This window comes from Serratia sp. NCCP-200, from assembly GCF_059697885.1.
The window spans coordinates 909,706-966,214 of the sequence record NZ_BAAKUJ010000001.1; the positions used below are offsets into that span (position 1 = coordinate 909,706).

Genomic DNA, 56,509 nt, shown 5'->3' on the forward strand with positions numbered 1-56,509 from the left:
CAACGTGGCCAGCGGAACGGCGACGGCTGTGGTGGTCGCGACCGGTGGCCGCACCTACTTTGGCTCCCTGGCTAAGTCGATCGTCGGTACCCGTTCGCAAACTGCCTTTGACCGTGGAGTCAACAGCGTTAGCTGGCTGTTGATCCGCTTTATGTTGGTGATGGTGCCGATTGTCTTGCTGATTAACGGTTTTACCAAAGGAGACTGGACGGAAGCGGCCCTGTTTGCCTTGGCGGTCGCCGTGGGGCTGACGCCGGAAATGCTGCCGATGATCGTCAGCTCCAACCTGGCGAAGGGCGCAATTGCCATGGCGCGCCGCAAGGTGGTGGTCAAACGGCTGAATGCGATCCAGAACTTTGGCGCGATGGACGTGCTCTGTACCGATAAAACCGGCACCCTGACGCAGGATCGCATCATTCTGGAACACCATCTGGATGTGAATGGCAGCAAGGATAACCACGTGCTGCATTTAGCCTGGTTGAACAGCTTCCATCAGAGCGGTATGAAAAACCTGATGGATCAGGCAGTGATCCGTTTTGGCCAAGGCCAGCCAGGCGTTGAGGCGTTGGGGCGCTACAGCAAGGTTGATGAGCTGCCGTTTGATTTTATACGTCGTCGCTTGTCGATCGTGGTACAGGATGAACAACAGCGCCAACTGCTGATTTGCAAAGGTGCCGTTGAAGAGATGTTGGAGATCGCCACTCACGTCCGTGTCGGGCAGGAGGTGTTGGCGCTAGACGAGGCTCGCCGTGCCGATTTGCAGGCTTTGGCCTGCCAGTATAATGAAGATGGTTTCCGTGTGTTGGTGTTGGCAACCCGAGATCTGGGTCTGGAAGGTTGCACTCTGCCACTAAGCATTGTAGACGAACGCGATCTGGTGATTGAAGGCCTGTTGACCTTCCTCGATCCGCCAAAAGAGAGCGCTCGTGAAGCGATTGCTGCCCTGCAGGAAAATGGCGTGGCGGTGAAAGTGCTGACCGGCGACAACCCGGTAATCACCTGTAAAATCTGCCGTGACGTTGGCCTGGAACCGGGAACACCGCTCTCCGGCCTGGAGATTGAACAGATGGACGATGCCCATCTGATGCGTGAGGTTGAGCAGCGTACGGTATTCACCAAGCTGACGCCGCTGCAAAAATCACGCGTGCTGAAAATGTTGCAGGCTAATGGCCACACCGTGGGCTTCCTGGGGGATGGTATTAACGACGCCCCGGCGTTACGCGATGCCGACGTGGGCATTTCTGTCGATACCGGTACCGACATCGCCAAGGAATCCGCCGATATCATCCTGTTGGAAAAGAACCTGATGGTGCTGGAAGAGGGGGTGATCAAAGGGCGTGAAACCTTCGGCAATATCATCAAGTATCTGAACATGACCGCCAGCTCCAACTTCGGCAACGTGTTCTCGGTGCTGGTGGCCAGTGCGTTTATTCCGTTCCTGCCGATGCTGGCGATCCACCTGCTGTTACAGAACCTGATGTATGATATCTCCCAGCTTTCCCTGCCGTGGGACAAGATGGACAAAGAGTTCCTGCGTAAACCCCGCAAGTGGGATGCCAAGAATATTGGTCGCTTTATGCTGTGGATTGGGCCGACGTCGTCAATTTTCGACATCACGACCTATGCGTTGATGTGGTTTGTGTTTGCCGCCAATAGCGTAGAGCATCAGGCGCTGTTCCAGTCCGGCTGGTTTATTGAAGGGTTGCTGTCTCAGACGCTGGTAGTGCATATGCTGCGTACGCAGAAGATCCCGTTTATTCAGAGTACGGCGGCGCTGCCGGTGTTGTTGACCACCGGGATTATTATGGCACTCGGTATCTATATTCCGTTCTCGCCGCTCGGGGCATGGGTCGGGTTGCAACCGCTGCCGTGGGAGTATTTCCCTTGGCTGGTGGCCACGCTGGTCAGCTACTGTGTGGTGGCGCAATTGATGAAGCGTTTCTACATCCGCCGCTTTGGCAAGTGGTTCTAATCTACATTTTCGCCGGGCGTAATGCCTGGTGATAAACCTCAATCGGCCTGTTTCTTAAGGGGGCTGCATCATGCGGCCCCCTACGCCGATCAGCAATATTGCTACAGGCTGCGGCAATGCCTGCGATATTCAGAGGGGGAACGATCGGTATGCTTTTTGAATATCCGGCAAAAATAGTTACTGTCGTCGAACCCACAGCTATGGGCGATCTCTTTGATTTTCAGATCATAGCCACGCAATAGATTTTTTGCCCGCTCGAGGCGCACCCCGGTGATGTACTCATTGAAACCAACCGGGCCAGACTTTTGGAACAGGTGGGACAGATAGTTAGGGGTAATATGAAATCGTTTGGCAACGCCTTCCCGTGTTAACGGCAACCCGGCGTGGTCATCAAGGTAATCCTGTATGGCGAGCAGCAGCTCCTGGCTTTTACTGACGGTTTGCCCCTGGCCTGCGAGCTGTTCCAGGCAGTGGCTGATCAACCCGGTAAAGATCAACTGCGAGGTCAATGCATCAGGTTGCAGCAACACCTCATTCATCGCCAGCAGCAGGTATGAGCCTACTCTGGGCCCACGCCGCGCAACGTGCTGTTTTTGCGTTTCACACAGCGCTTGCCCGTCCCATCTTTGCAGGCTGAAACCCAGCTTTTGCTTACTAAACAAGATGCTCAGCGTGGTGGCTGGCTGGGTCCATTGCGGAAAACTCCATTTGCCCGCAGGGACATAAAGCACCTGATAGCTGGAGAGCGTGTTATTTGCCAGAGGTAGACACTGATCTTCGACCTCCCCTTCGAGCACTATCTCAAGCCGAGGAAAAGGCACGCAGAAGGCCAAGGGCGGAGCGGGAAAAGTGGGCTCAGGAAACCTTACCTGGATCGCATCCTGATGGGCAATCAGCTGTTCAAGCAGGGTAACAAGCGTTTCAGACATCGCGATCTCCAGTGCTCTTTGGCGGTTACGGTTTGGCGTATTTATGACCCAAGTCACATTTTTGCTTGGAGTACATCTGTGTCCAGTATTTCGTAGTAAAAGCCCCCTGTTTTTGGCCCAGGCTTCCAGTAAATTTGCCGTTATGTTATCAAAAAGTAAATGGAGAAATCATGATGCAGCGTCAATCCGAGATATACCTGGAGGCTTTAGGAGCCAGCATCGAGTTAACGGCACAGATGAAGCAGGAGCTTGATACGTTAGGGTATACCGTGGTGCACAACGTGGCCGATCCTGACTGGCTGGTGGCGATGCGCAATCTTATTGATGAGCTGGTGGAGAAAGAAGGGGATAACCTGGCCATTGAGCACCATCAGGAAGCGACGGCAACGCGCATTGCCAACATGGTGAATAAAGGTGTGGTGTGGGAAAAGGTGTGGTCGCACCCGCTGATCCTGTCTGCCTGCCGCTATATTTTCAACGGTGAGTTCAAGGTCTCTAGCCTCAATGCCCGCGAAGCCTTGCACGGCGGCGGCCATCAGCCCTTGCATGCCGATTGGAAAAAGCCGCGCCCCGATTTTCCCAAAGTACACCTGATCAATGCGATATGGGCGATTGACGACCTAAGTGCGGAAAATGGCGCGCCGCGGATCATCGCCGGAACGCATCTGAGGCCGGAACTGCCGGAAGAGGTGTTGGCCGATCCCGACTTGGCACATCCCGATGAAATTGTCTTTGCAGCCCCTGCCGGTAGCGTGATGATCTACAACGCGCACACCTGGCATGGAGGGACTCAGAACAGGATCGGTACCCGGCGGCGGGTGTTGCACGCACTCTATATTGACCGTGCAGATACCGCCCAGCAGGACCAGCGCCGCTGGCTGAAGGAGGAAACGGCCAGCCGACTGACCCCGGCGCAAAAATGGCTGCTGGATGTGCTTTGAGTATCCGGAGTAGGGGCGCTGCTGCGCCCGTTAAATCCAATGTCAGCACCGGATCTGCGAGTCAGCTCTCGTTAATTGTTACGTTAATGTTACCGTAATGGACTATTGTCTTCACTTCACTTGCGAACCAGCAACGCGCATCACGTTTGCCAAAGGCGTGAGCGACACGGAGAGAGAACATGAATCAGCGGGAACTAGAAAGCGCCATCGTTACCGATTTTTCCAAGCGCATGAGCTATGGTGATTACCTGTGCCTGGATCGACTACTGGATTGTCAGCAGCCACTTTCCAACCCGCAGCATCATGATGAGATGCTGTTTGTGGTGCAACATCAGACTTCGGAACTGTGGATGAAACTGATGCTGCACGAACTGCAGGCGGCGAGGACTCTGGTGCAGCAGGATAAGCTCAGCCACTGCTTCAAGATCCTGGCCAGGGTAAAGCAGATCCAGCGTTTGCTGTTTGAGCAATGGGCGGTGCTGGAAACGCTGACTCCGTCGGAATATGTGGAGTTCCGTGGTGTGCTGGGCAACTCTTCAGGTTTCCAATCTCATCAATATCGTTCGATCGAGTTTTTGTTGGGTAACAAAAATGCTGCCATGCTGGCCGTCTTCAGTGACGATGCGCCAAAGCATGCCGCGTTGAAAGCGATCCTCGAAGCTCCGAGCCTGTATGACGAATTCCTTCGCTATCTTTCCCGCCACGGTCTTGCGGTACCTCAGGCATGCATTGAACGAGACTGGACCCAGCCTTACCAGCGCAATCCAGAGCTGTTACCGGTGTTTAAACTGATTTACGATAATCCGCAAACCTACTGGGCGGCCTACGAAATGGCCGAGAAGCTGGTGGATATTGAGGAAAGCTTCCATCTATGGCGTTTTCGTCATATGAAAACGGTCGAGCGGATCATTGGTTTTAAATCGGGAACCGGCGGCTCCAGCGGCGTCAGCTTCTTGAAGAAGGCGTTAGAGTTGACCTTTTTCCCGGAACTGTTAGACGTACGCACCGAGATTGGCGTTTGACTGCTTTGTCTAGGTTTGAAGCGGTATCAGGGCGCATAGCGCCCTGAACAGAGGATCACTCCTCGGCGACGCGGATAATCAGTTTGCCGAAGTTTTTCCCTTTTAGCAGACCGAAAAAGGCCTGAGGGGCATTTTCCAACCCGTCGACTATGTCCTCGCGGAATTTGATCTTGCCCTGGCTGACCCATTCCCCCATCTGTTGTAGAAACTCGCCGAAGCTTTCTGCGTAATCATCGAAGATGATAAAACCCTGCATCTTGATGCGCTTGCGCAGGATCAGGCCTTGTAACAACGGCAAGCGATCTGGGCCTGGCGGTAACTCGGTCGCGCTGTAGTGGGCGATAATGCCGCAGACGGGGATACGTGCCTTGGTATTGAGCAAAGGAATAACCGCATCGAATACTGCGCCGCCGACGTTTTCATAGTAGATATCGATACCCTGGGGGCAGGCTGCTGCCAGTTGGGCCGCAAAGTCGGCCGAGCGGTGATCGATACAGGCATCAAATCCCAGTTCTTCCACCACATAGCGGCATTTCTCTGCGCCACCCGCAACACCTACCACGCGGCATCCTTTCAGCTTGGCAATCTGACCTACCACGGAACCTACGGCTCCGCTGGCTGCCGCGACCACCAAGGTTTCGCCCGCCTGTGGCTGGCCGATATCCAGCAGCCCCATATAGGCGGTAAAACCAGGCATACCTAATACGCCAAGCAACCGGGAAGGGTGATCCAGTTTGGCCCCCAGATTACGCAGGCCGCTGCCGTCCGACAATGCATGACTTTGCCACCCATCGTAACCGAGCACCCAATCTCCAACGTTAAAGTCTGGATGTTGTGAAGCCTGCACGCGGGATACGGTGCCGCCGACCATCACTTCGCCTATCTGTACCGGGGGGGCATAAGAGGGCGCATCGCTCATACGGCCACGCATATAGGGATCTAATGAAAGGTAAACCGTGCGCAGCAACAACTGCCCGGCGGCGGGCTGTGGGATGGGGCTGGTTTCCAGGCGGAAATTGTCTGCCTGCGGTTCCCCGTGTGGGCGTGAAGCTAAAACAAAACGGCGGTTATGCGCTTGCTGAGACATCGATGACTCCTTGGCGACGGTGTTGAACGAAAGGCGTTCAGGTACTGGCTAGTCTAGTGAATCTGTCGCAGTGGAAATAGCGTTATGTGCGCACTTATACGATAACGTAAAAAGCGTAGCGGGAACCTTGTTGAAAAATATTGCGTAATAGTTGCGGTGACGGAATGCTCGTTGAACCCTTTCTTATATCGTGATGAAAAATAACGAGCGAAATCTGGTTGTTAACCATAGGTAACAGTGATATTTGATATTGGGTATATTGATGGGGTTGCGATAATTCCGATATCATATATTGACGCTGATGATGATATTAAGAGGAAATTGTAAAATAAGCGATGCTTCATTGGCGAGCAGGTATTGCTTACGACCCACTTAATTTGTTAGAAGAAAAAAGCGGTCCACCTTGAATAGCCAACTGGAGGTGATGACTGTGCGTTATAGCGGAACGATCAGCACGTCAATGCTGCTGGTATTGATAAAGCGCGCGGCGGAGCAGGCCACTTTATTCATCATGCTATCGCTATGGTTGCCACAGATGACCAGATCAAAGGGTTGCTTCTGGTTGGCGTAGGCTAGGCAGTCGCCCAACTCGCCGTGGATGATCCGCGTAGCGATATTGGGATAGTTTGCCCGTAGGCACAGTTCTTCCATGAACAACAGCGTCTCTTCCTCCATCAGCGCACGCAGGTCACCCAGCATGGGGGCGGGGAAAATCTCGGCATTGGCAATGATGCTGACTAGCGTGATTCTCCCATCGCAGGGACGCACGATGGAGACGGCTTTCTCTACCAGCCGGTGGCTGTCCGCTGCGACCGCCACCGTAACCAGAACGTTGTGATATCCCATGTTCTACTCCCGTTTGCCTGAATGTGTGCTTAAAGGGTAGAGCAATGCCTGCGCAATAAATGTGGTTTGTATCACGCGCAACGCTAAACCCCAGGGCAAGGAAGAGATCCCGCCATAAAAGATAAAAAGATGCGCGCATCACTGTCTCGGGGATTAAAGCACCTGTGCCCAGAGTGACTTTGGCACTTTGCCTAGGTCAAACAGTTTGCCAGAGACCAGTTCCGCACGGCGATGATCCGCAGCACGGTACATGTTGCTCATTTCATTGTCGTCCGTCAGTGAGTAATTTAGCTTGTCGTAGACTTTTTCCAGACTGTCCAGGCTGGAACATTTGCGAAACGTCATCAGGTAATCGATCGTACTTGTCATAGTTAAAACATAGCCTATTAATAGTATTAAAGCGGAAAGAAAAATCTCACATATTCGCAGAAATCGCCACAAGATGAACAGATGTCGCTAGGCAAAATAAAAGAAAAGTGAGTAAATGGTACACGCTTAGCCAAAATACCCCTGGTAGGGGAGGAGGCATCCCCGGATGATAATATGTGCCGAGCATCTGGGCAATATATCTTGACAGATAAACTGTCAATTAGGGGGAATCTTACCTTATTGGCTTAGGAGACGTTTGCCAGCATAGCGCTACGTTTCTTTGCCTATAGCAAAGAAAATGATAATGGCAGTGGTTTTGGCGTCAACGGCGTAAAGTGGATGCCAGAAGTATTTTCATTGTTCGCATTCAAAATTTTGGCTGAAGAGGTGTAAGGCTCAGCATAATCTCGTCAGCGCTGAAGAAATAGCTAGACAATAAAGCATAGATGACCTAATGCACTTTTTGATCTTCGTCATAGGGATTGGGAATTTTCCATATAATAGGTCGGATATCTTAAATAATAATTAAAATGCTAAGTAAAAATCAATTTGCGACTTTCCTTGCTGAGCAACGCTAGTTGGCATTATTTTTTCTGACTTGCCCCCCTGTCGACTCCCTTACCACGAAACACATTGTTACTTCTGTTAACTTGTTCAGCCCAAAATACTGCACCTTTAACCGCATGAGTTGCTCTGTCTAAAATTGAAACAGCGACCCAAGTTAAATCTTACTTTTCAGTCGAGGATGTTTTAGCGGGTAATTTTATTCATAAGGAGCTGGTTTTAAATGACAATCAGTATTTTAAGCTGCTCTGGTGGCAGGGTGGCAGATTTTTTCTCTGTGATTTGGCTTTAGTTAAGCTTTTGTTCGAATTGATCTAAAAACGCGTATTTTTAGGCTATAAAACCTGGTTTTTAAGACCTTTTCTTACTTTAGCGTGTTTATTGCACAGCTTGGAGGTCAATAAGTGGTCATATTTTGGCCTTTTTAAGGCCGATATTTTTTATTTTTGTGATCTACGTCACATTGTTTTTAAAATTGCAGGTCGCTTACGTTGTGTGGGCTAAGTGATCGGGGGTAGAGTTGCGCTGTTATTAAGATTAATCTTATTATTTTTGTAAAAATCGTCTTACGAAAAATACACTTTTGAAGCAGGATGCTGTATATCCATACATGCAATTGCATGTGTATCAAAATACTGAGTAACAACCCGAAATGTGTATAGTCGCGCAGTTATCGCGGCTGGCGTACAGGGATTTGTTTGCCAACTTTGGGAATGAACCCAGGTCATGGGCGATAATTTATCACCCAGCGTATGTTTTTAAACATAGTCTGTCGGGATGGGAATATGGGTACGTCTGAACTACTTAAACATATTTATGACATTAATTTGTCATATTTGCTTCTGGCACAGCGTCTGATTAACGATGAAAAAGCGTCGGCAATGTTCCGTCTGGGTATTGATAACTCAATGGCGGATGCGCTGTCGCAACTCACGTTACCACAAATGGTAAAACTGGCAGAAACTAATCAGCTGGTTTGTCACTTCCGTTTCAACGACCACAATACTATCGAGCACCTGACGAAAGAATCTCGCGTGGACGATCTGCAACAGATCCACACCGGCATTCTGCTATCGAGCCATTTACTCCAAGAACTATCGGGTAAAGGCGGTAGTGTGACGAAGAAAAGAGCCTGATGATGAGTGAGAAAAGTATTGTTCAGGAAGCCAAGGACATTCAACTCGCCATGGAACTGATCACGCTGGGCGCGCGCTTGCAGATGTTGGAGAGCGAAACGCAGCTTAGCCGTGGGCGATTGATCAAACTGTATAAAGAATTACGCGGCAGTCCGCCGCCCAAAGGGATGCTGCCATTCTCGACCGACTGGTTCATGACCTGGGAGCAAAACATCCATTCGTCGATGTTTTTCAATGCTTATCAGTTCCTACTCAAATGCGGTCAGTGCCACGGGGTTGAAGCCGTGGTCAAAGCCTATCGACTGTATTTGGAACAGTGTCCGCAGCAGCCAGGCGAACCCCCGTTGCTGGCGCTGACACGAGCCTGGACGCTAGTGCGTTTTGTCGACAGCGGTATGTTGCAGCTATCCGCCTGCAGCTGCTGTGGTGGGGCTTTTATCACCCATGCGCACCAGCCGCTTAACAGTTTTGTCTGCAGTTTATGCCAACCCCCATCCCGCGCAGTAAAAAGACGTAAACTTTCGCCGCAATTGGCCGATATTATTCCACAACTGCTGGAAGAGCAGGTTAAACGCGCAGTCTGAGCCTGCTTGCAGGCTTATACAGCAACACAGACTGGTGAAACTCAAGGGCTCGGTACTCCGGGCTCTCTGGGCGACACGCGCTGTTGCCTAATTTCACCCGCGCTGACTCACCTTCCACCCATATTGTGAATTTAAGGAATACGTGTGCTAGTTATTTTGGGTTATCTCGTGGTTCTGGGAACCGTGTTTGGCGGCTATATGATTGTCGGGGGTCACCTCGGCGCACTCTATCAGCCTGCCGAATTTTTGATCATCGGGGGAGCTGGTGTGGGAGCCTTTATCGTCGGCAACAACGGTAAAGCGATCAAATCCACGCTACGCGCTCTTCCCAAGCTGATGCGCCGCTCAAAATACAACAAAGAACTGTATATGGATCTAATGGCGCTGCTGTATCGGCTGATGGCCAAATCCCGCCAGCAGGGCATGTTGTCGCTTGAGTTTGATATCGATAATCCGCAGGAAAGCGAAATTTTCTCTAATTATCCGCGCATTCTTGCCGATAACCACTTGGTGGAATTTATTACCGACTATTTGCGACTCATGGTGAGCGGCAATATGAACGCCTTTGAGATCGAGGCGCTGATGGATGAAGAGATTGAAACCTTCGAACAGGAAAGTGAGGTACCCGCAGGGAGCCTGGCGATGGTCGGCGATTCGTTGCCGGCTTTCGGCATCGTGGCTGCCGTGATGGGGGTAGTGCACGCACTTGCTTCGGCTGACCGGCCAGCGGCGGAATTGGGGGCATTGATCGCCAATGCGATGGTGGGCACTTTCCTCGGCATTCTGTTGGCCTATGGGTTCATCTCCCCGCTGGCTACTTTACTGCGCCAGAAGAGTGCCGAAACCACCAAGATGATGCAGTGCATCAAGGTCACCTTGCTGTCGAGTTTGAATGGTTATGCCCCACAGATCGCGGTCGAGTTTGGCCGTAAAACGTTGTACACCACGGAGCGCCCTTCCTTCATTGAGTTGGAAGAGCATGTGCGTAAGGTGAAAGCCCCGGCACAGCAGGCGACGGAAGAGCAGGACGCATGAAACAGAATCACCCGGTTATTCTGGTCAGAAAACGCAAAGCCCATCATGCCGGTCATCACGGCGGCTCCTGGAAGATTGCTTATGCCGACTTTATGACGGCGATGATGGCGTTTTTTCTGGTGATGTGGCTGCTGGCGATTGCCAGCCCGCAGGAGTTGACGCAGATAGCCGAATATTTCCGTACCCCACTGAAGGTGGCGCTGACCAGCGGCGACAAGAGCAGCTCGGAAAGCAGCCCAATCCCGGGTGGTGGGGACGATCCAACCCAGCAGCAAGGGTTGGTCAAAAAGCAGATGGATTCACCGGAAAAGCGTGCAGAAGAGCTGCGTCTGAACAAGCTGCGCGAGAAACTCGATGAGCTGATTGAGTCGGACCCGCGCCTGAAAGCGCTGCGGCCGCATTTGCTGATCAACATGATGGACGAAGGATTGCGCATTCAAATTATCGATAGCCAGAACCGGCCGATGTTCAAGACCGGTAGCGCACAGGTGGAAAGCTATATGCGCGATATCCTGCGCGGGATAGCGCCGATCCTCAATGGATTATCGAACAAAATCAGCCTGTCGGGCCATACCGACGATCTGCCTTATGCTACCGGTGAGCGCTATTACAGCAACTGGGAGCTGTCCGCCGATCGTGCCAATGCCTCGCGGCGTGAACTGATCGCCGGTGGTTTGGCCGAAGGCAAAGTATTGCGGGTGGTTGGGATGGCCTCGACCATGAACCTGAAACAGCACGGCGGTGATGATGCGGTTAACCGGCGGATCACCATTCTGGTGCTGAACAAAGCAACCCAGCAGGGGATAGAACACGAGAATGCGGAGAGCAGCGCTACGGAAATCGATCAGCCAGAAGGCCTGAAGCAGTTGGCTCCGCAGGCGACGGCACCGGCTACAGCGACACCGGAATTACCGCCGTCGCCGCCTGCTCCAACCGCCGAACTGCCGGCAACGCAGGGCACGCCAGAGCAACCTCCGGCAGCGGTGAAAGCCGCAGACACCGGGCCGACAGCGGCTATTCCGGCGGCACCTTCCGCCACTTCACCGACTAACAGCGACTCACAGCAGAGGTGACCCCGTGAGCATGGACATTAGCGCTTTTTATCAGACCTTTTTTGATGAGGCAGACGAGCTGCTGGCCGATATGGAGCAACATCTGTTGGAGCTGGACCCGCTGGCCCCGGATATTGAACCACTGAACGCGATTTTCCGCGCTGCCCACTCGATCAAGGGCGGGGCAGCTACCTTCGGCTTTAGCGTGCTGCAGGAAACTACCCACCTGCTGGAGAATTTGCTGGACGGTGCCCGGCGTCAGGAAATGAGCCTGAGCACCGAAATTATCAACCTGTTTCTGGAAACCAAAGACATTATGCAGGAGCAACTGGACGCCTATAAAACGTCGCAACAGCCTGATAGCGAGAGCTTTGAGTATATTTGTCAGGCGTTGCGGCAGTTGGCTTTGGAAGCGCAACAGCAGGATGCTCCTGCGGCGGCGGTAACGGTAACCTCACCGGTAGTTCATGCTGCTGCTCCGGCTGCGATTGAAGGCGGGATGCGGATCAACCTGAGCGGCCTGAAGCCGAATGAAATTCCGCTGATGCTGGAAGAGTTGGGCAATCTGGGCGAGGTGGAAAACCCGCAGCAGACCGAGACCAGCTTGGAGGTCACTTTACTGACCTCTGCCAGTGAGGAGGATATCAGTGCGGTATTGTGCTTTGTGCTGGAACCGGAGCAGATTGCCTTTTCCACGCCGCCGAAGATCGTGGAGAAGATCAGCACGCCGGAACCCGCGGCCGTTGTCACACCTACCTCGCCTGCTACGGTGGCTGAGGCGCCAAAGCCCAAAGCCAAGGCTAGCGAATCCACCAGTATCCGCGTGGCAGTAGAAAAGGTCGATCAACTGATCAACCTGGTGGGGGAATTGGTGATCACTCAGTCGATGCTGGCGCAACGTTCCGGCTCCCTGGATCCGGTCAACCACGGCGATCTGCTCAACAGCATGAGCCAGTTGGAGCGTAACGCTCGCGATCTGCAAGAGTCGGTGATGTCGATCCGAATGATGCCGATGGAGTACGTTTTCAGCCGTTTCCCGCGCCTGGTGCGCGATCTGGCCAGTAAGCTGGACAAGCAGGTGGAGTTGACGCTACGCGGTAGCTCTACCGAACTGGATAAGAGCCTGATTGAACGCATTATCGATCCGCTGACGCACCTGGTGCGTAACAGCCTGGATCACGGAATTGAAGAACCTGCTGCACGCCTGGCCGCCGGTAAGGCCGAAGTCGGTAGTCTGATCCTGTCCGCCGAACATCAGGGCGGCAATATCTGCATTGAGGTCACCGATGACGGTGCCGGTCTCAATCGCCAGAAAATTCTCGCCAAGGCTGCTTCGCAGGGGCTAGCGGTGAGTGACAACATGAGCGATGAAGAGGTCGGCATGCTGATCTTTGCCCCGGGTTTCTCCACCGCCGAGCAGGTGACTGACGTCTCCGGGCGCGGAGTGGGCATGGACGTGGTGAAGCGAAATATTCAGGAGATGGGGGGCCATGTCGAAATCCATTTCCAGGCTGGGAAGGGCACCTCAATCCGCATTTTACTGCCGCTGACGCTGGCCATTCTTGATGGCATGTCGGTCAAGGTGAATGAGGAAGTGTTCATTCTGCCATTGAATGCCGTAATGGAGTCATTGCAACCGCAGGCCGAGGATTTGCATCCGCTGGCCGGTGGGGAGCGTGTGCTTCAGGTACGCGGTGAGTATCTGCCTCTGGTCGAGCTGTATCGGGTGTTTGAGGTTGACGGGGCCAAAACCGAAGCCACTCAGGGCATTGTGGTGATTTTGCAAAGTGCAGGCCGCCGCTATGCGCTGCTGGTCGATCAGTTGATCGGTCAGCACCAGGTGGTGGTGAAAAATCTGGAAAGCAATTACCGCAAGGTGCCGGGCATTTCGGCTGCCACCATTCTGGGGGATGGCAGCGTGGCGCTGATTGTAGATGTTTCAGCGCTGCAAACGCTGAACCGGGAAAAGCGTCTGACGGACGCTGCCGCATAATTATTAACCGACTGATTTAAAGGTGATCGAAATGGCAGGACTGGCAGCCGTCAGCAAACTGGCGGGCGAAACGGTAGGTCAGGAGTTCCTGATTTTTACCTTGGGTAACGAAGAGTATGGCATTGATATCCTCAAGGTTCAGGAGATCCGCGGTTACGATCAGGTAACGCGCATCGCCAACACCCCGGCGTTTATCAAGGGCGTGACCAATCTGCGTGGGGTGATCGTGCCGATTATCGATCTGCGCGTGAAGTTTGCCCAGCAGGACGTCTCTTATGATGAAAACACCGTGGTGATCGTGCTGAACTTTGGCCAGCGGGTGGTGGGTATCGTGGTGGATGGCGTGTCTGATGTGCTGTCGTTAACGACGGATCAGATCCGCCCAGCCCCTGAGTTCGCGGTTACGCTGGCGACGGAATATCTCACCGGTCTGGGGTCGCTCGGTGAACGTATGCTGATCCTGGTGGATATCGAAAAGCTGCTGAGCAGTGAAGAGATGTCGCTGGTGGATAGCGTAGCGAAAAGCGCCTGATTGACTAAGTTGCTGTGTGTGATGGTGTAATTGGTGAGGCGTATTGGCGTCAGGTCCCCTCACCCCAACCCTATCTCACAGGGAGAGGGAGCTGGCACGGTGATGTGAATAAGTACGCAATTCAATTTGCGGCACTTTAAATCAGGGCACAGGTATAAAGTTGTAGCACGTTCTGTTCCCTCTCCCTGTGGGAGAGGGTTAGGGTGAGGGGCCATCCCTTCGCCGAGCTAAAATCTTATCCTCCGCACAATACAAAAAAATAGTTACAGATTTTTCTTAAAGTTCTCTTCTGCCACGCCGATAACCCAGACAGTTAACGTACACAGCGCTTGTCTGTGCGGGCTTCCAAGAAGGGTAAAAATGTTTAATCGTATGAAGGTGGTCACCAGCTTATTGCTGGTGCTGGTGTTATTCGGTGCCTTGCAGCTGGTTTCCGGTGGGCTGTTTTTCACTTCGCTGAAAGATAACAAAGAAAATTTTACCGTACTGCAAACTATCCGACAGCAGCAGTCAGAACTGAATGAAAGCTGGGTAAACTTGCTGCAAACCCGCAATACCCTCAATCGTGCCGGGATCCGCTACATGATGGACCTCAATAAAGCGGGCACCGGTGCCACAGTTGATGAACTGCTGGTCTCGGCGAAAAAAACCTTGAGCATGGCGGAACAGCACTACGCTGCCTATGAAAAAATCCCTCTGGATGCTCGCCAGGATGCCGCAGCGGCAGACGAACTCAAGCAACGCTATACCACGTTGCACACTGCGCTGTCGGAACTGATCCCGCTGTTGGGTGACGGCAAGCTGGACGCCTTCTTTGAACAGCCCACTCAGCGTTATCAGACTGAATTTGAACAGCTCTATAACCGCTACCTGACTCAGAACGACAAGCTATACCAGATCGCAGTCGAAGATGGCGACAGCTCTTTCGAATTCGCCGTGTGGACGCTGGTCGTGGTGCTGGTATTGGTGGTTGCGGTGATCGCCATGGTCTGGTTCGGCATCCACCATATTCTGGTGCGCCCACTCAATCGTATGATTGAGCACATCAAACTGATCGCCGCAGGCGATCTGACTCACCAAATCGACGTCAACAGCCGCAACGAAATGGGCGTGCTGGCAGCCAGCCTCAGACATATGCAAGGCGAACTGATCGACACCGTCAGCGGCGTGCGTCAGGGGGCCGATGCCATCTATAGCGGTGCTTCCGAGATTGCCGCAGGTAACAACGATCTCTCTTCCCGTACCGAACAGCAGGCCGCCTCGCTGGAAGAAACCGCCGCCAGCATGGAGCAATTGACCGCGACGGTGAAACAGAACGCCGAAAACGCCCGTCAGGCCAGCCAACTGGCGTTGAGCGCCTCAGAAACCGCGCAGAAAGGCGGCAAAGTGGTCGCCAACGTGGTGCAAACCATGCACGACATCGCTGGCAGCTCGCAGAAAATTGCCGACATTACCAGCGTGATCGACGGCATCGCCTTCCAGACCAATATCCTGGCGTTGAATGCGGCAGTTGAAGCTGCCCGTGCCGGTGAACAGGGCCGTGGTTTTGCCGTGGTTGCCGGTGAAGTACGCAACCTGGCAAGCCGCAGCGCGCAGGCAGCCAAAGAGATCAAAGGCCTGATTGAAGACTCGGTTAGCCGCGTTGATATGGGCTCGGTGCTGGTGGAAAGCGCCGGTGAAACCATGGGCGATATCGTCAATGCCGTCACCCGCGTCACCGACATCATGGGTGAAATCGCTTCGGCCTCCGACGAGCAGAGCCGTGGTATCGATCAGGTTGGCCAAGCGGTTGCCGAAATGGATCGAGTCACTCAACAGAACGCCTCTTTGGTCGAAGAATCGGCCTCTGCGGCGGCAGCTCTGGAAGAGCAGGCCAGCCGCTTGACCCAGTCCGTTGCGGTATTCCGACTGAAAGCGGAAGGCCAAAACGAGTTCAAGGCATCCGCCAGCAGTAAAGTCGTTACCCCGGTAATCAATCATAAAAAAATGAACGCCAGCGATCCGCAGGAGAACTGGGAAACGTTCTAACCGGCATTGGGCTGCGTTCTCCCTGCGAGATCGTGGCCCTTTTTTCCGTCCTAAGTCGTGTTAATCCGCGGCTACCTGGAGGTTTATCGTGTTTAACCGAGTCCGTATCTCTACCAGTCTGTTTTTATTACTGCTGACCTTTTGCCTGATGCAACTGGTTAGCACCGGCTTGTCGTATACCGCTTCCCGCTCCGATAACCACAATCTTAATCTGATTAGTCTGGGTAGCCAGCAGCGTGATGCCCTCAGCCTGAGCTGGGTTTCCCTGCTACAGGCACGTAACACCTTGAACCGGGCTGGCACCCGTGCAGCGCTGAAAGTACCGCAAGAACAGGTCGATGCGCTGATGGGCAACGCCCGCAGTTCGTTGCAGAAAGCCGATCTCTATTTTAATCAGTTCCTGGCCGTCTCGCGTAACAGCGACCAGGAGCAGCAACTGACAGAAACCACCCAAGCCAGCTATGAGCGGCTACGCGGTGCGCTGCGCGAACTGATTGTCTTCCTGGAGGGCGGCAACCTGCAGGGCTTTATGGGTCAACCTACACAGAAAATGCAGGACCTTTTCGAAGCCGACTTCGTCCAGTACCTGCAACTGGTCAACGAAAATATCGCCCAGGCCAATGCGGCCAACCAGCGCTCCTTCACGCTGGCCGGTTGGCTGGTGTGCGGCGCAGTGCTGATGCTGATCCTGGTGACCGCCAGCGCCATGTGGTGGTTACGCAATATGTTGGTTCAGCCGCTGAATATTATGCGCAGCCACTTTGACCGTATCGCCGACGGCAACCTGGCCACGCCGATCCAGGTGTATGGCCGCAACGAGATCAGCATGTTGTTTGCCAGCCTGCACCGCATGCAGAACTCGTTGATTGGCACAGTCGGCGCGGTGCGCGAAGGCGCCGAGTCGATCCTGATCGGGCTACAGGAGATTTCGGAAGGCAATAACGATCTCTCTTCCCGCACCGAGCAGCAAGCCGCATCGCTGGAAGAATCAGCCGCCAGCATGGAGCAGTTAACCGCCACGGTGAAACAGAACGCCGACAATGCCCGCCAGGCCTCAAAGCTGGCGCGCGATGCTTCAGCCACCGCTGCCAAGGGCGGGGAAATGGCCGACGAGGTGGTCACCACCATGCACGATATTGCCAGCAGCTCGCAGAAAATTGGTGCCATTACCAGCGTGATCGACGGTATTGCCTTCCAGACCAACATCCTGGCGTTGAACGCGGCGGTTGAAGCTGCGCGGGCGGGGGAACAAGGGCGTGGTTTTGCCGTGGTGGCCGCAGAGGTGCGCAATCTGGCTCAGCGTAGCGCTCAGGCAGCGAAAGAAATCAAAGTGCTGATCGATGAGTCGGTTGGCCGTGTTAAGCAAGGGTCGGTGCTGGTTGAAGACTCCGGTGCCACGATGAAGGATATCGTGCGTTCGGTGACCCGCGTTACCGACATTATGGGCGAGATCTCCTCGGCTTCCGATGAGCAAAGCCGCGGTATCGAGCAGGTCACTCAGGCCGTGACCCAGATGGATCAGGTGACGCAACAGAACGCCGCGCTGGTGGAACAAGCGGCCTCTGCGGCGGCGGCATTGGAAGAGCAGGCGATTACGCTGGCCGATGCGGTAGCGGTATTCCGCCTGGCGGACGACAACATCACCTTATCAGACAGCCTTAACAACGGAGTTTTATCAGTGGCAAAGGAAGCAACTAGTGTCGAATTGTATAGCAAGTAACAACAACTCGGGTGAAGGGTTATGAGTGGCTCATCCTCATCCACTAATAAAGAGCCTGCGTCTTTGCTGACACAGATGGTGCAACGGTTGCCCCTGTCGGATGTGCATTTCCGACGGATCAGCCAGTTGATCTATCAGCGTGCCGGTATTGTGCTGGCAGAGCACAAACGCGAGATGGTTTACAACCGTCTGGTGCGTCGTCTGCGGCTGCTGGGAATACCCGATTTTGGTAGCTATCTGGTGTTGTTGGAAAGCGATAGCAACAGCGCCGAGTGGCAGGCATTCGTCAACGCCCTGACCACCAACCTGACGGCGTTTTTCCGTGAGGCGCACCATTTTCCGATCCTGGCGGAACATGCGCGTTCGCGTCCCAATGGTTACAGCGTGTGGAGTACCGCCGCCTCGACCGGTGAAGAGCCTTACTCGATCGCCATTACCTTGAATGAGGCGCTAGGGCAGCGTGCGACGGGGACGCAGGTGTGGGCCAGCGATATTGATACTCAGGTATTGGAAAAGGCCGAAGCGGGGGTGTATCGCCAGGAAGATCTGCGCACCCTGACACCGGCGCAGATGCAGCGTTATTTCCTGCGAGGGACCGGGCCTCACCATGGTCTGGTACGGGTTCGGCCAGAACTGGCGGCACAGGTGCACTTTCAGCCGCTCAATCTGCTGGCCCCTGAATGGGCGTTGCCGGGGCAGTTTGATGCGATATTTTGCCGTAACGTGATGATCTATTTCGACAAGGAAACACAAGAGCGCATTTTGCGGCGCTTTGTGCCGCTGCTTAAACCGGGGGGCCTGATGTTTGCCGGCCATTCCGAAAACTTCAGCCAGATCAGCCGGGATTTCTACTTGCGTGGGCAGACCGTGTATGGCCTGACCAAGGAGAGGTAATGAATAAAATCAGCGTATTAAGCGTAGACGACTCTGCCCTGATGCGGCAGCTGATGACCGAGATTGTCAATAGCCATCCCGATATGGAGATGGTGGCGACCGCCCCCGATCCGCTGGTGGCTCGCGATCTGATCAAGAAATTCAACCCGCAGGTGCTGACGCTGGACGTCGAAATGCCGCGTATGGACGGGCTGGATTTTCTGGAGAAACTGATGCGCCTGCGGCCGATGCCGGTGGTGATGGTGTCGTCGCTGACCGGAAAGGGATCGGAGATCACCCTACGGGCGTTGGAACTGGGCGCGGTGGATTTTGTCACCAAGCCGCAACTCGGGATCCGCGAAGGCATGCTGGCCTATAGCGAGTTGATTGCCGAAAAAATCCGCACGGCGGCCAAGGCGCGACTGCCACAGCGTTCAACGGCACCGGCTCCGGAGATCCTCAGCCATACGCCGTTGTTGAGCAGTGAGAAGCTGATCGCTATCGGGGCATCTACCGGGGGGACTGAGGCAATCCGCCACGTCTTGCAGCCGTTACCGGCTACCAGCCCGGCGTTATTGATCACCCAGCATATGCCGCCAGGCTTTACCCGTTCATTTGCCGAGCGGCTCAACAAGCTGTGCCAGATCACGGTGAAAGAAGCCGAAGACGGCGAGCGCGTCTTGCCGGGCCATGCCTATATCGCGCCGGGAGATCGTCATCTGGAGCTGACGCGCAGCGGCGCCAACTATCAGGTTCGGCTGCATGATGGCCCGCCGGTGAACCGGCATCGTCCTTCGGTCGATGTGCTGTTCCGCTCGGTGGCCCAGTTTGCCGGGCGCAATGCGGTGGGGGTGATCCTCACCGGCATGGGGAATGACGGTGCGGCAGGCATGCTGGAAATGCACCGTGCCGGGGCGTACACCCTGGCGCAGAACGAAGCCAGCTGTGTGGTGTTTGGCATGCCACGTGAGGCTATTGCCACCGGCGGAGTCAATGAAGTAGTGGAATTGGAGCGCATGAGCCAACGCATGTTGGCGCAGATCGCGGGTGGTCAGGCGCTGCGTATTTGATGTTATGCCCCGAACCTCGGGGCAAAAACGATTAACCTTAGGAGCAATAATGGCAGACAAAAACCTTAAATTTCTGGTGGTGGATGATTTTTCCACCATGCGCCGCATCGTCAGAAATTTGCTGAAAGAACTGGGTTTTAACAACGTCGAAGAGGCGGAAGACGGGGCGGATGCGTTGAACAAACTGCGCGCCGGCAGCTTCGATTTCGTGGTATCAGACTGGAATATGCCGAACATGGATGGCCTTGAGCTGCTGCAAACCATCCGTGCTGACGGCGCGCTGGCGTCAATGCCGGTATTGATGGTGACGGCGGAAGCCAAGAAAGAGAACATTATTGCTGCCGCTCAGGCGGGTGCCAGCGGTTACGTGGTGAAACCCTTCACGGCGGCGACGCTGGAAGAGAAGCTCAACAAGATCTTTGAAAAACTGGGCATGTAAAAAAGGAGAGGGCGATGAGAGATATTCCAATGCCTGCCAGCGATGCAGCGACAGCGGGTGAGATCATCTCCCGTATCGGTCAACTGACCCGCATGCTGCGTGACAGCATGCGTGAGCTGGGGCTAGATCAGGCTATCGCTCAGGCTGCCGAAGCGATCCCGGACGCACGCGACCGTCTTGATTATGTGGTCACCATGACGGCGCAGGCGGCGGAACGAGCGCTCAACTGCGTGGAAGCGGCACAACCCCGCCAGGCGGAGTTGGAGTCGCAGGCCAATATGCTAAAAGGGCGCTGGGACGAGTGGTTTGCCAACCCCATTGAGCTGGCTGATGCCCGCTCACTGGTGACGGATACCCGTCAGTATCTGGATCGGGTGCCGGAGCACACCGCATTCACCAACGCCCAGTTGCTGGAGATCATGATGGCGCAGGATTTCCAGGATCTCACCGGCCAGGTGATCAAGCGCATGATGGACGTGGTGCAGGAGATTGAAAAGCAACTGCTGATGGTACTGATGGAAAACATCCCGGATCAGCCAGCCAAAGAGAAAAGGCCGAACGACAGCCTGCTCAATGGCCCGCAGTTGGATCAGAACGGGGCTGGCGTAATTGCCAATCAGGCCCAGGTGGACGATCTGCTCGACAGCCTGGGTTTTTGATCATTTATTAGGGCGCACACTGCGCCCTAAATCTTTTCGCTAGCCCATCCCCGAAATAACCGGCCTTTTGCGCCGTTGTTCCCGCAATGAAATCCGCATTTTTTTGGCATGCTGGCGGCAATTCTATTCTTCGCACGCAATGGGAACCCTCGCCTTGGCCGAAGACAGTGATATGGAAAAAACTGAGGCCCCCACACCCCACCGGCTGGAAAAGGCGCGTGAAGAGGGCCAGATTGCGCGTTCGCGCGAGCTGACCTCGATCCTGATGCTGATTGCGGGGTTGTCGATCTTGTGGGTCGCGGGTGGCCATATGGCGCAACAGTTGGCGAGGATGTTATCGGAAGGACTGCATTTTGATCACAACATGGTCAGCAACGATAAGCAGATGCTGCGCCAGTTTGCGATGTTACTGCGTCAAGCGGTGTGGGCGCTGATGCCGATCCTGGCCGGATTGGTGCTGGTGGCGCTGTCGGCCCCGATGCTACTGGGCGGCGTGGGCTTTAGCCTTAAGTTTGATGCCAAGCGCATGAACCCGATCTCCGGATTAAAACGGATGTTCTCCACCCAGGTGCTGGCAGAGTTGCTGAAGGCCATTCTCAAAGCGACGCTGGTGGGTTGGGTGGCCGGTCTTTACCTGTGGCACAACTGGGCGGCGATGCTGCATCTGGTTACGCAGCAGCCGCAGGATGCACTGCGCAATGCGCTACAGATCGTGATTTTCTGCGGTATGTTGATCGTCCTTGGGTTGGTGCCGATGGTGGCCTTCGACGTGTTTTATCAGCTATGGAGCCACTTCAAGAAATTGAAGATGACCAAGCAGGAAATCCGCGACGAACACAAGCAGCAGGAGGGCGATCCCCATGTCAAAGGGCGTATTCGCCAGCAACAGCGGGCCATCTCTCGCCGCCGCATGATGTCCGACGTGCCGAAGGCCGACGTGATTGTCACCAACCCGACACATTACGCCGTGGCATTGCAATACAACGACAAGAACATGAGTGCGCCAAAAGTCCTTGCCAAAGGGGCAGGGGAGATTGCCTTGCGTATCCGTGAATTGGCGAACGAACACCGTATCCCGACCCTGGAAGCTCCGCCGCTGGCGCGGGCGCTATACCGTCACAGTGAGATTGGGCAACACATTCCCACGACCTTGTATGCCGCCGTGGCCGAGGTCCTGGCCTGGGTCTACCAGCTGCGCCGTTGGCAGCGTGAAGGTGGCCTGATCCCGAAAAAACCTCAACGTTTACCGGTGCCGGAAGCACTGGATTTTGCTGGAGAGAATAACTCAGATGGCTAATTTGGCCTCCCTGCTTCGTTTGCCGGGTAATTTTAAAGATACGCAGTGGCAGGTGCTGGCTGGCCCGATACTGATCCTGATGATCCTGTCGATGATGGTGCTGCCATTACCGGCATTTATCCTCGATCTGCTGTTTACCTTCAATATTGCCTTGTCGATCATGGTGCTGTTGGTGGCGATGTTTACCCAGCGGACGCTGGAGTTCGCCGCATTCCCAACCATCCTGCTGTTCTCAACCCTGTTACGCCTATCGTTGAACGTCGCTTCCACGAGGATCATCCTGATGGAGGGGCATACCGGCGCGGCTGCGGCGGGGCGGGTGGTTGAAGCGTTCGGTCACTTCCTGGTGGGTGGTAACTTCGCCATCGGTATCGTGGTGTTTATCATCCTGGTGCTGATCAACTTTATGGTGATCACCAAAGGGGCCGGGCGTATTGCCGAAGTGGGTGCGCGTTTTGTCCTTGATGGGATGCCGGGCAAACAGATGGCGATCGATGCCGATCTGAACGCCGGGCTGATCGGCGAAGACGAGGCTAAAAAGCGCCGTTCCGAAGTGACGCAGGAAGCGGATTTCTACGGTTCGATGGACGGTGCCAGCAAGTTTGTGCGCGGTGACGCGGTAGCAGGCTTGATGATCATGGTGATTAACGTAGTAGGCGGCCTGTTGGTCGGCGTGATCCAGCACGGCATGGAGTTGGGTACCGCGGCTGAAACCTATACCTTGCTGACCATCGGTGATGGCCTGGTCGCCCAGATCCCTGCGTTGGTGATCTCGACGGCGGCCGGTGTGATCGTCACCCGCGTAGCGACCGATGAGGACGTTGGCGAGCAGATGGTCAACCAGTTGTTCAACAATCCGCGCGTGATGGTGTTGAGTGCTGCGGTGTTGGGGCTGTTGGGGATGGTTCCGGGTATGCCAAACCTGGTGTTCCTGCTGTTTACGGCGGCACTGCTGGCGTTGGCCTGGCGGCTGCGCGGGCGTGAACAGCAGGCGCCGAAAGTTAAAGAACCGCCGCTGCCGCAGGAAAATCCGCAGGCGGTAGAGGCCAGTTGGTCTGATGTACAGCTGGAGGATCCGTTGGGCATGGAAGTCGGTTACCGCCTGATCCCTATGGTGGACTTTCAGCAAAACGGCGAACTGCTGGGACGTATTCGTGGCATCCGTAAAAAATTCGCTCAGGATACGGGCTATTTGCCACCGGTGGTGCATATTCGCGACAACCTCGAACTGTCGGCGGCCAGTTATCGCATTCTGATGAAAGGGGTGGAGATCGGTAGCGGTGAGGCACATCCGGGGCGCTGGCTGGCGATAAATCCGGGCAATGCGGTGGGTGAGCTGGCCGGTGACAAAACCGTCGATCCGGCCTTCGGGCTGGAGGCGGTGTGGATCGATAGCGCACTGCGTGAACAGGCGCAGATCCAGGGGTTCACGGTGGTGGAAGCCAGCACCGTTGTTGCCACTCACCTCAACCATTTGCTTGGTCAGTTTGCCAGCGAGCTGTTTGGTCGCCAGGAAACCCAGCAACTGTTGGATCGTGTTTCGCAGGAGATGCCGAAGCTGACGGAAGATTTTGTGCCTGGCGTAGTTTCGCTGACTACGCTGCACAAGGTGCTACAGAATCTGCTGGCCGAGCGGGTGTCGATTCGCGATATGCGCACCATTATCGAAACGCTGGCGGAACATGCGCCAACGCAAAGCGATCCTTTCGAACTGACCTCCGTGGTGCGCGTGGCCCTTGGGCGGGCCATCACTCAGCAGTGGTTCCCGGGTAACGGTGAGATCCAGGTCATTGGTCTGGATACGCCGCTTGAGCGCCTGCTGTTGCAGGCCCTGCAAGGGGGCGGAGGTCTTGAACCTGGGTTGGCGGACCGCTTGTTGGATCAGGCCAGGCAGGCGCTGCAACGTCAGGAAATGCTCAGTGCACCGCCTGTGCTGCTGGTAAACCACGCGTTACGTGCCCTGCTGGCGCGCTTCCTGCGCCGTACCTTGCCGCAGTTGGTGGTGCTGTCGAACCTGGAAATCAACGATGAGCGTCAGATCCGCATGACCTCAACCATAGGAGCCGCCTGATGAAAGCTTTCCTTCCTTTGTTGGTGTTGTTCGCTCCGCTGGCAGCGCAGGCGGTGTCGGGGTCTTGGGCCGCCGATGCCAGCGGCGTCACGCTGGAAACGGGGAGCGTGCGTGATGTCTCCCCCAGCCTGCGGCCAGCTAATCCACCGGCGGCCGAGGCTCGGGTGACCAGTGTAAGCTGGCGTTATCAGTTGCTGGCAGGGGCGCCTGCCGGATTAGAGGTACAGCTTTGCACCTCGTCACGCTGCCTACCGCTCGGCGCGGGCAGTGGCCGTAGTGAGGCTTTCAACGGTATTCCCGCAGACAGCGAGTTCCGCTTCATTTATTACGTGAAGTCTCGCGGCGCGCTAAACCCTCCGCTGCGGGCGATCTCTAATCAGGTGATTGTGAATTACCAATGAGTTGCGAGTCGGATCCAGCATTAAGGCGGCAGTAATGTGAAGTAATAAAAGCCTGTGGTAGGTTTTTTCATGTTAAGTCCAGGATGACCAACATGAAAAAAACCACCTCTGTATCGCATGACGCGGTATTTAAAAAGTTCCTCACTAACCCAGACACGGCCAGAGACTTTCTGGAGTTACACCTGCCGTCGGTCTTGCTGCAATATTGCGATTTGAGTACGCTAAAACTTGAATCCGGCAGTTTTATCGAAAGCGATCTGCGAGCCAGTTACTCTGACGTGCTCTACTCATTACGTACTGAGAGGGGAGACGCGTATGTATGCGTTTTGATCGAACACCAAAGCAGCCCTGATAAGCATATGGCATTTCGTTTAATACGTTATGCGATCGCTGCAATGCAACGCCACCTTGATACGGGTTACGATCAACTTCCCCTAGTGATCCCAACCCTGTTTTATCACGGCCAGGTGACGCCTTATCCCTATTCGATGAGCTGGCTGGAAGAATTCAGTGAACCTGATTTGGCCAGGCAACTTTATGCTGGACATTTCCCATTGGTTGACGTCACCGTCATACCGGACGATGACATCATGCAGCAACGCCGTATGGCTATCTTGGAACTGCTGCAAAAACACGTGCGCCAGCGTGACCTATTCGAAATAAAGGAACGACTGGTCACATTATTATCGTTTGGGTACACTACCAATGAGCAATTGATCTCGTTGGTGAACTACATGTTGCAGGTGGGGAACACGACCGAACCGGATAAGCTGATCCGTGAGTTGGCCCGTCGTACGCCACGGCACGAGGAGGAATTGATGACCATTGCAGAATATCTCGAGCAAAAAGGCTTCAAGAAAGGCATGGAGCAAGGTATCGAACAAGGTATTGAGAAGGGTATGGAACAGGCACGGGCAACCGTCTTGAACATTGCGAGTGCCATGCTGGCCGATGGCTTTGACCGTGCTGTAGTGATGAAATTAACCGGCCTTTCCGCAGACGATTTGGCACAACTTCACCACTAACATCTGTGGGAAATAGCCGGTGTTAGCTGGTTGATCGTGTTCAAACCCCAATCTTACGGCCCAGCAGGCTCCCCGCACGGGACTGACCATCGGGGCCGTACAGCGATTTATTCTGCTTGTTTAAAATCGCCAGCGCCTGCGTATTGTGCTCAATATGGTGATTGAGCAGCATGCCGTTATGGTGATTCTGTTCGCGCAGTTGCAGGCTTTGCTGTTGCACCTGCTGCCAGCGGGACGCCAACTGCGGTTGGTCCTCATAAGGTGCTTGGCAGTGCTGCAGCCGTTCCATCTCCAGCCGCTGTTGGTCCAGATAATTGACCGTCGCCAGCAGTTGGCTTTTAGCATCTGTCACGCGCTGCAAAGCCACGCCAGCCAAGGTTTTGGAGCACAGTAAAGCGTGCTCTTCCGTCTGCACCGTGCCTAACGCCTGCAAGGTGTCCAGCAGCTTATCCAGCAGTTGTGCCAGGTTTTCCATATCAATGACTCACCCTTGGTGTTAACCCCGATCGGTGCCGGATTGCCATTCGCTTTGCACGTCTTGTAACAAGGCGTCGGCGATCTTGCCGGTATCCATCTTCAATTCGCCGTTGCGGATCGCCTGCTTGATGCTTTCCACTCGCTCCATATTGATATCTTGGCTACCCGGCTGCATCAGGCGAGCCTGTGCATCGCTCAGCTTAACCTGGGTGCCGCTGACCGTAGTTTCCGCCGAGACCTTTTTACGTGCTTGCAACGTGCTGTCTGTCTGTGTTTCTCGCGGCTGCACCGTGGGCACGGGTTGCAACCGTTGGGTACGATCGATACTCATGTTCAATCTCCATCTGTACCACCGTCGCCTAGGCAACGGGGAGTTCAAATCTGTGGCCCTGGTGGCCGGATAAGTGCTGCTATGACTTTGTTATCGACAAGTATTGGCAAAGCTTTATTTTTTTATAAAGTAATACGAATTGTGCCATCAACATTGGCAATGCCGCTAACAATCTGCCCGGAGACCATGCGTACGCGCACGCTGTCTTCGGCGGCTGCGTTGGTCATCGCTTTCCCAGCACCGCTGATATTAAATCCATCACCCTGCGCCAACACCTGTACCGTTTGCCCGGCCTTGACCGCCCAGGCCCGTCTTAGCATGACCGTATTCAACGGCTGCCCAGGGCTGATATTGCGCAGGCTGACGGCACCGATCGCCTTGGCGTTATCGGTCAGGGTACGTGGTGGCAGGGTGTCTAATCGGCCGGTTTTCAGCTTGATATCATCTGCAGTGAGTTTGCTGCCCGCACTGATCCCCCGTGCGGCCACCAGATAATGCCCCACCAGTTGCACCTGCGCCTGAATGAAACGCCGCTCCTGGCCACAACGGGCCGAGATGCTGATGTTACCCCAGCGGCGAGCATTCTGAGGCAGCGAAAGCTGCGGCAATTCGCACTGCGGCCAACGGCTTGCTGGCGTGCGCACCAACACTTTGACGTCGGTCACGTTGGCACTGGTGGCAAATTGGGACTTGATAAAGCTCTCCACCTGTCCGTCCAGGCCCTCGGCGTGCGCGTTCAGGCCGATCAGCAAGCCGACCAACAGCAGGATCCTTTTCATATTTTGCCTCACAGACGCAGCAACCACAGGGGAACAAGTGTAACCGTTACGCGCGCAGGCTAAGCAGACAAATAGCGACGCATTTTGCCCTTATTCCCACGATAGGCTGACAGGTAGGGCGTTTATGCTGTCGGCTCCAAATTCTAACCTCGCGGAGGGAGCATGCTCGACAAATTGGACGCTGCTCTGCGTTTTGGCCAGGAGGCGCTGAACCTGCGCGCTCAGCGGCAGGAAATCCTGGCGGCCAACATCGCCAACGCAGATACGCCGGGCTATCAGGCTCGTGATATCGATTTCGCCAGCCAACTGAACAAGGTCATGGCGCAGGGGCGCGTCAACGGCAGCGGCGTGGCGCTGAATCTGACCTCGGCGCGCCATATCCCGGCGCAGAATATGCAGCCACCGTCGCTGGATCTCCTGTTCCGCGTGCCGGATCAGCCTTCCCTGGACGGCAACACGGTGGATATGGACCGTGAACGCACCAACTTTGCCGATAACAGCCTGAAATATCAAACCGACCTGACGCTGTTGAACGGCCAGATCAAAGGCATGATGTCCGTGCTGCAAGGAGGATAATTCCCATGTCGTTATTGAATATTTTTGATATTTCCGGCTCGGCCCTGTCTGCACAATCCCAACGTCTGAACGTCAGCGCCAGCAATATGGCCAACGCCGACAGCGCCACCGGCCCGGACGGCCAGCCTTATCGGGCCAAACAGGTGGTGTTTGAGGTTGCAGCAGCTCCGGGCCAGTCGACCGGTGGCGTGCGTGTCGCTCAGGTGGTAGACGATCCCTCACCGGAGCGTTTGGTGTTTCAGCCGGGCAACCCGCTGGCGGATGCCAAAGGCTACGTGCGGATGCCCAACGTCGATGTTGTCGGGGAAATGGTCAACACCATCTCGGCCTCGCGCAGCTATCAGGCCAACGTCGAAGTGTTGAATACCACCAAATCCATGTTGATGAAAACCCTGACGCTGGGTCAGTAACCGGAGCTTTTATTTATGGCTATTGCCGCCACCACTAATGAATCACTCGACAACAGCATTGCCGGTACCGGCGCCAAAAACGGTGCGAATGGCAATACCAGCCAGGATCTGAGCAACAACTTCCTGACGCTGTTGGTGGCCCAGTTGAAAAACCAGGACCCCACCAACCCGATGCAAAACAACGAACTGACTACCCAACTGGCCCAAATCAATACGGTTAGCGGGATCGAGAAGCTTAACACCACGCTGGGGTCGATCTCCGGCCAGATCAGCGGCAACCAGTCAATCCAGGCCAGTTCGCTGATTGGCCACGGCGTGATGGTACCAGGCAAGGAGATCCTGGTGGGTAATGACGAAGGCAAGGTCAGCACCACGCCGTTTGGCATAGAGCTGGAACGCACCGCCGATGCGGTGACGGCGACCATCAGCGATGCCACCGGCAAAGTGGTTCGCACCATCGATCTGGGCGGGCTAACCGCCGGTGTGCACTCCTTCTCCTGGGACGGTTCGCTGGAAGATGGCACCAATGCGCCCGACGGTTCTTACACCGTGGCGATCAACGCCAAAAACGGCGGTGAGCAGTTGGTGGCGCAGCCACTGCGTTTCGCCATGGTTAATGGCGTCACGCGCGGAACGGACGGGGCAAAACTGGATCTGGGCGTGGCGGGGACTTCAACGCTGGATGACGTGCGCCTGATCCTGTCCAAGCTGGGTTCGTCAAACTAAGCGCAGTGATTTTCCACGTCGGCAATGGATCCCTCGATCCTGAAGACACCTTTTTAAATGACCTATTTCGGAGAACGACATGGCTTTTTCTCAAGCGGTCAGCGGTTTAAACGCGGCTGCAACCAACCTGGATGTGATTGGTAACAACATCGCCAACTCCGCCACCTACGGCTTCAAATCCGGCAGCGTATCCTTTGCCGATATGTTTGCCGGCTCGCAGGTCGGGCTAGGGGTGAAAGTGGCGGGGATCACCCAGAACTTCAACGGTGGTACTACCACCAACACCAACCGGGCAATGGATATCGCCATCAGCCAGAACGGCTTCTTCCGTATGCAAGACGCCGATGGCGGCATCTTCTATACGCGTAATGGGCAGTTCATCATGGATGCCAACCGCAACATCACCAACATGCAAGGGTTGAGCCTGACCGGCTACCCGGCGGCTGGCTCGCCGCCAACCATCCAGCAGGGGGCCGATCCGGTACCGCTGAGCATTCCTGAAGGGATGATGAACGCCAAAGCCAGCACCAGCGGCAATATGGTGGCCAACCTGAAATCGACCCATAAGCCACCGGCGGTGACGCCGTTCGATCCCAACAAGACCGACTCGTTTAACTACGTCAACACCATTACCACCTACGACACCCTGGGCAATGCACACAACATCAACGCCTACTTTGTTAAAACGGCTGATAACAAGTGGGACGTTTACACCCAGGACGGCAGCGTGCCGGGTGCTCCGTCTGCCAAAGCCGGCAGCCTGAACTTTGACAACAGCGGTACGCTGACCGGCACGTTGAAGCCAGATGGCACACCAAGCGCCACGCCATTCAACCTGGTCGTGCCAATGTCGGCTAAAGACGGCGCGCTGGCGCAAAGCTTCAACCTGAGCTTTGCCGGTAGCCTGCAACAGAATGTTGGTAGTGACTCTGTCAGCAAGATTTCCCAGGACGGCTACGCCACCGGGGAATATCAGGGTTTCCAGATCAATAAAGATGGCACCGTGGTTGGGGTATACAACAACCAGCAGACCCAACTGCTGGGGCAGATCGTGTTGACCAACTTCTCCAACCCGGAAGGGCTGGCCGCACAGGGCGATAACGTCTGGAAGGAGACCGGCGCTTCAGGTCAGCCACGCGTGGGCCTGGCGGGCGGTGGTGGTTTCGGTTCACTGACCAGCGGCGCGCTGGAGTCTTCCAACGTCGATCTGAGTCAGGAACTGGTGAACATGATCGTCGCGCAGCGTAACTACCAGTCAAACGCGCAAACCATCAAAACCCAGGATTCGATCCTGCAAACGCTGGTCAGCCTGCGCTAATAGGATTGATTTATGGATCACGCGATTTATACCGCGATGGGGGGGGCCCGGCAGACGCTGGAGCAGCAGTCGGTCACGGCCAACAACTTGGCCAACGCCTCCACTCCTGGGTTCCGCGCACAGCTTTCGGCGCTGCGTGCGGTGCCGGTTGATGGGCCAAGCCTGCATACGCGCACGCTGGTGGCAGCTTCGACACCGGGAGCAGACATGAGCCAAGGGCCGCTGAACTACACCGGGCGGCCACTGGATGTGGCATTGCAGCAGGATGGGTTTCTGGCGCTAAGGCTGCCGGACGGCACCGAAGCCTACAGCCGTAACGGCAGCATCCAGATTTCCTCCACTGGGCAGTTGATGGTGCAGGGCGTGCCGCTGATGGGCGATGGCGGGCCGATCGAAGCCCCGCCGCAGGCGGAACTGACGCTGGCGGCGGACGGCACCATCTCGGCGTTAAATCCGGGCGATCCGCCTAACACCATTTCCCAGATTGGCCGCCTGAAGCTGGTGAAGGCCGATGCTCGGGAAGTGGTGCGCGGGGACGACGGCCTGTTCCATCTGACTGCCGAGGCTCAGCAGCAGCGTGGCAACCAACTACCGAACGATCCCGATGTGCGGATCATGCCGGGAGTGTTGGAGGGCAGCAACGTCAAACCGCTGGAGACGATGGTGGATATGATCGCCAACGCTCGGCGGTTCGAAATGCAAATGAAGGTCATCCACAGCGTGGATGAAAACGCACAGCGCGCCAACTCATTGCTGTCAATGAGCTGAGTGCAGAGGAATAAATCATGATCCCATCCTTATGGATTGCCAAAACCGGTCTGGATGCGCAGCAGACCAACATGGACGTGATCGCCAACAACCTGGCGAACGTCAGTACCAACGGGTTTAAACGCCAACGTGCGGTGTTTGAAGATCTGCTGTACCAGACCATGCGTCAGCCCGGGGCTCAGTCTTCCGAGCAAACCACGCTGCCTTCCGGTTTGCAGATTGGTACCGGCGTACGTCCTGTGGCGACCGAGCGCATCCACAGCCAGGGCAACCTGTCGCAGACCAACAACAGCAAAGACGTGGCGATCAAGGGGCAGGGCTTCTTCCAGGTGGTATTGCCGGATGGCACCCAGGCCTATACCCGCGATGGTTCATTCCAGATCGATCAGAATGGCCAGTTGGTGACCGCCAGTGGTTTTCAGGTACAACCGGCGATCACCATTCCGGCCAACGCCCTGAGCATTACCGTGGGCCGTGATGGCATCGTCAGCGTGACCCAGCAGGGCCAGACGGCGGCGCAGCAGGTAGGGCAATTGACGTTGACCACCTTTATCAACGATAGCGGTCTGGAAAGCATGGGTGAAAACCTGTACCAGGAAACCGAAAGCTCCGGCGCGCCTAACGAAAGTACCCCCGGTCTCAACGGGGCAGGCCTGTTGTATCAGGGTTATGTTGAAACCTCTAACGTCAACGTGGCGGAAGAGTTGGTCAACATGATCCAGACCCAGCGTGCCTATGAGATCAACAGCAAAGCGGTATCAACGTCTGACCAGATGCTGCAAAAGCTGACGCAACTGTAATCGACGGGCGCAGCCTGCTGCGCCCGTAATCCTTATCCAGAGCAACAAAGGCGATACCCGTGGTAACCACCTTTTTAGCGGCCAGCGTGCCGCAGCAAGGCAAACGCGTCCTGGCCGGGCTGCTGATGCTGACAGTCGGCGGCTGTGCCTATATTCCGCATACCCCCCTGGTTGACGGGGCTACCACGGCTCAGCCCGCTCCGGCAGGCGCTCCGGTGCCGAACGGTTCGATTTTCCAGACGGTACAGCCGATGAACTACGGCTATCAGCCGCTGTTTGAAGATCGTCGCCCGCGTAATATCGGCGACACCCTGACCATCGTGCTGCAAGAAAACGTCAGTGCCAGCAAGAGTTCATCCGCCAACGCCAGCCGCAATGGGGCCAGCAAATTTGGCGTAGCCACTTCACCGCGTTACCTCGAAGGGCTGCTTGGTAACGCGCGAGCCGACATGGATATCTCCGGCGACAGCACCTTCGGCGGCAAGGGCGGGGCCAACGCCAACAACACCTTTAACGGCACCATTACCGTCACGGTCAATCAGGTCTTGGCCAACGGCAACCTGCACGTGGTGGGCGAAAAGCAAATTGCCATCAATCAGGGCACCGAATTCATCCGTTTTTCCGGTGTGGTTAACCCCCGCACCATCAGTGGCAATAACTCGGTCACGTCCACCCAGGTGGCGGATGCACGCATTGAATATGTCGGCAACGGCTATATCAATGAAGCGCAGACCATGGGGTGGCTACAGCGCTTCTTCTTAAATGTTTCACCGTTCTAAGGATTGACCGATGTTGAAAAAGTTACTTCTCACACTGTCCATGATGTTGGTTTGCCTGCCCGCGACGGCGGAACGCATCCGCGATCTGGTGACGGTACAGGGCGTACGTGACAACGCGTTGATTGGCTACGGCCTGGTCGTGGGGTTGGACGGCTCTGGCGACCAGACCATGCAAACCCCGTTTACCACCCAGAGCCTGAGCAACATGCTGTCGCAACTGGGGATCACCGTACCGCCAGGCACCAACATGCAGTTGAAAAACGTCGCGGCGGTGATGGTAACCGCCAAGCTGCCGCCGTTCTCCCGTGCGGGGCAGAATATCGACGTGGTGGTGTCCTCAATGGGTAACGCCAAAAGCCTGCGTGGCGGGACACTGCTGATGACGCCGCTCAAAGGCGTTGATAATCAGGTTTATGCGTTGGCTCAGGGTAACGTGTTGGTCGGCGGGGCCGGTGCCTCCTCCGGGGGCAGCAGCGTACAGGTCAATCAGTTGGCCGGTGGCCGTATCAGCAACGGCGCTTCCATCGAACGCGAATTGCCTACCACCTTCGGCCAGGATGGCGTGATCAACCTGCAACTGAACGACGATGATTTCACTCTGGCACAACAGATCAGCGATGCCATCAACCGCCAGCGCGGTGGCGGCACAGCCTCACCGCTCGATTCCCGTACCGTGCAGGTGCTGGTGCCACGCGGCAATAGTTCGCAAGTGCGCTTCCTGGCAGATATCCAGAATATCAGCATTAACGTTGGGGCAATGGATGCCAAAGTGATCATCAACTCCCGTACCGGCTCGGTGGTAATGAACCGCGATGTGGTACTGGATTCCTGTGCGGTGGCACAAGGGAACCTGTCGGTGGTGGTCGATCGGCAAAACACCGTCAGCCAGCCGGATACGCCATTCGGCGGTGGCCAGACCGTGGTGACGCCGAATACCCAGATTTCCGTGCAGCAGCAGGGCGGTTCACTGCAAAAAGTGAACGCCAGCGCCAACCTCAATAACGTGGTTCGCGCGCTGAATGCGCTGGGGGCGACGCCGATCGATCTGATGTCTATCTTGCAGGCAATGCAGAGTGCTGGCTGCCTGCGTGCCAAACTGGAAATTATCTGATGAGCAGCGATCTGATGGCCATGTCGGGTGCTGCCTATGACACCCAGTCGCTGAACGGCTTGAAGCGCGATGTTGCCGCCGATCCGCAGGGCAATATCAAGCAGGTTGCCCAGCAGGTGGAAGGAATGTTCGTGCAGATGATGCTGAAAAGCATGCGTGCGGCGTTGCCGCAGGACGGCGTGTTGAGCAGCGATCAGACGCGGCTGTATACCTCGATGTACGATCAGCAGATCGCCCAACAGATGTCGCAGAAAGGCCTGGGGCTGGCGGACATGATGGTCAAGCAGCTGTCCGCCGGAAACAGCCGCCCAAGCGAAACCGCAGGGACGGTGCCGATGGCGCTGGACAACGAAGTGTTGCAGACCTTGCCGCGTCAGGCATTGGAACAGATGGTACGCCGGGCGGTGCCAAAAATACCTTCGGCGCCTCCCTTGCCGCTGAGCAATGGCAACTTTGTCGCGCAGCTGTCTATTCCAGCACGGGTTGCCAGCCAGCAAAGCGGTATTCCGCACCAGCTGATCATGGCGCAGGCCGCGCTGGAGTCTGGCTGGGGGCAACGCGAGATCCCGGCGGCGGATGGTTCACGCAGTTACAACCTGTTTGGTATCAAGGCCGGTAGCAGTTGGGACGGCCCGGTGACGGAAATCACCACTACCGAGTTCGAGGAAGGGGTGGCGAAGAAGATCAAGGCCCGTTTCCGCGTATATGGATCCTATATGGAAGCGATTGGGGATTACGTCAAATTGCTGACCAACAACCCGCGCTACGCCAACGTTGCCAGTGCCAGCAGTCCCGAGCAGGCGGCACATGCGCTGCAAAAGGCCGGCTATGCTACCGATCCGCTGTATGCCAAAAAGCTGGTCAGCATGATCCAGCAGATGAAAAGCGCTGGGGAACAGGTAACCAAAGCCTATACCCACGATTTGCAGGATCTGTTTTAGTGGCCCCTCATCCCAACCCTCTCCCACAGGGAGAGGGAGTTGATAGCCCCAGCGCTTTTGGAAGTAAATCGGTGATTTTAACAAACTCGAGTGCCTGTTTAGCCAAGGTGAGTCACTACTATTTTCCTCAAGTTTTCTCCATCGTGGCCGATAACCCAAGCAGGCTGGATGGCAACGCCCGGCACAATTTTTGACCTCTGTGGGCCGCTGGCACCGCAGCATAAGGAACCTCTATGTCCAACAGCTTAATCAATACCGCGATGAGTGGCCTGAATGCGGCGCAGGTTGCGCTTAGCACCGTCAGTAATAACATTTCCAACTACAACGTGGCGGGCTATAACCGCCAGACCGCGATCCTGGCGCAAAACGGCGGCCTGGGCACCATGAACGGATTTATCGGCAACGGAGCCACCGTGACTACGGTCAATCGCGAGTATAACCAGTTCATCATGACCCAGTTGCGCGGAGCGCAAAGCGAAGCTTCGGCTCAGAGCAGCTACTTCGAAAAAGTCTCCCAGATCGATAACCTGCTGGCGTCTAAAACCAACACCCTGGCATCGGGGATGGAAGATTTCTTCAAAAACCTGCAAAACGTCGTCAGCAATGCCGGGGATGACGCTGCCCGTCAGACCGTGTTAGGCAAGGCCAACGGCCTGGTGAATCAGTTCAACAATGCGGACAAGTATCTGCGCGATATGGATGCGGGCGTCAACCAGCAACTGAGCGACAGCGCCAACCAGATCAATACTTACAGCCAGCAGATCGCCCGCCTGAATAACGAAATCACCCAGGTGCGGGCCAGCAGCGGCGGCAGCGAGCCGAACGCCTTGCTGGATCAGCGCGATCAGTTGGTGACGGAGCTTAACAAGGTGGTCGGCGTTCAGGTCACCCAGCAGGACGGTGATGCCTATACCGTGACCTTCGCCAACGGCCTGACGCTGGTGCAGGGCAACTCCTCCTATCAGGTGACGGCGATGCCTTCCAGCAAAGACCCGTCCCGCCTGACGCTCGGTTACGATCGCGGCAATGGCGCCAGCGAAATTCCGGAAAGCCAGATTGGCAGCGGTAGCGTCAGCGGCGTGCTGAAGTTCCGCAGTGAATCACTGGATGGCGCACGTAACCAGTTGGGGCAACTGGCCCTGGCGCTGGCCGATAGCTTTAACCAGCAGCATCGCGAAGGCTTTGATATCAACGGCGATCCGGGTGAAGATTTCTTCAGCTTCTCAGGTGGGCGTACGGTTAACAATACCAACAACACCGGCAATGCCTCGCTGTCGGTCTCCTTTACCGATACCAGCAAGGTTAAGGCCAGTGACTACCGCATGGAGTTTGACGGTGCCAACTGGCAGGTTACGCGCCTGTCCGACAACGTCAAAGTACCTGCCACCGCAGGCACCGATGCGGATGGCAAACCGACGCTGAGCTTTGATGGCCTGCAGATCGGCGTGACGGGCAACGCGAAAAAGAATGACAGCTTTACCGTGAAACCGGTTAGCGATGTGGCTGGTACCCTGAAGGTCGCTATCAGCGACTCGGCCAAGTTTGCTGCCGCAGGAACGGAAGATGGCGGTAAGGGCGATAACGACAACGTCAAGAAACTGCTCGATCTGCAAACCGCCAAAGTGGTGGATGGTAAAGCAACCTTGAGCGGCGCCTATGCCGGATTGGTCAGCAGCGTGGGTAACCAGACCGCTACCGCCAAAGTCAACGCCACCGCACAAACCAATATTGTGACCCAATTGCAAACCCAACAGCAGTCCATCTCCGGGGTTAACCTGGACGAAGAGTACGGTGAACTGCTGCGTTTCCAACAGTATTACATGGCCAATGCGCAGGTGATCCAGACCGCCAGCTCGTTGTTTGACGCCATACTGAATATTCGTTGATTTTACCGTTAACCGCAGCCGGTATGCCGGCTGTGGATGCCCTTAGTGAGGAACCTAACCCATGCGCATGAGCACCAGCATGATCTACCAGCAGAATCTGTCGGGGGTCACCAATAATCAGTCTCTGTGGATGCAGTCCGGGCAGCAGCTTTCCAGCGGCAAGCGCGTGCTTTACCCTTCGGACGATCCGTTAGCGGCGTCACAGGCGGTGATGATCTCGCAGTCGATGTCAGAAAACAGCCAGTACGCGTTGGCGCGCACCTTTGCCCGTCAGAACATCTCGATGGAAGAAACCGTGCTGCGTAGCGCCGCCGACGGCATCAAGGACATGAAAACGCTGATCGTCAATGCCGGTGACGGCACGATCAGCGACAATGACCGTGATTCTTTGGCCACCCAGTTGCAGGGGCTGAAAGATCAGCTACTCAGCCAGGCCAACAGCACCGACGGTAACGGCCGTTTTATTTTTGCCGGCTTTGCCAATGATAAAGCCCCGTTTGTCGAGCAGGGTGGCAAGGTGGTTTACCAGGGCAGCAGCTCGGCCATTGAGCAGAAAGTGGACGCCAACCGCACCATGACCGTGGGCCACACCGGCAGCTCGATATTTATGTCGCTGACCAGCAATATCAAACCCGAACCGGACGGCAGCCCTTCCGAAACGAACGTGTTCGAGAGCATCGACATGGCGTTGAAAGCGTTGAAGACCCCGCTGCAGGGGGCCGATGAGGCTACCCGTGAGCAGGTGACGGCGGCGCTTGATAAGGCAACCCGTGGCCTGGATAACAGCTATAACAACGTGCTGAGCACCAATGCGGTGCTAGGGACTCAGTTGCAAGAGTTAGAGGTGCTGGACAGCATCGGCATCGAAAACAATACGGCTAGCCAAAATCAGCTGACCGCGCTGGTTGATGCGGATGTGGTGGAGGCGATCTCGTCTTACTATATGCAGCAGGCGGCTTTGCAGGCATCGTATAAGACCTTCAGCGATATGCAGGGAATGTCACTATTTCAGATGAACCGCTAAGAAATAGTTATTCACGCTTATAGGGCACTGCGCCCTATAACGTGGATATAGAGCGCAGCACCGTTTTTACACAGCCTGATTTAACGGCGGGAAACGTCAGGATATTCAGGCTGGATAAGTTACCGTTATATTTTTTGTGCTACGTATTTAACGATGCGTTATTTTTTCTTTTTGGTTACGGTCCAGAGTTTACCGCACTCGGACGCCGTGATCTGAATGCGATTGGTGACCCAGTGTGCCATGCCTAAGGCTCTGCGTGCTTTCCTGTTTTTCATCTTCATTCCATGCTCCTGGCCATGTTTAGGTAGATAAAGCGAGATAAATAAAATGCCGCAGCCCGCAGGCACGGTTATTTTATTTTTCGGATTGTTGGTTGTTTTCAATAAGTCGTCAGCCAAATTAATGACTTTTTTTTACCGTATTACTACGCTGAGAGATTTATTTAATGAGGCCATTCTAAGGGGGGTGATTTATTATTCAAGCCCGGCAGGATAATCGCCGCTAAATCTGGTTAATTTCACTTTTTCAACTTTTTATCTCGGAAAATATCTTTCCCTGCTAGTTTATCTCGCGGCTAACCTTGGCGTTAAGGGGACATACCGCCGATCACCGTCGCCAGCCGATCGAAAAACTCACCGAACAGGTGCTCGCAGAAGGGGGCCAGCATCGGCATCATCATGCCAAGGGTCAACATGCCGATGGTTAACGTAACCGGGAAACCGATCACAAACACCGAAAGCTGCGGGGTAACGCGGTTGAGCAGGCCAAGCGCCAGGTTCAGCGTCAGCAGCAGGCAGATCAGCGGCAGCGCCAGCATCATACCGTTAATAAAGATCAGCGTTCCTGCCTGGGTCAGCGCCAGAAAACCGTTGCCGTTCAGCGGCCTTGCCTGGATCGGCAGGGTATGGAAGCTGTCTGCCAGCAGCGAGATCAGCCACAGGTGACCATCGAAGCTGAGGAACAATAACATCGCCAGCAGGTTCAGCAGGCGCGCCAGCAGTGGCGTATTGGGGCCGCCAGAGGGATCGAAGAAGGTGGCAAAGGACAGCCCCATCTGCATGCCGATCACCTCACCTGCCAGGCGCACCGCTGCAAAGGCGAACTGCATCGTCAAACCGATCGCCACGCCGATCAGGATCTGCTGCACGGCCAGCCACAGGCCGGTGACGGAAAACAGCGGGATATTGCTGGTGGGCAGCGTAGGGGCGATCAGCAATACGATCAGACCGCCCAGGCCAATTTTCACCCGCTTGGAGATCTGCTTTTCGCTGAATAGCGGGGCGGTGCTAATCAGCGCCAGGACGCGCAGCAGAGGCCAGAAGAACTGGCTGAGCCAGACGCTAAGTTGGGCGCTGTCAAAGGTTAGCATGGTTAGCCGATCAGGTTCGGCAGGTTGCTGAACAGCATGCGCATGTAGTCCAATAGCAGATTGAGCATCCACGGCCCGGCAACGATCAGGGTGGCGACCACGGAGAGAATTTTGGGAATGAACGACAGCGTCATTTCGTTAATCTGCGTGGCGGCCTGCAACAGGCTGACGATCAGCCCGCTGAACAGCGCGGCTAGCAGCAGTGGGGCGGCCAGCGCCAGCGCCACTTTCATCGCTTCCGTACCCAGCGCCATTACCGACTCAGGTGTCATCTTTTTTCTCCAATAGAGGGGAGGGGGCCTGCTAGCTGTAAAAACTCTGCGCCAGCGATCCCAACAGCAACTGCCAACCATCCACCAGCACAAACAACATCAGTTTGAACGGTAGCGAGATGGTCGCGGGGGGCACCATCATCATTCCCAGCGCCATCAGCACGCTGGCCACCACCAGGTCGATGATCAGGAACGGAATAAATACGGTAAAACCAATCTGGAAGGCAGTTTTCAGCTCACTGGTGACATAGGCGGGCAACAGAATACGCATCGGAACGGCCTCCGGACCTTCCAACGCGGGCAGGTTAGCTAGCCTGGCGTACAGGGCGAGATCGCTTTCCCGCGTCTGGCGCAGCATAAACTCACGTAGCGGCTGCGAACCTTTGTCAATCGCTACCTCCATGCTGATCTTGTCCTGACTGAACGGCAGGTAGGCATCTTGATATACCTTGTCGAACACCGGTGACATGATAAAGAAGGTCAAAAACAGTGCCAGCCCCAGCATCACCTGATTGGGCGGTGCCGATGGGGTGCCGAGGGCGTTACGCAGCAGCCCCAGCACGATGATGATACGGGTAAAGCTGGTCATCATCAGCAGCATCGCGGGCAGGAAGCTGAGTGAGGTGATCAGTACCAGCGTCTGCACCGGCAGCGTCCAGCTTTGGCCGCCGTTGGCCGTAGGTTGGCTAATCAGCCCCGGCAACTGTGCCAAAGCGGCAGGGCTGAGCAGTAGCAGGCCAGCGGCCAGCAGCGGGCCAAAAGCCCGGCGGTGGGAGAATGGATTCATGCCGATTTATCCGGGCGTTTTAATACGTTTTGCATCAGCTGGCGGAAATCTGCCGGTGATTTGTGATCGGTTGCTTCCTGTGCCGGTGGTGCGGGCAGGGTGTGCAACGGGGTGATTTGCTGAGCCGTAACGCCCAGCACCAGCCAGGTGTTATCCACTTCAACCACCACCACGCGTTCGCGTTGGCCAACCTGACAGCTGGCACGCAGGTTGAGCAATTTTTGATTGCCACGGGCCTGCGGAGCAAAGCCCAGCCGACGAAACAGCCAGCCAGCGAGCAGGATCAGCAGCAAAATAGCGCCGAGCGCGCTGCTGACCTGCATCAATACCGAGCCGGTGGGCAGCGCCGTACCGGCGGGCTGCTGAGTGCTTTGCGTCTGCACGCTGGCGTTGGGGGTCATCAGCGGCTCAGGCGGCGCATGCGCTCGGAAGGAGTGATGATATCGGTGATGCGTACGCCGAACTTGTCGCCGACCACCACCACTTCGCCTTGGGCAATCAGATAGCCGTTAATCAGGATATCCAATGGCTCACCGGCCAGACCATCCAGCGCTACCACTGAGCCTTGCGACAGGCGCAGTAACTCCTTGATGGTCATCTTGGTGCGGCCCAGCTCCACGGTCAGCTTGACCGGAATATCCAGGATCAGATCGATATCTTGCAGGCTACCCAACGCATCCTGAGCTTCCAGCGACTTGAATACGCCTTCGGTAGAGGCGGATTTTTCGGTCGCCTGTTGCTCGTTAAACGCATCAGCCCACAGATCGTCTACGGAGTCCTTCTCTTCGCCAGACGGTTGTTTAGGATCACTCATTGGGCCGTTCCTCACTCAGGGCATTCAAAATAGGGTTAATCAAATGTTCAACACGCAGGGCGTACTGCCCGTTCAAGGTGCCGTATTGGCTGGTCAAGACCGGGACGCCGTCAACATGGGCGATCAGGCGTTCCGGTTTATCGATCGGTAACACGTCGCCCGGCTGGAGTTTCAGCACTTTCGACAGGCGCATCGGGATATCGACAAAGTTGGCGATCAGTTCAAGTTCGGAGTGCTGAACCTGTTTCACCAGCGTTTCTCGCCACTGGCTGTCTTCCTGGCGGGAGTTCTCCACCGGTGGGTTAGTCAGCAACTCGCGCAGTGGCTCGATCATGGCGAATGGAATACAGATATTAAATTCACCGCTCAGCGCCCCGATCTCCACCTGGAACGGCGTGGTTACCACGATATCGTTGGGAGAGGTGGTGATATTGGTAAACTTGACCTGCATTTCGGCACGGACGTATTCCACATCGATCTTGTAGATGGCGCTCCAGGCATCGCCATAGGCGTCCAGCGCCAAGCGCAGCATGCGTTTGATCACCCGCTGTTCGGTTGGCGTAAATTCCCGGCCCTCGACCTTGGTAGGAAAACGGCCATCGCCACCGAACAGGTTATCCACGGCGATAAACACCAGGCTGGGGGCAAACACAAACAGCGCCGTGCCGCGCAATGGATTCAGGTGGACCAGGTTCAGGTTGGTCGGCACCGGCAGGTTGCGGGCAAACTCATGGTATGGCTGGATCTTGATCGCCCCGACGGTAATATCCGGGCTACGGCGCAACAGGTTAAACAGCCCCATGCGAAACTGACGGGCAAAACGCTCGTTAATGATCTCCAGCGCTTGCAGGCGCTCACGCACCACGCGCCGTTGGGTGGTGGGATCGTAAGGTTTGACCTCGCTTTCATGACCGATGACGGCGGCGGGTTCATCCCCCGCGCTGTCGCCATTGAGCAGTGCGTCGATCTCGGCCTGTGAAAGAATATTGTCGCCCATGGTTTATTACCGCAGTATGAAGGCAGTGAACAGCACATCGCTGACCACTTGCTTCGGTTGTCCCGTCACCAGCGGTGGGCTGAGCACGTCTTTAATCTGTGCCACCAGTTGCTGTTTCCCTTGCTCGTTGGCCAGTTGGCTTGCTTCCTGTCGTGAAAGCAGCATTAGCAGACGGCTACGCACTTCCGGCAGAAAATCGTTCAGCCGGCGGCGTGTTTCTTCATCTGGCAGGCGCAGCGTCAGGCCGATATACAGCACGCGGTCCGGGTTGTTATCCGGCGTCACCAGATTGACGGTAAAGGTATCCAGCGGCATAAACACCGGTGCCGGAGGTGGCTGCTTTTTTTCCTCGGCGGCGGGTTGACCGTTTTTATGCTGCTGCATCAACCACCAGCTGTAGCCTGCGGCACCACATGCGCCCAAGGCGATCAGTACCAGCAGGATCACCAGTATTGGACGTTTTTTTGTTGCTGCTGTTGGAAGGGAGTTCTGAGACATTACTAAGCCAAATCCTGTTCTCTGCGTGCAGATAGGCAGCACGCAATACATGTAATTCCATTATCCCGCTTATTCATGGCTGCAATAGCCAGAATAGGCGGGGAAAAGCGTGCCAGCTTGAGCGTTTGCACGCCGTCAGGCGAAAATATCAACGCCGTCGACCGAGCGGGCCATCGCCTGCAGCGCTGCTGGGGCGCTCAGGGCTTCAACGCCGGTTTCGGCGCTGCCGTGTTGTTCACGGTAAGAAGGCTGCCCGCCTTGGTGAGAGGCCTGCTGCTGTGACTGTTGCGGCTGCGGCAGTGACTCACCGCCAACGCTGCTCTGGCCAAGGTTGATGCCACTTTCCGCCAGCGCATGGCGTAGTTGGGGCAGCGTGGCTTCCACCGCCGCACGAACCTGGCCGTGTGCCGAGGCGATATGCAACTGGGCCTGGTTATCATCGAGCTTCAGCGTGATTTGCAAGGCACCCAGTTCCTGCGGATGCAGGCGTAACTCGGCGCTCTGCTGGCCGTTGCGGTGGAACATCAGCACCTGCTGACTCAGTGCTTGTTGCCATTCTGGGCTGCCGAGTTGAGCGTTCAACTGTGGCGTTGCCGGTGCGCTCACCGTCGCGCTGACGGGTTGGCTGGCGATCGCCGGGCTGGAAACTGGCGCAGGGGCTGCGTGCTGTGGCGTTGCAGAAGATTGCGCCGATTCAGCCGCCAGTTTCAGTGTGGGGGGGCCGCTATCCTGATTGTCATCGGCCTGAGAAGGCAGTACTGACGCCGCGCCGGTTTTGGCGGCCAAGGCGGATTTATCGTCTGCGTTCGGCTGCGATTTAGACGTTGGCAGGCCAGCAGTGGATAACGCTGGTTTTTCGCTCAGGGTGGCTAACAGTGATGCGGCTCCCGTCAGCGGCGCTTCGTCCCCGCTTGGCTCAGCGGTGGTTGCGACCCCATTCCCCGGTAACGGCTGCACTACGGCGGCAGGCAGCATGGCAAACAGGGCCTGCAAGCTGGCCGCATCCAAAGTATCTACAGGGTGCAACGGCTGTTCGTCATCGCGCTGGGTTAACCGGGTTTGGCTATCGTCTGCCGCATCCAGTTCCTGCGGAGCGGCCAGCAAACGGCCATGATCGCTGAGCGAGGTCAGCAATTGGTTAAGCTGTTGGCGGCTGAGGGTTGAGATTTGTGGATCTTCGGCCAGTAGCTGGGCCACTTTCGGCTTGCCTTTCAGTTGACCTTCAGGCATGAAGCGCTCGCCGAGCAGTTGAGCAAAGCTGGCAGACAGTCCGGTATCATCCAACGACAGCGCGGTAAGGCCAGTCTCCGTGCCATCAGCTGTCGCGGGCAAGCCAGAGAGAACGTTGAGGTTCATGGGTTTAGATTCCTTTGTGAACTGCGTTGAGCGAACTCATCCATCAGTTTTTGGTCACGCTTGTTTTCCAGCATCAGCTCGGCGCTGAGGGCACGGGTATTGAGCGTTTCAAAAGCGTTCAGCCGCTGCTGTTTGTCCTGCCACTGTTTGACCGCCCGCTCTACCTTCTCGCTCCACTGCAGCAACTGCTGGCGATGTTGGCTGATGGCCTGCTCGAGCGTACCGATAAACTGCTGGTAGTTTTGCCAACTGGCGGAACCCATGCCGCTAGACAGGGTGTTGTTCAGTTTTTGCCGATACTCATCCTGGTAGTTGAGCAGCATGGCAAGCTGTTGCTCCGCCGCCTGTTGTGCCTGACGTGCCTGGCCGAGGTGCTGTGCGGCCTGTTCTACGGCATCCTGCGCCAGATCGCGCAGGATAATCAGCGGTGACTGTGGTTTCATGGTGCTCAGGCTCCGTGGTTAAACAATCAGTTGCTGCAATTGCTGGCAGGCATCGTCGTAGCCGCTGCGTTCGAAAATGCCCTGTTGCAGATAGGCTTCCATCTGCGGATACAGCGTCATGGCCTTGTCCAGCAGCGGATCGCTGCCTGCGGCGTAGGCTCCTACACTGATCAGGTCGCGGTTACGTTGGTAACTGGCCAACATCTGTTTGAAGTTACGTACCCGCCGGTAATGCTCCTCGTCGATCAGCGAGGTCATGGCACGGCTGATCGACGCTTCAATATCGATGGCAGGGTAGTGGCCCGCTTCCGCCAGGCGCCGGGAGAGCACCACATGACCATCGAGGATGGCGCGTGCCGAATCGGCAATTGGGTCTTGCTGGTCATCACCTTCGGTCAACACGGTATAAAACGCGGTGATGGAACCGCCGCCGCTGATGCCGTTACCGGCACGCTCTACCAGAGCGGGTAGTTTGGCGAATACCGAAGGCGGATAGCCTTTGGTAGCCGGGGGTTCACCGATTGCTAGGGCGATTTCACGTTGCGCCATGGCGTAACGGGTCAGGGAATCCATAATCAGCAGCACGTGTTGGCCACGATCGCGGAAATCTTCGGCGATACGGGTGGCATAGGCGGCGCCTTGCATGCGTAGCAGCGGCGAAACGTCTGCCGGAGCAGCGATCACCACCGAACGCGCTCTTCCCTCGGTGCCGAGGATGTTTTCGATAAAGTCTTTCACTTCGCGGCCACGTTCGCCGATCAGCCCAACGACGATCACGTCGGCCTGGGTATAACGCGCCATCATGCCGAGCAGCACGCTTTTACCCACGCCAGAACCGGCGAACAGCCCCATACGCTGGCCGCGGCCCACGGTGAGCAGCCCGTTGATGGTGCGCACACCCACGTCGAGTACCTGTTCGATCGGGGTGCGTTGCAACGGGTTGAACGGGGCGGTGATCAGCGGTGCGCGGTAGCCGGTATCTGGTGCTGGCAGGCCATCGAGCGGTTTGGCACCGCCGTCGAGCACCCGGCCAAGCAGTGCCGGGCCAAGGGGTAACTGTTTGCTGGCGCTTTGTCCTTCGGGGGAGACGCGAGCATAGACCCGAGCGCCGGGCACAATACCGTCGACCTCTTCGAGCGGCATCAGGAACAGCCGCTGGCCGTTAAAACCGACCACCTCGCTTTCTACCTCCTGCACTACACCGCTGTCATGGCGTTCGATCAGGCAGGTGGCCCCCAGTGGTAACTGCAAACCGGTGGCTTCCAGTACCAGCCCGGTAGCTCGGGTCAGGCGGCCATAGCGGCGCACCGCGGGCGCACGGGCAATGCGTTTTTCCAGACTGTCCAGCGAGTTCAGCCAACGGCCGAGACGAACGGTCATCACAGCTCTCCCGGTGCGGCCAGACGGCACAGTTCATGCCAACGGGTAGCCAGGCTGGCATCCAGATCGCCTTCTTCTGCGCTGACCTTGCAGCCGCCTGGATGTAACTGTCCGTCGGCCAGTAGCCGCCAGCCGTGCAGGCTGAGGGTCATACCAAGCTGCTGCTCTACCCGTTCGTAATCATCCGGGTGTACGCGCAGCTGAGGTTTGCCGCTGAACATCGGTTCTTGCTGGATCAACTGTTGGATCTGGCCGAGCAGGGCGGTGCCATCGCACACCGGCGCTTGGCCGATGACCTGTTTGGCCGCCGTCAGGGCCAACTGCATCAGGCGCGAGGCAATCACGCTGTCGAGCGCGTCCAGGGTGTGCTGGAACTCGGTGACCAACTGCTGCCAATGTTCCGTGATCGGTTGCTGCTGCTGTTGGCCCGCCAGAATGCCTTGCTGACGACCTTCCTCCAGCCCGGCCTGGAAACCGGCGTCATAGCCTTTCTGCTGGCCCTCGGCAAAGCCTTGTTGCTGACCTTGCTGTTGGGCCTGCAAACGCAGCATCTCCAGCCGTTGCTGTTCGTTGATGCTGTCATCCTGCGGGATGATGATCACCTCTGGCGGGCTTTCCGGTTCCAGCACCGGTTTGGGATCCGCCAGATCGTTAAGCGACCAGGGCTGCCAGGGCAGGGTGTTGAGGCGATCAGACATAGGTGTCCTCGCCACCGCCGATGATCATTTCGCCGGTTTCTGCCAGGCGACGTACCACCAACAGGATAGCCTTCTGTTCGTTCTCCACCTGCGACATGCGCACCGGGCCACGGTTGGCCAGATCGTCGCGCAGGATATCGGCGGCACGTTGCGACATGTTCTTGAGGAACTTCTCGCGCAGCGGCTGTTCGGCCCCTTTCAAGGCGATCAACAGGGATTCGCTTTCCACGTCCTGCAACAGGCGCTGGATGCTGCGATCGTCCACTTCCACCAGGTTTTCGAACAGGAACATTTCGTCGATGATCTTCTGCGCCAGCTCGCCGTCGTAGTCACGCATGGCACCAATAACCGCCTCTTCCTGCTGGGTTTTCATCAGGTTGATAATCTCGGCGGCGGTACGGACGCCACCCATTTTGCTGCGCTTGAGGTTCTGGCCGTCCAGCAGATTGTTCAGCACTTCGGTCAGCTCTGCCAGGGCGTCCGGCTGTACACCGCCGAAGGTGGCGATACGCAGCATCACGTCGTTGCGAAGGCGCTCCTCGAACTGTGCCAGGATATCCGCCGCCTGGCCGCGCTTGAGGTGAACCAGGATGGTGGCAATGATCTGCGGGTGTTCGTCGCGGATCAGATCGGCCGCGCTCTGCGGCTCCATAAAGTTGAGCGTTTCCATGCCGGAGGTGTCTTCGCGTGATTCGAGAATATCCTCCAGCAGGCTGCTGGCACGTTCTTCACCCAAGGCTTTAACCAGCACCGAGCGTAGGTAGTCGCTGGCATTGACGCTCAGCGCGGCATACTGTTCGGCATCGTCTTCAAACTCTCTGAGGACCTCCCCCAACTGTTTGTGGGACACCTGGCGCATACTGGCCATGGTGCCACTCAACTGCTGCACTTCCCTTGACGAGAGGTGCTTGAAGACTTCGGCGGCGCGATCTTCACCCAGCGTCATCAGCAGGATGGCGCTCTTTTCGGTACCTGTCAGGCTCATAGTTCGTTACTCATCCATTGACGGATCACCAGGGCCACCACGCGTGGATCTTTATCTGCCAGTTCGCGGATCCGCTGGCCCTGGACTTCAGCATTGACGCGCTGCTGTGATTTCTTGTGCAGCGCCTGCTCTTCATGACTTGGCTTGTTCACCTCAGCCGGGCGACTGGCTGGCGTATTGGCAGCGGCCACTGCAGCTTGTTGCGCCACCTGACGGCTTTGCAGCTGCGGACGAACCAGCTTGCGCCACAAAATCCAGGCCACCAGCAGCACCAGCAAATAGCGGCCTGCGTTGAACAACTGATCGATAAACGACTGTGACTGCCAGAAAGGTAACTCGCCGCCGGTCTGCTCTACATCGTTGAACTGGGTGTTGACCACGTTAAGCGTATCGCCACGGCTGCTGGAGTAACCCATCGCTTCACGGACCAGAGATTCCACCTGAGCCAACTGTTCTTTGCTCATCGGCTGCGGTTTACCGTCTTTATCGGTACCCAGGGTATTGAGCACTACGGCGACCGACAGGCGTTCCACCGCTCCAGCCTTGTGCTGGGTATGACGAATGGTGCGATCCACCTCGTAGTTGGTGGTTTCATCACGGCGACTGTTTTGCGCTACGTTACCGCTAGCCCCGGTACGCGTGCTGTTATTGGCATTGTTTGCCGTGGCAGGGGTATTTGTATTGCCCGCAGCCGTAGTTTTTGGTGTTTCTATCGGTGCAGTCGGTGCTGCACTTGGCTGGTTGGAAAGGGCACCCGGTACGCCGCCGATCTGTTGCCCGCCGTTCTGTTCACTCTGGCTGAGCTGTCTGGAGCGTATCGCGGATTTATCCGGCTGCTGGTTGGGCTGGTACTGTTCGTCGGTTTGCTCGCGGGTGGAGAAATCGATTTGTGCCGTTACCTGAGCACGCACGTTCGCGCTGCCGACAATCGGTGCCAGAATGGCTTCAATACGGCGCTGATAGCGGTTCTCAACCTCATTGGCGTACTTCAACTGTGCGGCATTGAGATCGCGTCCGGTGCCGTCGGATTGGGTCAGCAGGCGGCCAGCCTGATCGACCACCGTGACGTTGCCCGGCGGCAAACCGGCCACGCTGCTGGACACCATATACACCACGGCATTGATCTGGCCGTCGTCCAACGTGCGGCCAGGTTGCAGCGTGAGCGTCACGGAAGCAGAGGGGTTCTTTTGTTCGCGTACAAACAGCGAAGGCTTAGGCAGTGCCAGATGCACACGGGCATTCTGTACCGGCCCCAGGGATTCGATAGTACGTGACAGTTCGCCTTCCAGCGCGCGCTGGTAGTTGATCTGTTCGCTGAACTGGCTGATGCCGAATTTTTCCTGATCCAGCAGTTCAAAGCCGACGGCACCTCCCTTAGGCAGCCCCTGTTGCGCCAGACGCAGGCGGGTTTCATGCACCTTCTCCGCCGGGATCATCAACGCCGAGCCGTTCTCGGTAAAGCGATAGGGGATGTTCATCTGCGTGAGTTGCGTGACGATAGCGCCGCCGTCACGATCGTTGAGATTGCTGTACAGCACGCGGTAATCCGGGCTTTTGGCCCATAGCATCAGCGCAACCACGATGGCGATCGCCGCCGAGGCCGCGATCAGCAGTGGAATTTTAGGGTTGGCACGCAAGCGATTCCATAGGGCCAGCAGGCCGTTATCACGGCTTTCACCATTCATGCTGGTACCCACTCTGGTGGGTTCGAGGTATGGCTAGCGTTGTTGTGTGATGACAAAACAGACTCCCTGAATACACAGTTCTTTACGGCCTAACAAAAGCGCCCCCATTTTTGGGCATGCCATTATTTGCTCTAGGGGCAAGTTTTGATGGCCCGATAAACCGGTGTTTTTGCAGTTAATTAGCCGCTTTAACCGGAAAGCACTGTGGTAGGGTGTGCAGCATCGGGATCATGCAGGCGAATGAAAGCGCGGTTTTCCCGCCGTTTTTCAGGCCAGCGCTTGAAATCCATAGGGTATGAATGAAGTAACGAGGTCATGATGGCAATTCAGGGTATTGAAGGAGTGGTGCAGCAGTTGCAAGCCACGGCGGTTCAGGCCGGAGCGCTGCGACAAAACGATCCGGTGCAGGGAGCCAGCTTTGCCAATGAGTTAAAGGCGGCTCTCGGTAAGATCAGCGAGACTCAGCAAACTGCGCGTCAGCAAGCACAGGATTTTGAATTGGGTGTGCCGGGTATCAGTTTGAACGACGTGATGGTCGATCTGCAGAAGTCTTCAGTTTCTTTGCAACTGGGAGTGCAGGTGCGTAATAAACTGGTTGCGGCTTATCAAGACGTGATGAATATGGCGGTGTAGTGGTAAATACAGGGCGGCTATAGCGCACAACAGATAATCTGTTCTGTATTGGCGTAAGCCCCCCTAATGTGATTTTCAGTGGTTTTCGACCCGTTTGCCTAATCAATAAATCATGGCAAGCCGGTGTCTTGAGCGTCGTCGGTGTTTTTTATGGGCAACACCAATCTTTTTACTATCAATAACTTTGGCGTGTTTCTTAAAGGAAAAAAGGCATAAAACAGTCAGCGATGCTACCAAATACTCCATTATCTTATCCTCCTTGAAATTGGTTAATTAAGCTAATATTTGTAGTTATTGTCCTAAATGTCAATTAACCGGGGTGCAAATTAGATATATCCTTATGTCGCCCAGGATCTATCTCATATTTTTAATTGGAGTCGTTCTCTGCCGCTCATAGCCCACGTAAAAAGTATTGGTTTACGGTGAGGCGATTGAGTCTCATTCAAGCACTGACAGAGAACCGCGAACTGTGTAACTTTAAGAAATATCTCTATTTTATTGACCGACCTAATTCCTATTGTGCGGTGGTTGTTATTTTTTCGACCGTGCTTTGGAGTATGCTGATGTCGTTATGGATAAGATGAACGATACACAGCTTTGGCAAGGATGTTATTTTTTCTAGGAAATAATCGCGCTAATAGTATTTATTCGGGAAAGGTGATGAGCACTAAAAGTGAAGTTAGATGGCGTTTTTTCAGCATTGTCATGTTAATTGTGTTGGCCGTATTGATCTATGTATTAGTTAAATTCAACTGATGTACGGGCCACTCAGGGTGGCCTTAGTCACATCCTCAGTCTGCCGTTGTTAAAACCAGCACCTACTCCTCTACCGTATTTAGCCATGGATATGCCGGAGGCTGCGCGGCGGTGGGCTGCATAATTCGCTGGTGCCCACGGATGGCGGTAGGCGCGAAGCCGAATCGTTTACGAAAGCGTTCGGCAAAACGAGAAGAACTCTCATAGCTCACATATTGTGCAATGGCGGAAATCGGCCAGTCTGTGGCCTGCAATAACAGCAGCGCGCGGCTCATGCGAACGTCGATCATCAGGCTGCGCAAGGCGCTATTCTCCGCCGACAGTTTACGCCGCAGCACCACCTCGCTCATCATCAGATTTTCAGCCACTTCGGCGGCGGTCCAAATCCGTTGCGGATCGCTTGCCAGCAAGCGGCGCACCTGCTGGGTCAGATTATTGGCTTCCTGGTGAGTAAAGCGGATCCCCAGGTGTGCCAGCCACAGCAGGATTTCGCACATTTTATGGCGGATAATCATCTGGGGAAAACGATCGTGCAGCGTCAATGCCAGCGCCGCGGTTTCAAAACTGTGCAAGAACGGGCAGGGCAGCTTCGTCAGCGTAGTGACGCCGGTGAAAGGGATAGGCGGCGCGATAGGCGTATTGGCTAGCGTATCAAACAGCAAGGGATCGCAAATCAGCAGTTGGCAACTGAATACTCCGCTGTCTGAAAGACTATTAATCACATCGGCGGTGAGCCCACCTTCCACGATCAACAACTCCCCGGCGCGAGCTACCACCTCCCGTTGCTTCCACCGTATACGTGTTTGCCCTTGCTGGATCAAAAACAGATGCGTCTGCTCAAAATAGAGCGACGGAAGTCGCAGTTCAGTATGCTGAATGATGTGTGCTGAGGCACCGATCCCGGGACAAAAATTAATTAAGCGTTCCATCAATATTCATTTCATCGTTATTATCTACGAATATCTTTACGCTTTGCTGGCGGATGGAGCAACATTTTTTCGCCTGTTGCCGATCACAACTCGGTAATTTACTTGTCAAGAATCAGTTTCCTGTTGAACAGAAAACGTCCGTGTCGGGATAAGTGTTATCCATTAAATCGGCAATAGTGCCAGCGGTTTGCATTTTCATGCATTACCTGCCATACGAATTATTCAAATCTCATGCGTTTATATTATGGTGCAACGGGATAATAATAGTGTTTTATCCTATTAATTACTTAGGACAGACGGTTAAACATAAGATTTATCTTGATTGCGGCTCACCAAGCAGCAAAGCGCGGTCATGGAATTGACCGTAGGTGCTGTTGACCGCGCTCTGGCGGGTAGACTGCCCGATCAAAACCGTTAATTCGTCCATGCGTAGCTGCATCAGTCGCTTCACTTCGGTTTCGTTTTTGAGGATTTGCTGCAATTTACTGCGTAAAATATCCTGCAAGGTCGAAGATGGCTCAGGGATACCTGCCAGTTGGGCGGTTTTTTCTACCGCCTGAACGTAGGTGATCTCCATTTCAATCAGCGCATCCCACTGGCCAGCCTGCGCCAGTGTGATCATTTGCTCGCTCAGGCTATGGATCTTTTGATAGGCCAATAGCAGTTGTTGGTGGTGTTCCATTATACGCCGTCCTGAACGGGTTGATAATTGGGGCCAATTTGGCGCCAGGCGTCGGCAATGTTCTCCAGCAGCCCGCTGACCTCGTCAAGGGCCGCGACATCATTATGCAGGTTGGCCTGCATCAGACGGCGTTTCATATAGTCATATAAGGCGGCGAGATTATCGGCGATCTCCCCTCCCTGTTCATGATTGAGGCCATTTTTCAGCCCGTTATCAATGATATTAATGGCTTTTGAGATCGCCAGCCCCTTGCCGGCGATATTCCCCTGATCCATCAGGATGCGTGCACGAAGCAGGGCGCTGAGCGCCCCGTCGAATAGCATCACGATGAGCTGGTGCGGGCTGGCACCCATCACGCCACTTTCTACACTAACCTGGGCGTAAGCCTGGGTTCCGCTGCGGTTGTACATGCTATTTTACCTGGTTAACGCGCCTATTTAGACGTGAACTGTTGGGTTAAATAATTACTGGTACCATTCAGTTTTGACATCATGGTATCCAACTGAACAAATTGCTGTTTGTAACGATCGATGGAGCTTTGAATACTTTCGGTCACGCGGGTGATTTGGGTATTCAAACGGTCGAGGTTGGTATTGATGCTCTTGGTCGAGTTCTCAATCACGCCGCCGGCCTTGATATAGTTTTGGATCTCATTGTGGATTTCCGTCGCCATACCGCTCTCTTTACCATCACCAGCGAAGAAATTGGCCACTTGATCGGGTTTTTCATCGATCGCCTTTTTCAACTTGTCGCTGTCCAATTCCAATTTGCCGGTTTTGGTATTGGTAGTAATACCCAGGTTGCCCAAGCCCTTCAGCTCCGGGTTGTCCTGTGCGGCGCTTAGAGCGCTCTTAATGGAGGATTGGATGCCGCGCAGCGTGTTGTCACCCAGCAGCGCCCCATTTTTGTTGTTCTGTGCTTCACCACTCTTTACTGGGGTGTATTTCGTCAGCGAATTAAAGGTATCCAACAGCGAGTTATAGCTATCAACCCAAGCCTTGACCTTGTCCGAGGTGCCGCTTTTATCGGCGGTGACCACCAGGTTCTGCGGTTCGCCCGGTTTGGTGATGGTTTTCAGATCCAGCGTCACCCCTTGCAGGGCGTCGGCGATCGAGTTGGTGCTGCGCTTGATGGTGGTGCCGTTGATGGTCAACTCGGCATCCTGGCCTTTGACCGTTTCCTTCATCGCGTTGCTGGTGCTGGTAGGATCATAATTTAAGATCGCTCCCAGTTTATCGTCATTATTAACCTGCACCTTGACCGTATTTTTTTCGCCGGTGGTGGAGGAACTGATGGCCAACTGATAGTCGTTGTCGCCCACGCGCATGATGGTGGCGTTCACCCCGGCCTTGGCGCCGTTAATCGCATCACGCATTTCCAGCAGTGAGGTTTGATCGTCACCTAGCGGGATTTTGACCTCTTTGGGCGGGTTGCCGGCGGTGATCGAAATCGAACGATCGCTGGCGCCGATAGTGCCCAGTTTCTCCGCTTGATCGTTAATATCGGCCTTTGTCGTCAAGGTTTGCGGCTGTGCCAGATGCTGCACCTCGACGCTGTAGTTACCCGGGACCGATTTGGCGGTGGTAGTCACGTTAAACTGATCGTGAGTGGTGGCGGTAGTATTGTTAAAGAATTCTGGCTTGGCCAAATCCTTGCTCAGGTTATCGAATTTTTCCAGCGAGCTTTTCAGCGTGCCGTAGGCAGTCAGCTTGGCGTTATAGCTGGTTTGCTGGGTTGTATAAGGTGTCAGACGTTGTTGTTCCGCCTTGGTCAGCTTGTCCAGCAAGCCGTTGAGGTCCAGCCCTGAGCCGATGCCTAATGAACTAATCGATGCCATTCGTGATTCTCCTATGGTCAATGACTTTTACGCTCTATGCGTTATCGGCTCAGTATTCAAAAAGTTTACGGATAAATAGAAAAAACGATGGCGCAGTAGAAGAGGGAAAAACAGCGTTATTCGCGCCATTGGCGAAAAGTGAAAAAAACGGAAAAAAAATCTAAAGGTTGTGGGGGGAGCGCCGATACCTGAGGAGACGGTGGTTGACGCCGTGGACCAACAAGGTCCGAACCCTTTAATTGTGAATGCGAACGTCGCAACTGATTCGTAAGGAAAGCAAATTATGGCACAAGTAATTAATACCAACAGCCTGTCGTTGATGGCGCAGAACAACCTGAACAAATCTCAGTCTTCTCTGGGGACCGCTATCGAGCGTCTGTCTTCCGGTCTGCGTATCAACAGCGCGAAGGATGATGCTGCGGGTCAGGCGATCTCTAACCGTTTCACCGCTAACATCAAGGGCCTGACTCAGGCTTCCCGTAACGCTAACGACGGTATTTCTCTGGCGCAGACCACTGAAGGCGCACTGAACGAAGTCAACGACAACCTGCAGAACATCCGTCGTCTGACCGTGCAGTCTCAGAACGGCTCTAACTCATCCAGCGACCTGCAGTCAATCCAGGATGAAATCTCTCAGCGTCTGAACGAAATCAACCGTATTTCAGAGCAAACCGACTTCAACGGCGTGAAAGTGTTGAGCGGCGACCAAAAACTGACCATTCAAGTTGGTGCCAACGATGGTGAAACCATCGATATCGATCTGAAAAATATCAACGCCAAAACTCTGGGTCTGGATAAATTCAGCGTTGCCGATCCGTTGGATACCAGCAAAGTGGGTGCAGAAGTCACTGCTGTTGACAAAATGGGGGCACCAACTATTGCTGCAGATGGTACTGCAGGTACAGCCAAAACGTCTACAGATGGCAAAGTTTATGCTTCAGGGTCAGATCACTATATTAAAACTGGTGCCTCTGAATGGGTAAAAGGGGACCTGGATGCTGACACTGGTGAATTCACTTTTAAATCAGACGATGCTGCAACTGTAGTGACTGCTGAGCCTGCTAATATGACCGCAGTCACTTCGACTAAGACTGGTACCACTAACGTTAGCGGTTTGGCTACCGGTGAAAAACTGCATGCTTTCACTGACACCAATGGTAAAGCAGGTTACATGGTTAAAGGTAAAGATGCTGATGGCAACGATACCTTCTTTAAAGCTACAGTGGATGCCGCTGGTAAAGTAACCAAAGGCGCGCAACAGTCTACCGATCCAAAAACTGCTGACCCACTGGCAACTCTGGACAAAGCTCTGTCACAAGTTGACGGCCTGCGTTCTTCTCTGGGTGCGGTACAGAACCGTTTCGACTCTGTTATCAACAACCTGAACAGCACCGTGAACAACCTGTCTGCTTCCCAGTCTCGTATTCAAGATGCTGACTACGCGACCGAAGTGTCCAACATGAGCCGTGCCAACATCCTGCAACAGGCTGGCACCTCTGTTCTGGCCCAGGCTAACCAGTCTACCCAGAACGTACTGACCCTGCTGCGTTAATCACTCTCTCCGATTAGCCTGTCATCCAAACCCTGCTTCGGCAGGGTTTTTTGTCTTTTGCTGCCATCAGCGTTTTTACATGGCACAAATAAAGCCCGTTTTGTATGGCTGTTCAGACGATTGGTATTGCGCCTGCTACGGATAATAGCCATGACTCCGTTATCCGCAGGTTAGACATAGTGAGCGATCTGTATACCGCCGAAGGCGTCATGGACAAGAATTCTCTCTGGCTGCGCTACGTTCCGCTAGTGCGCCACGAGGCGTTACGCCTGCAGGTTAGGCTGCCCGCTAGCGTGGAACTGGACGATCTGCTGCAAGCAGGGGGAATAGGGCTGTTAAACGCCGTTGAGCGTTACGATGCCCTACAAGGAACGGCCTTTACGACCTATGCCGTGCAGCGTATTCGCGGAGCAATGCTCGACGAGTTGCGTAGCCGTGACTGGGTGCCGCGCAGCGTTCGCCGCAACGCTCGGGAAGTAGCGCGCATGATGCAGCAGTTGGAACAGCGGCTTGGCCGCCCGGCCAGCGAAATGGAGGTGGCACAGGGGTTGGATGTCTCGCTGGACGAGTATCGCCAGATCCTGTTGGACACCAATAATAGCCAGCTATTTTCCTACGACGAATGGCAGGAAGAGCATGGCGACAGCGCCGAACCGGTGCTGGAAGGTCATGAAGCTGCCAATCCGCTGCATCAACTGTTGGAAGGCAATCTGCGCCAGCGGGTGATCGATGCCATCGAGGCGCTGCCGGAACGCGAAAAACTGGTGCTGACGTTGTATTACCAGGAGGAGTTGAATCTGAAGGAAATTGGCGCAGTGCTTGATGTGGGTGAGTCGCGAGTCAGCCAGTTGCATAGCCAGGCAATTAAACGCCTGCGGGCACGTCTGGCACAGGACAACTGATCCCCAAAGCCTGCCTCCCTAACCAACCTGATTACTGCCGCAATAAATGGACTGCAAATGATGCCAGGAAAACAGTTGAAGAAACGGCCACTCAGCCGCTACCTGAAAGATTATAAACACAGCCAAACCCATTGCTCCCAGTGCGAGAAGGTACTCGACCGCATGGCACTGGTGTTCCGTGGCAAGATCATCAATAAGGAAGCCATCGCCCGGATGGATCAACCGATTGACGATCTGGTCTGGCAAAACGTGCAAAGCGAGTTGACCGCGTTATGCCGGTTTTGTAGTGAAATCTCCTGTAATAGCCACCCCAGTTACTTCGACATCATGGCGTTTAAGCAGTATCTGTTTGAACAGACCGAG

Annotated in this window: 59 protein-coding genes (2 of these 59 running past the window's edge); 34 read left to right on the top strand and 25 right to left on the bottom strand. The window is 55.3% G+C overall.

The window, feature by feature from the left end; genetic code table 11:
- Positions 1-1,972, top strand: partial view of a magnesium-translocating P-type ATPase gene (gene mgtA / locus AC6HVW_RS04220; RefSeq protein ID WP_071680909.1) — the 3' portion only. The gene continues 728 nt to the left of window position 1, outside the view; 1,972 of the gene's 2,700 nt are visible here — the last part of the coding sequence; the start codon falls outside the window, past its left edge; the stop codon is at positions 1,970-1,972.
- Between the two features lie 101 nt (positions 1,973-2,073).
- Here the strand turns inward: mgtA and AC6HVW_RS04225 are convergent, their stop codons facing one another.
- Positions 2,074-2,901, bottom strand: coding sequence for a helix-turn-helix transcriptional regulator (locus tag AC6HVW_RS04225; protein WP_071680908.1), 828 nt, complete (start codon positions 2,899-2,901; stop codon positions 2,074-2,076).
- A 173-nt stretch (positions 2,902-3,074) separates the two neighbouring features.
- Here AC6HVW_RS04225 and AC6HVW_RS04230 point away from each other — a divergent pair, with 173 nt between their 5' ends.
- On the top strand, positions 3,075-3,842 hold the full coding sequence (locus AC6HVW_RS04230) for a phytanoyl-CoA dioxygenase family protein (protein WP_497569290.1): 768 nt from the start codon (positions 3,075-3,077) through the stop codon (positions 3,840-3,842).
- 179 nt (positions 3,843-4,021) lie between these two features.
- Positions 4,022-4,864, top strand: a complete 843-nt coding sequence (gene kynA, locus AC6HVW_RS04235; RefSeq protein WP_071680907.1) for a tryptophan 2,3-dioxygenase — start codon at positions 4,022-4,024, stop codon at positions 4,862-4,864.
- A 55-nt stretch (positions 4,865-4,919) separates the two neighbouring features.
- Here the strand turns inward: kynA and curA are convergent, their stop codons facing one another.
- The 3 genes from curA to ydgT all read right to left on the bottom strand — a co-directional run bounded on the left by curA (position 4,920) and on the right by ydgT (position 7,166).
- Entirely contained in the window at positions 4,920-5,951 is a 1,032-nt protein-coding gene (gene curA / locus AC6HVW_RS04240) for an NADPH-dependent curcumin/dihydrocurcumin reductase (protein WP_071680906.1), read from the bottom strand.
- A 435-nt stretch (positions 5,952-6,386) separates the two neighbouring features.
- Positions 6,387-6,797: a universal stress protein UspC gene (gene uspC, locus AC6HVW_RS04245; protein ID WP_071680905.1), complete on the bottom strand. Its 411-nt coding sequence runs from the start codon at positions 6,795-6,797 to the stop codon at positions 6,387-6,389.
- A 153-nt stretch (positions 6,798-6,950) separates the two neighbouring features.
- On the bottom strand, positions 6,951-7,166 hold the full coding sequence (ydgT, locus tag AC6HVW_RS04250) for a transcription modulator YdgT (RefSeq protein ID WP_021180917.1): 216 nt from the start codon (positions 7,164-7,166) through the stop codon (positions 6,951-6,953).
- Positions 7,167-8,515: 1,349 nt separating this feature from the next.
- Between ydgT and flhD the strand changes: the two genes are divergently transcribed.
- From flhD to AC6HVW_RS04330, 16 genes are all read left to right on the top strand, one after another.
- Positions 8,516-8,866, top strand: coding sequence for a flagellar transcriptional regulator FlhD (gene flhD, locus AC6HVW_RS04255; protein ID WP_071680904.1), 351 nt, complete (start codon positions 8,516-8,518; stop codon positions 8,864-8,866).
- A complete protein-coding gene (gene flhC, locus AC6HVW_RS04260; RefSeq protein ID WP_021180920.1) occupies positions 8,866-9,450 on the top strand; it encodes a flagellar transcriptional regulator FlhC in 585 nt (194 codons plus the stop codon). Before flhD ends, flhC begins: the two co-directional genes overlap by 1 nt.
- A gap of 144 nt (positions 9,451-9,594) precedes the next feature.
- Positions 9,595-10,485 (top strand): flagellar motor stator protein MotA, encoded by an 891-nt coding sequence (motA, locus tag AC6HVW_RS04265; RefSeq protein ID WP_021180921.1) that lies wholly within the window; start codon positions 9,595-9,597, stop codon positions 10,483-10,485.
- Complete coding sequence (motB, locus tag AC6HVW_RS04270) at positions 10,482-11,558, top strand: flagellar motor protein MotB (protein ID WP_071680903.1); 1,077 nt, start codon at positions 10,482-10,484, stop codon at positions 11,556-11,558. Before motA ends, motB begins: the two co-directional genes overlap by 4 nt.
- Before the next feature lie 4 nt (positions 11,559-11,562).
- A complete protein-coding gene (cheA, locus tag AC6HVW_RS04275; RefSeq protein WP_497569279.1) occupies positions 11,563-13,530 on the top strand; it encodes a chemotaxis protein CheA in 1,968 nt (655 codons plus the stop codon).
- Between the two features lie 31 nt (positions 13,531-13,561).
- Complete coding sequence (cheW, locus tag AC6HVW_RS04280; RefSeq protein ID WP_059201117.1) at positions 13,562-14,062, top strand: chemotaxis protein CheW; 501 nt, start codon at positions 13,562-13,564, stop codon at positions 14,060-14,062.
- A 360-nt stretch (positions 14,063-14,422) separates the two neighbouring features.
- Positions 14,423-16,090, top strand: a complete 1,668-nt coding sequence (gene tsr, locus AC6HVW_RS04285; RefSeq protein ID WP_071680901.1) for a methyl-accepting chemotaxis protein — start codon at positions 14,423-14,425, stop codon at positions 16,088-16,090.
- An 88-nt stretch (positions 16,091-16,178) separates the two neighbouring features.
- Positions 16,179-17,810 (top strand): methyl-accepting chemotaxis protein, encoded by a 1,632-nt coding sequence (locus tag AC6HVW_RS04290; protein WP_071680900.1) that lies wholly within the window; start codon positions 16,179-16,181, stop codon positions 17,808-17,810.
- 21 nt (positions 17,811-17,831) lie between these two features.
- Entirely contained in the window at positions 17,832-18,704 is an 873-nt protein-coding gene (gene cheR, locus AC6HVW_RS04295; protein ID WP_071680899.1) for a protein-glutamate O-methyltransferase CheR, read from the top strand.
- The gene (locus AC6HVW_RS04300; protein WP_021180928.1) at positions 18,704-19,753 is read left to right on the top strand and encodes a protein-glutamate methylesterase/protein-glutamine glutaminase; all 1,050 of its coding nucleotides are present in this window, start codon (positions 18,704-18,706) and stop codon (positions 19,751-19,753) included. The genes cheR and AC6HVW_RS04300 overlap by 1 nt, the downstream gene beginning before the upstream one ends.
- A gap of 49 nt (positions 19,754-19,802) precedes the next feature.
- The gene (cheY, locus tag AC6HVW_RS04305) at positions 19,803-20,192 is read left to right on the top strand and encodes a chemotaxis response regulator CheY (RefSeq protein ID WP_021180929.1); all 390 of its coding nucleotides are present in this window, start codon (positions 19,803-19,805) and stop codon (positions 20,190-20,192) included.
- Positions 20,193-20,206: 14 nt separating this feature from the next.
- Positions 20,207-20,851: a protein phosphatase CheZ gene (cheZ, locus tag AC6HVW_RS04310; protein WP_021180930.1), complete on the top strand. Its 645-nt coding sequence runs from the start codon at positions 20,207-20,209 to the stop codon at positions 20,849-20,851.
- Between the two features lie 154 nt (positions 20,852-21,005).
- A complete protein-coding gene (flhB, locus tag AC6HVW_RS04315) occupies positions 21,006-22,148 on the top strand; it encodes a flagellar biosynthesis protein FlhB (RefSeq protein ID WP_024485790.1) in 1,143 nt (380 codons plus the stop codon).
- Positions 22,141-24,219, top strand: coding sequence for a flagellar biosynthesis protein FlhA (flhA, locus tag AC6HVW_RS04320; RefSeq protein ID WP_021180932.1), 2,079 nt, complete (start codon positions 22,141-22,143; stop codon positions 24,217-24,219). Before flhB ends, flhA begins: the two co-directional genes overlap by 8 nt.
- Positions 24,219-24,620, top strand: a complete 402-nt coding sequence (locus AC6HVW_RS04325; protein WP_021180933.1) for a flagellar protein FlhE — start codon at positions 24,219-24,221, stop codon at positions 24,618-24,620. The genes flhA and AC6HVW_RS04325 overlap by 1 nt, the downstream gene beginning before the upstream one ends.
- 83 nt (positions 24,621-24,703) lie before the next feature.
- A complete protein-coding gene (locus tag AC6HVW_RS04330; protein WP_437437120.1) occupies positions 24,704-25,645 on the top strand; it encodes an Rpn family recombination-promoting nuclease/putative transposase in 942 nt (313 codons plus the stop codon).
- A gap of 40 nt (positions 25,646-25,685) precedes the next feature.
- On the opposite strand, the gene AC6HVW_RS04335 is transcribed toward AC6HVW_RS04330, so the two are convergent.
- The 3 genes from AC6HVW_RS04335 to flgA all read right to left on the bottom strand — a co-directional run bounded on the left by AC6HVW_RS04335 (position 25,686) and on the right by flgA (position 27,232).
- Positions 25,686-26,120: a flagella synthesis protein FlgN gene (locus tag AC6HVW_RS04335; RefSeq protein ID WP_071680897.1), complete on the bottom strand. Its 435-nt coding sequence runs from the start codon at positions 26,118-26,120 to the stop codon at positions 25,686-25,688.
- Positions 26,121-26,141: 21 nt separating this feature from the next.
- On the bottom strand, positions 26,142-26,453 hold the full coding sequence (gene flgM / locus AC6HVW_RS04340; protein WP_071680896.1) for a flagellar biosynthesis anti-sigma factor FlgM: 312 nt from the start codon (positions 26,451-26,453) through the stop codon (positions 26,142-26,144).
- A 122-nt stretch (positions 26,454-26,575) separates the two neighbouring features.
- Positions 26,576-27,232 (bottom strand): flagellar basal body P-ring formation chaperone FlgA, encoded by a 657-nt coding sequence (flgA, locus tag AC6HVW_RS04345; protein WP_071680895.1) that lies wholly within the window; start codon positions 27,230-27,232, stop codon positions 26,576-26,578.
- 162 nt (positions 27,233-27,394) lie between these two features.
- Here flgA and flgB point away from each other — a divergent pair, with 162 nt between their 5' ends.
- From flgB to flgL, 11 genes are all read left to right on the top strand, one after another.
- A complete protein-coding gene (flgB, locus tag AC6HVW_RS04350; protein WP_021180938.1) occupies positions 27,395-27,808 on the top strand; it encodes a flagellar basal body rod protein FlgB in 414 nt (137 codons plus the stop codon).
- A 5-nt stretch (positions 27,809-27,813) separates the two neighbouring features.
- Positions 27,814-28,218 carry a flagellar basal body rod protein FlgC gene (gene flgC / locus AC6HVW_RS04355; protein WP_021180939.1) on the top strand — a complete coding sequence of 135 codons (405 nt, stop codon included), beginning with the start codon at positions 27,814-27,816 and terminating at the stop codon, positions 28,216-28,218.
- 15 nt (positions 28,219-28,233) lie between these two features.
- Positions 28,234-28,944: a flagellar hook assembly protein FlgD gene (gene flgD / locus AC6HVW_RS04360; RefSeq protein WP_071680894.1), complete on the top strand. Its 711-nt coding sequence runs from the start codon at positions 28,234-28,236 to the stop codon at positions 28,942-28,944.
- A gap of 79 nt (positions 28,945-29,023) precedes the next feature.
- The gene (gene flgE / locus AC6HVW_RS04365; RefSeq protein WP_071680893.1) at positions 29,024-30,262 is read left to right on the top strand and encodes a flagellar hook protein FlgE; all 1,239 of its coding nucleotides are present in this window, start codon (positions 29,024-29,026) and stop codon (positions 30,260-30,262) included.
- A gap of 12 nt (positions 30,263-30,274) precedes the next feature.
- Positions 30,275-31,030, top strand: a complete 756-nt coding sequence (locus AC6HVW_RS04370) for a flagellar basal body rod protein FlgF (RefSeq protein ID WP_186486294.1) — start codon at positions 30,275-30,277, stop codon at positions 31,028-31,030.
- Between the two features lie 17 nt (positions 31,031-31,047).
- Positions 31,048-31,830, top strand: a complete 783-nt coding sequence (flgG, locus tag AC6HVW_RS04375; protein WP_021180943.1) for a flagellar basal-body rod protein FlgG — start codon at positions 31,048-31,050, stop codon at positions 31,828-31,830.
- Positions 31,831-31,955: 125 nt separating this feature from the next.
- Positions 31,956-32,609, top strand: a complete 654-nt coding sequence (locus tag AC6HVW_RS04380) for a flagellar basal body L-ring protein FlgH (protein ID WP_051363241.1) — start codon at positions 31,956-31,958, stop codon at positions 32,607-32,609.
- A 10-nt stretch (positions 32,610-32,619) separates the two neighbouring features.
- Entirely contained in the window at positions 32,620-33,720 is a 1,101-nt protein-coding gene (locus AC6HVW_RS04385) for a flagellar basal body P-ring protein FlgI (protein WP_021180945.1), read from the top strand.
- A complete protein-coding gene (gene flgJ / locus AC6HVW_RS04390; protein WP_021180946.1) occupies positions 33,720-34,661 on the top strand; it encodes a flagellar assembly peptidoglycan hydrolase FlgJ in 942 nt (313 codons plus the stop codon). Before AC6HVW_RS04385 ends, flgJ begins: the two co-directional genes overlap by 1 nt.
- A 233-nt stretch (positions 34,662-34,894) precedes the next feature.
- Positions 34,895-36,547, top strand: a complete 1,653-nt coding sequence (gene flgK / locus AC6HVW_RS04395; RefSeq protein ID WP_071680891.1) for a flagellar hook-associated protein FlgK — start codon at positions 34,895-34,897, stop codon at positions 36,545-36,547.
- A gap of 61 nt (positions 36,548-36,608) precedes the next feature.
- Positions 36,609-37,571 (top strand): flagellar hook-associated protein FlgL, encoded by a 963-nt coding sequence (gene flgL / locus AC6HVW_RS04400; protein ID WP_071680890.1) that lies wholly within the window; start codon positions 36,609-36,611, stop codon positions 37,569-37,571.
- A gap of 158 nt (positions 37,572-37,729) precedes the next feature.
- Here flgL and AC6HVW_RS04405 read toward each other — a convergent pair whose 3' ends face one another.
- The 14 genes from AC6HVW_RS04405 to fliF form a co-directional block, all read right to left on the bottom strand.
- Positions 37,730-37,969: a hypothetical protein gene (locus AC6HVW_RS04405; RefSeq protein ID WP_137751166.1), complete on the bottom strand. Its 240-nt coding sequence runs from the start codon at positions 37,967-37,969 to the stop codon at positions 37,730-37,732.
- Positions 37,970-38,157: 188 nt separating this feature from the next.
- The gene (fliR, locus tag AC6HVW_RS04410; RefSeq protein ID WP_021805709.1) at positions 38,158-38,940 is read right to left on the bottom strand and encodes a flagellar biosynthetic protein FliR; all 783 of its coding nucleotides are present in this window, start codon (positions 38,938-38,940) and stop codon (positions 38,158-38,160) included.
- 2 nt (positions 38,941-38,942) lie between these two features.
- Entirely contained in the window at positions 38,943-39,212 is a 270-nt protein-coding gene (fliQ, locus tag AC6HVW_RS04415) for a flagellar biosynthesis protein FliQ (protein WP_021180950.1), read from the bottom strand.
- Positions 39,213-39,243: 31 nt separating this feature from the next.
- Positions 39,244-39,999 (bottom strand): flagellar type III secretion system pore protein FliP, encoded by a 756-nt coding sequence (fliP, locus tag AC6HVW_RS04420; protein WP_021180951.1) that lies wholly within the window; start codon positions 39,997-39,999, stop codon positions 39,244-39,246.
- Positions 39,996-40,400, bottom strand: coding sequence for a flagellar biosynthetic protein FliO (fliO, locus tag AC6HVW_RS04425; RefSeq protein ID WP_071680889.1), 405 nt, complete (start codon positions 40,398-40,400; stop codon positions 39,996-39,998). Before fliO ends, fliP begins: the two co-directional genes overlap by 4 nt.
- On the bottom strand, positions 40,400-40,813 hold the full coding sequence (gene fliN / locus AC6HVW_RS04430; RefSeq protein WP_021180953.1) for a flagellar motor switch protein FliN: 414 nt from the start codon (positions 40,811-40,813) through the stop codon (positions 40,400-40,402). The genes fliO and fliN overlap by 1 nt, the downstream gene beginning before the upstream one ends.
- Positions 40,806-41,810, bottom strand: coding sequence for a flagellar motor switch protein FliM (gene fliM / locus AC6HVW_RS04435; protein ID WP_021180954.1), 1,005 nt, complete (start codon positions 41,808-41,810; stop codon positions 40,806-40,808). Before fliM ends, fliN begins: the two co-directional genes overlap by 8 nt.
- A 6-nt stretch (positions 41,811-41,816) precedes the next feature.
- On the bottom strand, positions 41,817-42,308 hold the full coding sequence (gene fliL / locus AC6HVW_RS04440) for a flagellar basal body-associated protein FliL (RefSeq protein ID WP_071680888.1): 492 nt from the start codon (positions 42,306-42,308) through the stop codon (positions 41,817-41,819).
- Between the two features lie 135 nt (positions 42,309-42,443).
- Complete coding sequence (locus AC6HVW_RS04445; protein ID WP_071680887.1) at positions 42,444-43,664, bottom strand: flagellar hook-length control protein FliK; 1,221 nt, start codon at positions 43,662-43,664, stop codon at positions 42,444-42,446.
- On the bottom strand, positions 43,661-44,107 hold the full coding sequence (gene fliJ, locus AC6HVW_RS04450) for a flagellar export protein FliJ (RefSeq protein ID WP_021180957.1): 447 nt from the start codon (positions 44,105-44,107) through the stop codon (positions 43,661-43,663). The genes AC6HVW_RS04445 and fliJ overlap by 4 nt, the downstream gene beginning before the upstream one ends.
- Positions 44,108-44,125: 18 nt before the next feature.
- Positions 44,126-45,487, bottom strand: a complete 1,362-nt coding sequence (gene fliI, locus AC6HVW_RS04455) for a flagellar protein export ATPase FliI (protein ID WP_021805706.1) — start codon at positions 45,485-45,487, stop codon at positions 44,126-44,128.
- On the bottom strand, positions 45,487-46,185 hold the full coding sequence (gene fliH / locus AC6HVW_RS04460) for a flagellar assembly protein FliH (protein WP_021180959.1): 699 nt from the start codon (positions 46,183-46,185) through the stop codon (positions 45,487-45,489). Before fliH ends, fliI begins: the two co-directional genes overlap by 1 nt.
- Positions 46,178-47,170 (bottom strand): flagellar motor switch protein FliG, encoded by a 993-nt coding sequence (gene fliG, locus AC6HVW_RS04465; RefSeq protein WP_021180960.1) that lies wholly within the window; start codon positions 47,168-47,170, stop codon positions 46,178-46,180. Before fliG ends, fliH begins: the two co-directional genes overlap by 8 nt.
- Positions 47,167-48,855, bottom strand: coding sequence for a flagellar basal-body MS-ring/collar protein FliF (gene fliF / locus AC6HVW_RS04470; RefSeq protein ID WP_071680886.1), 1,689 nt, complete (start codon positions 48,853-48,855; stop codon positions 47,167-47,169). Before fliF ends, fliG begins: the two co-directional genes overlap by 4 nt.
- Before the next feature lie 318 nt (positions 48,856-49,173).
- Here fliF and fliE point away from each other — a divergent pair, with 318 nt between their 5' ends.
- On the top strand, positions 49,174-49,488 hold the full coding sequence (gene fliE / locus AC6HVW_RS04475; RefSeq protein WP_024528887.1) for a flagellar hook-basal body complex protein FliE: 315 nt from the start codon (positions 49,174-49,176) through the stop codon (positions 49,486-49,488).
- An 818-nt stretch (positions 49,489-50,306) separates the two neighbouring features.
- On the opposite strand, the gene AC6HVW_RS04480 is transcribed toward fliE, so the two are convergent.
- From AC6HVW_RS04480 to fliD, 4 genes are all read right to left on the bottom strand, one after another.
- The gene (locus AC6HVW_RS04480) at positions 50,307-51,173 is read right to left on the bottom strand and encodes a helix-turn-helix transcriptional regulator (protein WP_071680885.1); all 867 of its coding nucleotides are present in this window, start codon (positions 51,171-51,173) and stop codon (positions 50,307-50,309) included.
- A gap of 313 nt (positions 51,174-51,486) precedes the next feature.
- Entirely contained in the window at positions 51,487-51,855 is a 369-nt protein-coding gene (fliT, locus tag AC6HVW_RS04485) for a flagella biosynthesis regulatory protein FliT (protein ID WP_071680884.1), read from the bottom strand.
- A complete protein-coding gene (gene fliS / locus AC6HVW_RS04490) occupies positions 51,855-52,265 on the bottom strand; it encodes a flagellar export chaperone FliS (protein ID WP_021180965.1) in 411 nt (136 codons plus the stop codon). Before fliS ends, fliT begins: the two co-directional genes overlap by 1 nt.
- Before the next feature lie 23 nt (positions 52,266-52,288).
- Positions 52,289-53,692 carry a flagellar filament capping protein FliD gene (fliD, locus tag AC6HVW_RS04495; protein WP_071680883.1) on the bottom strand — a complete coding sequence of 468 codons (1,404 nt, stop codon included), beginning with the start codon at positions 53,690-53,692 and terminating at the stop codon, positions 52,289-52,291.
- 283 nt (positions 53,693-53,975) lie between these two features.
- Here fliD and AC6HVW_RS04500 point away from each other — a divergent pair, with 283 nt between their 5' ends.
- The 3 genes from AC6HVW_RS04500 to fliZ form a co-directional block, all read left to right on the top strand.
- Positions 53,976-55,244 (top strand): FliC/FljB family flagellin, encoded by a 1,269-nt coding sequence (locus tag AC6HVW_RS04500; RefSeq protein ID WP_071680882.1) that lies wholly within the window; start codon positions 53,976-53,978, stop codon positions 55,242-55,244.
- 179 nt (positions 55,245-55,423) lie between these two features.
- Entirely contained in the window at positions 55,424-56,146 is a 723-nt protein-coding gene (locus AC6HVW_RS04505) for an RNA polymerase sigma factor FliA (protein ID WP_021180968.1), read from the top strand.
- A 60-nt stretch (positions 56,147-56,206) separates the two neighbouring features.
- Positions 56,207-56,509, top strand: the 5' portion of a protein-coding gene (fliZ, locus tag AC6HVW_RS04510; protein ID WP_065684264.1) for a flagella biosynthesis regulatory protein FliZ. It continues 207 nt past the right edge of the window; only the first 303 of its 510 coding nucleotides appear in the window; it begins with the start codon at positions 56,207-56,209; its stop codon lies off the right edge, out of view.

Bases quoted from the DNA above. Each gene is read 5' to 3' on its own strand.
- flhD (WP_071680904.1), top strand. From the start codon at position 8,516: ATGGGTACGTCTGAACTACTTAAACATATTTATGACATTAATTTGTCA.
- flhC (WP_021180920.1), top strand. From the start codon at position 8,866: ATGATGAGTGAGAAAAGTATTGTTCAGGAAGCCAAGGACATTCAACTC.
- tsr (WP_071680901.1), top strand. From the start codon at position 14,423: ATGTTTAATCGTATGAAGGTGGTCACCAGCTTATTGCTGGTGCTGGTG.
- flgE (WP_071680893.1), top strand. From the start codon at position 29,024: ATGGCTTTTTCTCAAGCGGTCAGCGGTTTAAACGCGGCTGCAACCAAC.
- AC6HVW_RS04370 (WP_186486294.1), top strand. From the start codon at position 30,275: ATGGATCACGCGATTTATACCGCGATGGGGGGGGCCCGGCAGACGCTG.
- cheY (WP_021180929.1), top strand. From the start codon at position 19,803: ATGGCAGACAAAAACCTTAAATTTCTGGTGGTGGATGATTTTTCCACC.
- cheW (WP_059201117.1), top strand. From the start codon at position 13,562: ATGGCAGGACTGGCAGCCGTCAGCAAACTGGCGGGCGAAACGGTAGGT.
- fliM (WP_021180954.1), bottom strand. From the start codon at position 41,810: ATGGGCGACAATATTCTTTCACAGGCCGAGATCGACGCACTGCTCAAT.
- AC6HVW_RS04480 (WP_071680885.1), bottom strand. From the start codon at position 51,173: ATGGAACGCTTAATTAATTTTTGTCCCGGGATCGGTGCCTCAGCACAC.
- fliD (WP_071680883.1), bottom strand. From the start codon at position 53,692: ATGGCATCGATTAGTTCATTAGGCATCGGCTCAGGGCTGGACCTCAAC.
- ydgT (WP_021180917.1), bottom strand. From the start codon at position 7,166: ATGACAAGTACGATCGATTACCTGATGACGTTTCGCAAATGTTCCAGC.
- AC6HVW_RS04380 (WP_051363241.1), top strand. From the start codon at position 31,956: ATGCTGACAGTCGGCGGCTGTGCCTATATTCCGCATACCCCCCTGGTT.
- fliT (WP_071680884.1), bottom strand. From the start codon at position 51,855: ATGGAACACCACCAACAACTGCTATTGGCCTATCAAAAGATCCATAGC.
- fliL (WP_071680888.1), bottom strand. From the start codon at position 42,308: ATGTCTCAGAACTCCCTTCCAACAGCAGCAACAAAAAAACGTCCAATA.
- kynA (WP_071680907.1), top strand. From the start codon at position 4,022: ATGAATCAGCGGGAACTAGAAAGCGCCATCGTTACCGATTTTTCCAAG.
- fliI (WP_021805706.1), bottom strand. From the start codon at position 45,487: ATGACCGTTCGTCTCGGCCGTTGGCTGAACTCGCTGGACAGTCTGGAA.
- flgG (WP_021180943.1), top strand. From the start codon at position 31,048: ATGATCCCATCCTTATGGATTGCCAAAACCGGTCTGGATGCGCAGCAG.
- curA (WP_071680906.1), bottom strand. From the start codon at position 5,951: ATGTCTCAGCAAGCGCATAACCGCCGTTTTGTTTTAGCTTCACGCCCA.
- fliN (WP_021180953.1), bottom strand. From the start codon at position 40,813: ATGAGTGATCCTAAACAACCGTCTGGCGAAGAGAAGGACTCCGTAGAC.
- fliG (WP_021180960.1), bottom strand. From the start codon at position 47,170: ATGAGCCTGACAGGTACCGAAAAGAGCGCCATCCTGCTGATGACGCTG.
- AC6HVW_RS04445 (WP_071680887.1), bottom strand. From the start codon at position 43,664: ATGAACCTCAACGTTCTCTCTGGCTTGCCCGCGACAGCTGATGGCACG.
- AC6HVW_RS04300 (WP_021180928.1), top strand. From the start codon at position 18,704: ATGAATAAAATCAGCGTATTAAGCGTAGACGACTCTGCCCTGATGCGG.
- AC6HVW_RS04335 (WP_071680897.1), bottom strand. From the start codon at position 26,120: ATGGAAAACCTGGCACAACTGCTGGATAAGCTGCTGGACACCTTGCAG.
- AC6HVW_RS04385 (WP_021180945.1), top strand. From the start codon at position 32,620: ATGTTGAAAAAGTTACTTCTCACACTGTCCATGATGTTGGTTTGCCTG.
- fliS (WP_021180965.1), bottom strand. From the start codon at position 52,265: ATGTACAACCGCAGCGGAACCCAGGCTTACGCCCAGGTTAGTGTAGAA.
- flgB (WP_021180938.1), top strand. From the start codon at position 27,395: ATGCTCGACAAATTGGACGCTGCTCTGCGTTTTGGCCAGGAGGCGCTG.
- AC6HVW_RS04230 (WP_497569290.1), top strand. From the start codon at position 3,075: ATGCAGCGTCAATCCGAGATATACCTGGAGGCTTTAGGAGCCAGCATC.
- flgJ (WP_021180946.1), top strand. From the start codon at position 33,720: ATGAGCAGCGATCTGATGGCCATGTCGGGTGCTGCCTATGACACCCAG.
- AC6HVW_RS04330 (WP_437437120.1), top strand. From the start codon at position 24,704: ATGACCAACATGAAAAAAACCACCTCTGTATCGCATGACGCGGTATTT.
- flgC (WP_021180939.1), top strand. From the start codon at position 27,814: ATGTCGTTATTGAATATTTTTGATATTTCCGGCTCGGCCCTGTCTGCA.
- flgL (WP_071680890.1), top strand. From the start codon at position 36,609: ATGCGCATGAGCACCAGCATGATCTACCAGCAGAATCTGTCGGGGGTC.
- fliQ (WP_021180950.1), bottom strand. From the start codon at position 39,212: ATGACACCTGAGTCGGTAATGGCGCTGGGTACGGAAGCGATGAAAGTG.
- uspC (WP_071680905.1), bottom strand. From the start codon at position 6,797: ATGGGATATCACAACGTTCTGGTTACGGTGGCGGTCGCAGCGGACAGC.
- fliO (WP_071680889.1), bottom strand. From the start codon at position 40,400: ATGACCCCCAACGCCAGCGTGCAGACGCAAAGCACTCAGCAGCCCGCC.
- fliF (WP_071680886.1), bottom strand. From the start codon at position 48,855: ATGAATGGTGAAAGCCGTGATAACGGCCTGCTGGCCCTATGGAATCGC.
- fliR (WP_021805709.1), bottom strand. From the start codon at position 38,940: ATGCTAACCTTTGACAGCGCCCAACTTAGCGTCTGGCTCAGCCAGTTC.
- cheZ (WP_021180930.1), top strand. From the start codon at position 20,207: ATGAGAGATATTCCAATGCCTGCCAGCGATGCAGCGACAGCGGGTGAG.
- fliJ (WP_021180957.1), bottom strand. From the start codon at position 44,107: ATGAAACCACAGTCACCGCTGATTATCCTGCGCGATCTGGCGCAGGAT.
- AC6HVW_RS04325 (WP_021180933.1), top strand. From the start codon at position 24,219: ATGAAAGCTTTCCTTCCTTTGTTGGTGTTGTTCGCTCCGCTGGCAGCG.
- motB (WP_071680903.1), top strand. From the start codon at position 10,482: ATGAAACAGAATCACCCGGTTATTCTGGTCAGAAAACGCAAAGCCCAT.
- AC6HVW_RS04500 (WP_071680882.1), top strand. From the start codon at position 53,976: ATGGCACAAGTAATTAATACCAACAGCCTGTCGTTGATGGCGCAGAAC.
- flgK (WP_071680891.1), top strand. From the start codon at position 34,895: ATGTCCAACAGCTTAATCAATACCGCGATGAGTGGCCTGAATGCGGCG.
- fliE (WP_024528887.1), top strand. From the start codon at position 49,174: ATGGCAATTCAGGGTATTGAAGGAGTGGTGCAGCAGTTGCAAGCCACG.
- flgD (WP_071680894.1), top strand. From the start codon at position 28,234: ATGGCTATTGCCGCCACCACTAATGAATCACTCGACAACAGCATTGCC.
- flhA (WP_021180932.1), top strand. From the start codon at position 22,141: ATGGCTAATTTGGCCTCCCTGCTTCGTTTGCCGGGTAATTTTAAAGAT.
- flgM (WP_071680896.1), bottom strand. From the start codon at position 26,453: ATGAGTATCGATCGTACCCAACGGTTGCAACCCGTGCCCACGGTGCAG.
- fliH (WP_021180959.1), bottom strand. From the start codon at position 46,185: ATGTCTGATCGCCTCAACACCCTGCCCTGGCAGCCCTGGTCGCTTAAC.
- flgA (WP_071680895.1), bottom strand. From the start codon at position 27,232: ATGAAAAGGATCCTGCTGTTGGTCGGCTTGCTGATCGGCCTGAACGCG.
- AC6HVW_RS04225 (WP_071680908.1), bottom strand. From the start codon at position 2,901: ATGTCTGAAACGCTTGTTACCCTGCTTGAACAGCTGATTGCCCATCAG.
- fliP (WP_021180951.1), bottom strand. From the start codon at position 39,999: ATGAATCCATTCTCCCACCGCCGGGCTTTTGGCCCGCTGCTGGCCGCT.
- cheR (WP_071680899.1), top strand. From the start codon at position 17,832: ATGAGTGGCTCATCCTCATCCACTAATAAAGAGCCTGCGTCTTTGCTG.